The organism is Luteibacter sp. UNC138MFCol5.1 (assembly GCF_900110505.1).
GTDB lineage: Bacteria > Pseudomonadota > Gammaproteobacteria > Xanthomonadales > Rhodanobacteraceae > Luteibacter.
On the sequence record NZ_FODZ01000002.1, the window covers coordinates 412551 to 467938 of the forward strand.

Consider the following 55388-nt stretch of genomic DNA (forward strand, 5'->3'; position numbering starts at 1 on the left):
TGCTGCGCCAGCGCTACCCGGACCAGTGGAAGACCATCACCGAAGCCGACACCGGCCGACCGAACGGCATGGCGAACTGGCTTCGGGTGCGGCGCGTGCTGCGCTCGGACGCGCCCGCCCTGTTCAACGACGACGCCCTCAACCGCTGGCAGCGCTGGTGGCGCCTGGCGCCCTGGTTCGCGTGGCCGTGCTGGTTCGCCGCAATGGCGATACAGTGGTGGGCGATGAAGCAGGGCTGATCCGCCCGACCCCAACCGCCCCAGGGAGCGAACGCATGGATCTTCGTCTCACCGGCCGTCACGCACTCGTCTGTGGCGCCTCGCAAGGCCTCGGACGTGCCACGGCGTTCGAGCTGGCCGAACTCGGCGCCAGTGTCACGCTGCTCTCCCGATCCGCCGACGCGCTGGCCGCCCTTGCCGCCGAACTGCCGGCCACGCAGCCGGGCCAGACGCACCGCTACGTCGCCGTCGACATGCTCGACACCGACGCGCTCGCCGCCGCGGTGGAGGGCGTCGTCGCGGACCACTCGGTGCACGTGCTCGTCAACAACAGCGGCGGGCCGCCGCCGGGACCGATCGCGAGCGCCGATACCGAGGCATTCCTGAGCGCCTACCGCCAGCACGTGATCGCCGCGCAGGTACTCACGCGCGCCTGCCTGCCGGGCATGCGCGAAGCGCGCTACGGGCGCGTGATCAACATCATCTCTACGTCGGTCAAGGAGCCCATCCCGAACCTCGGCGTGTCCAACACCGTGCGCGCGGCCATGGCGGGCTGGGCGAAGACGCTCGCCTCCGAGGTCGCGAAGGACGGCATCACCGTCAACAACATCCTGCCCGGCTACACGCGCACGCCGAGGCTCGAGGCGCTGGTCGAGGAAAGCTGCCGGGCCGGGCGCTCTCGCGACGAGGTCGAGCGCGGGCTGCTCGCCAGCGTGCCCGCCGCGCGGTTCGCCGAGCCCTCGGAAGTCGCCGCGATGATCGCCTTCCTCGCCTCCCCCGCCGCCGGCTACGTCAACGGCACCAGCATCCCCATCGACGGCGGCCGCACCCGCGGCCTGAACTGAAGGGCGGCCATGCTCGCGCTCGCGAACCTGATCGACGGTCGTTCGCGCGCGCCGCGCGCGGGCGGCTATCTGGACGTGGTCGACCCCGCCGTCGGCGCGAGCTTCGCGCGCTGCCCGGACTCCGATGCCGACGACGTGGCCGATGCGGTGGCCGCCGCGGTGCGTGCCGCGCCGGGGTGGGCCCGGACGCCGGCCGAGGCCCGGGCGCGATGCCTGCATCGCCTCGCCGACGCGATCGAGGCGCGCCTGGAAGCGTTCGCCGCGGCGGAATCGCAGGACAGCGGCAAGCCGCTCGCCCTCGCCCGCACGCTCGACATCCCCCGCGCCGTCGCCAACCTGCGCTTCTTCGCGGCGGCCGCGGGCCAGTTCAGCGGCGAATCGCATGCGATGGAGCAAGGCGCCATCAACTACACCCTGCGCCTGCCGCTCGGCGTGGTGGGCTGCATCAGCCCATGGAACCTGCCGCTCTACCTGTTCACCTGGAAGATCGCGCCCGCGCTCGCGGCGGGAAACACGGTCGTGGCGAAGCCTTCCGAGGTGACGCCGTACACCGCGTGGCTGCTGGGCACGCTGCTCGACGAGGCGGGATTTCCACCGGGTGTGCTCAACATCGTGCATGGGACGGGCCCCGTCGTCGGCGAGGCCATCGTCACGCACGAGGCGGTCAAGGCGATCTCGTTCACCGGCAGCACGCGCACGGGCATGGCGATCGCGTCGGCAGCCGCGCCACGCCTGAAGAAGGTGTCGCTGGAACTCGGCGGCAAGAACCCCGCGATCGTGTTCGACGACTTCGACTTCAGCGACGCGTCGATGGCGACGATCGTCCGCTCCGGATTCGCGAACCAGGGTGAGATCTGCCTGTGCGGCTCGCGTCTGCTCGTGCAGCGGTCGATCTACGCGCGTTTTCGCGACGCGTACCTAGCGCGCGTCCGTGCGCTACGCGTCGGCGATCCGCTCGACGAGCGCAGCGATCTTGGCGCGCTGGTTTCCGAGGCGCATTTCGCGAAGGTGACCGGCTGCATCGCCCGCGCACGCGACGAAGGTGGCCGCGTCCTCACGGGTGGCGGCCGCGTGGCGGTGGAGGGGCGCTGCGCGAGCGGGTGGTTCATCCAGCCCACGGTCATCGAAGGCCTGCCCGCCGATGCGGCGACCAACCAGGAAGAAATCTTCGGTCCCGTCGTCACGCTGATTCCCTTCGACACGGAAGACGACGCGCTGGCGATCGCGAACGGCACGCCGTACGGCCTCGCCGCCTCCGTCTGGACGCGCGACGTGTCGCGCGCGCACCGCTTCGCCGCGCAACTCGACTTCGGTATCGTCTGGGTCAACTGCTGGATGCTGCGCGACCTGCGCACGCCGTTCGGCGGCAGCAAGCAGTCGGGCGTCGGGCGCGAAGGCGGGTTCGAGGCCATGCGTTTCTTCACCGAAGCCAGGAACATCTGCATCGACCATGGCCACTGACATCATCCGCGCCGACGGCGCCCCCGCGCCCGTCGGCGCCTACCCGCACGCGCGCCGCGTCGGCCCGCTGCTGTTCCTCTCCGGCATCGGTCCGAGGGTGCCGGGAACCGACGCCATTCCGGGAAACGTCGTGGACGATGACGGCCGCCTGGTCTCGCACGACATCGAGTCGCAATGCCGGCAGGTGTTCGCGAACGTCCGTGCCGTGCTCGAGGCCAGCGGCGCGCGCTTCGAAGACCTCGTCGACGTCACGGTCTATCTCACGGACATGGCGAACGACTTCGCCGCGTACAACCGGCTCTACGCCGAGGCCTTCGCGGGCGTGGACGCGTGCCGCACCACGGTGGAGGTGAACGCGCTGCCGACGGCGATCGCCATCGAGCTGAAGTGCGTGGCGGCGCTCCACACTCCGTAGGAGCGCGCCCTGCGCGCGACAGCTTCTGGGGCCGTGAGCCACAGGACACGTGCAGACCTTCGCGAAAAGATGTCGCGCGCAGGGCGCGCTCCTACTTCAGGGGGGTCGGCTCCAGACACACCTTCAGCATCTCCCCGATCAGCACCTGCACGTTCGCCGCCTTCCGCGGCAGGTATTCGAACGTGTCCTCGTCCATGTAATTGACCTGGGCGAGTTCCAGCTGCACGGCGTCGACGCCGTCGTCGGGCCTGCCGTAGTGACGCGTGATGTACCCGCCCTTGAAGCGGCCGTTCACGGCCCAGGAATAATCGGCCTGGCCCTCCAGAAGCGCAGCGAGTTTCGCCTGCAGCGCCGGCGAGCAACTGGCACCGTCGGCGGTGCCGAGGTTGAAGTCCGGAAGCCGCCCTTCGAACAGCATGGGCACATGGCTGCGGATCGAATGGCCTTCCCACAGCACGGCGCGGCCGAACTGCTTGCGCAGGCGCCTCAGCTCGTCGGCGAGCGCCGCGTGATAAGGCTTCCACCAGCGCTTCACCCGGTCGGCGACTTCCGTCGCATCCGGCTCGGCGCCCGGCCGGTAGATGGGCTCGCCGCTGAAGAGGACGGTCGGCACGAGTCCCGTTTCGCTCCGGCCCGGATACAGCGCATGACCATCCGCCGGACGGTTGAGGTCGACGACATAGCGCGACGCGAACGGCTTGATCACGCTGGCGCCAAGGGCACGGGCGAAGTCGTAGAGTTCGGCCACGTGCCAGTCCGTGTCCGGACTCCGCCGCGCGGGGCGCTTCATGCGCGCGGCGAGGTCGTCGGGAATCGCGCTGCCGTTGTGCGGCAGGCTGATCAGGAGCGGCGCGGTGCCGCGGTGCAGGGTGTACGGGGTCATGCCGCCAGTGTAGCGCTCAACCCGGCACGCGATCGCCCATCAGCACCATCTCCTCCGCCGAGGTCGGATGGATCGCCAGGGTGGCGTCGAGGTCGGCCTTGGTGGCGCCCATCTTGATCGCCACGGCGAAGCCCTGGAGGATCTCGTCCACGCCCGGCCCCAGCATCTGCATGCCGACGATCTTCGAATCGTCGCCGACGCAGATGAGCTTGAATCGCGTCGTCATCGGACGATGCGCCAGCGCGAGCTGCATCGGCACGAACGACTGCTTGTAGAGGTGCACGTCCGCGCCGTAACGCTCGCGCGCCTGCTGCTCGTTCATGCCGATGGTGCCCAGCGGCGGGTGCGAAAACACGACACTGGGGATGTTCTGGTAATCGAGTTTCGCCTCGGTCTTGCCCGCGAACAGACGGTCGGCGAGCTTGCGGCCCGCCGAGACCGCCACGGGCGTCAGCGCGAGGCGTGGCGTGACGTCGCCGATCGCGTAGACCCCGGGAACGTTCGTGTTCTGGTAATCGTCGATGGCGATGAAGCCGTCCGCATCGGTCTCCAGGCCGATCCGGCCGATATCGAGCGATCCGGTGTTCGCGTGCCGGCCCACCGCCAGGATCAGCGCGTCGTAGGGTCCGGGGTGGTCCCCGGTATCGCAGTCGAGCAGCAGCATGCCGTCCTTCTCGTGCGCCGCGTCGATCTGGCAGCGGTAATGGATGCGGATGCCGTGCTGGCGCATCTCGTCGCCAAGGCCATAGGCCATTTCCTCGTCGAATCCGCTCATCAGCCGGCCACGCACGAAGACATCGACATCGCTGCCGAGCGCGCGCAGCACCCCGGCCAGTTCGACGGCGATGTACCCGCCGCCGATGATCGCCGTGCGACGCGGGCACGCGCGCAGGTCGAAGAAGTCGTCCGACGTCATGGCCCGTTCGAAGCCGGGCTTGTCGAGCGTGTTCGCACTGGAGCCGGTGGCGACAATCACGTGCGGCGCGGTGAGCTCGCGCGCACCCGCCTGGATGCGGTCCGCCGCGAGGAAGCGCCCCGCCTCGCGGATCAGCGTGACGTGACCGGTGTCGAGGGTCTGCTTGTACTTGGTGTGGATGCGATCGATGTACGCGTCGCGTCGCTCGATGAAGCGTGGCCAGTCGAGGCTGCCGGGCTTGTCGGCGAAGCCGTAATCGACGGCGATGTACTGCGCTTCCGCCATCTGCGCCGCGTACCACATGGCCTTCTTCGGTACGCAACCGACGTTGACGCAGGTTCCGCCCAGCTCCTTTGGTTCCAGCAAGGCGACCCGCGCACCGTGTTTCGAGGCGCGTATCGCCGCCGCGAGCCCACCCGAGCCACCGCCGATCACGATGAGGTCGAAGGATTCCACGGTCATGCATCACTCCAGCGATGGGGATCGCACACCGTAACAGAAGCCCTCCGGCCCCGGCTTGATCGAAACACCGTCCAGACCGAGCGTTCGCGCGGTTTGACAGGTATTCCTAGCAACCCATTGATTTGATAACCTCGTTGCGCCGATCCTGACAGGGGAAACGCCCGATGTACCGCTTTGCCCGCTTCGCCCAGCCCCGGACATGGCTCCGCCCGTTCGTCACAAGCGCCGTGCTGGCGCTGCTCGTCGCGTGCGGGAGCGCCCCGCACAAGCCGTCCTCCTCGCAGCGCCGCAATCCGGCCTCGGCGGTTCCGATCGCGAAGAACCTCGGCTGGTCCAACCAACCCGCCGCCGCGCCCCCGGCCGACGCGGCCAACGACGTGCTGTTCCGCGCCATCGGCCTCGTCGGCACGCCCTATCGCTGGGGTGGCAATACCCCGCAGGGCGGTTTCGACTGCAGCGGCCTGATCAACTACATCTACCTCACCTCCACCGGCCTGAAACTCCCCCGCACGTCGGCGGAGATGGCCGCGCTGGACAAGCCCCGCGTCGGCGAGGACGAACTCGCCAGCGGCGACCTCGTGTTCTTCGGCCGGGGCCACGTGAACCACGTCGGGGTTTACGTCGGCAAGGGTCGTTTCGTCCACGCCCCGAACTCCGGCGGTACGGTACGGTTGGACGAGCTCGACGGCGCCTACTGGAAAGAGAACTTCGTCTACGGACGTCGCGTCCTGAACTGAACAGATGGCAACGCCGAGGGCGGATCACTGAAAATTTAAGTTGCGCGCTATTCAATAGCGTGCTTTCATTATCTCCGTGGCCGGCGACGCCGGACCTCTCCTCCCCTGATGACGACAAGGACACTGCAATGAGCGACGCATCCAAGTTCGACGGCACCATCTCCCAGTTCGACGGCGACCAGCTGTACTTCGTCAAGGCGAAGGTCGAGGGCGGCCGCACCGGCCACGGCGAAACCCAGGGCGACGACCCGCTGAAGGTCGACCTGCGCCTGCCGAAGTCGATGGGTGGCAATGGCGGTGGCAACAATCCCGAGCAGCTGTTCGCCGTGGGCTACGCCGCGTGCTTCGAGGGCGCCGTGCGCTTCGTCGCCGGCAACCAGAAGGTGAAGGTGGACGGCGTCGGCGTCGACAGCGAAGTGCAGCTCGGCAAGCGCAAGGACGGCAAGGGCTTCGCCATCCGCGCCAAGCTCGACGTGCACCTGCCGAGCCTCGAGAACGATGCCGCCAAGGCCAAGGAAATCGTCCTCCAGGCGCACAACGAGGTTTGCCCGTACTCGCACGCCACGCACGGCAACATCGACGTCGAGATCACCGTGAACGGCACGAAGGTCTTCCCGGCCGCCTGATCGGGCACCCGAAGCGAAGCAAAAAAAAGGCGCCCGATGGGCGCCTTTCTTTTCGTGCGGAAGAACGCTTAGTGCGCGTCGCCGTTCGGATGCGCGTGACCGTGCGCGATTTCCTCTTCCGAGGCGTCGCGGACGGTCTGCACGTCGATGCTGAAGTTGAGGGTCTTGCCGGCCATCGGGTGGTTCAGGTCGATGTCGACGACGCTGGAGCCCACCTTCTGCACGACGACGACACGGTTGCCGCCTTCCTTCAGCGAGAGCACGGTGCTGTCGCCGGCCTTGAGGCCCTTGCCCTGCTGCGGGAAGTACTTCTTCGGCACGCGCTGGGTCATGCCTTCCTGGCGAACGCCGTAGCCCTGCTCCGGCTCGATCGTGAGATCGACCTTGTCGCCGGCGGACTTGCCTTCAAGGCCCGCTTCCATGCCCGGGATCAGCTGGCCGTGGCCGAGCAGGATCCACAGCGGCTCGCCGCCGTCCAAGGAGCTTTCGACCTTCTCGCCATTCACGGAAAGGGTGTAGTGGAACGAGATGACCTTGTCCTTGCCAGCCTGCATGTTGGTTTCTACCCGAGGAAAACCGCCATTTTAGCCGCGCCGGGGCGCGGCGTCACGCCGTCCCCCGGTCCTTGCCGAAGCCGACGCCCCTCGCCTCCGGACCCAGCCACGTGAGCAGGGCCAGGAGCACGGCCACCGCGGCGATCCACGTGGACATGGCGAAGGCGAAGTCGCCGCCGTGCCGGTCCGCCAGCCAGGTCTGCGCCGTGGCCGTGATGGCGGCCAGCAGGTTGCCCATCTGATAGGCGAAGCCCGGCAGCGTGCCGCGCACCGCGTCGGGCGACAGCTCGTTGAGGTGCGTCGGCACCACGCCCCAGGCGCCCTGCACCATCACCTGGATCAGGAAGGCGCCGAGGCCAAGCAGGAGCAGCGAGCCGCCATGCGTCCACAACGGGATCACCGGGATGGCAAGCAAGGCGGCGAGGATGATCGCCCGGCGTCGGCCGATACGTTCGGACAGCGATCCGAACGTGAGACCGCCGGCGAGCGCGCCGAGGTTGAGCAGCGCCGTGAGCATGAATGCCGTGCCGGAGCCCGCGGGAATCTTCAGCGTCTCCTGCACGAACGTCGGGTACATGTCCTGCGAGCCATGGCTGAACATGTTGAACGCGGCCATCAGCAGCATGAGGTAGACGAAGAGCTTCCAGTGCCCGCGCATCGAGACGAACACGCTCTCTCGCGCATGCGCGCGACGCCCTTCCCAGACCGGCGACTCGGGCACCTTGCGGCGGATGTAGAGCACCAGCAGCGCGGGAAGCGCACCGACCACGAAAAGCCCGCGCCAGCCGATGTGGTCGACCAGCAGCCAGTTCGCCAGCGCGGCCAGGAAGAAGCCGCACGGATAGCCGCTCTGCAGCAGGCCCGACACGAACCCGCGCGACTTCGCGGGGATCGATTCCATCGCCAGCGACGCGCCGATGCCCCATTCGCCACCCATCGCGATGCCGAACAGGAAACGCAGACCGAGCAGGATGCCCAGCGACGGCGCGAACGCGCACAGCACTTCAAGCACCGAGAACAGCACGATGTCGAACATCAGCACGGGACGACGCCCGTAGCGGTCGGCGAGACGGCCGAAGATCAGCGCGCCGATGGGTCGCGCCGCGAGCGTCAGGAACAGGCCGTAGGTCACCTCCTGCCTCGGCACATGGAATTCGGCGGCCACCGCGAGGATGACGAAGGTGAGCAGGAAGTAGTCGAACGCGTCGAGCGTCCAGCCGAGGAAGCTGGCGATGACCGTGTGCCGCTGCGTGTGGTCGAGATCGCGCAGCGCGGCAGGCAGTGGCATGAGAAATTCCTTAAGCCATGGGCGGCGCCGAGGCTAGCACAGGGCTAAGATCGACCGGGCGCCTCACGGCGCCATGACGGTGTCTCGTTACACTGGCCCACATCACGACAGACGGAGTACTCGATGAAGTTCTCGCGATCGATCGTTTCATTCGCCCTCCTCGCCACCCTTGGCACCGGCGCCGCTTTCGCGCACGGTACGCCCCAGGACGACGCCGGCAAGAGCGGTGCGCCCGCGTTCTCGGAAGTGAGCAAGGACGGCAAGTCCGTCAAGCGCAGCGACCTGCCCAAGGACAACGACGCGGTGAAGGAGCTTCGCGCGCACTACAACGAAGCCGACACGAACCACGACGGCAAGGTGGACAAGGGCGAGTACGACGCGTACGTCAACAAGGCGAGCGCGCGGCCGCAGAACCAGAACTGAGCGTACGGGCCGGGGCCATCCTCGCCCCGGCCTCTCTAAGGACGGACGAACGCATGATCCCCGACAGCCACACGCGACGCCGCATCGCCTCGCGCTTTCGCCTCCCCGGCGACCGCATCTACATCCACGGCAAGCTCGCGACCGATCCCGTCTATGCCGCCACGGCTGAGGCCATCGCGGGGCGACGTCTTCCGCTGCTCGACATCGGCTGCGGCCTCGGCCTGCTGGGCCACTACCTGCACGACCGCGACGTGCTCGACGGTTATCTCGGGCTGGACCATGACGGGCGGAAGATCGCCATGGGACGCGACGCCGCGGAGCGTGCGGGCCTGGGCGACGCGATCGCGCTGCGCGAGACCGATGCGGCGACGCCACAGCGGGTACGCGGCCACGTCGCCATGCTCGACGTGCTGCATTACCTCCCACGGGAGCGGCAGGGCGAACTGCTCACGTTCGCCGTCGACCACCTCGCCGACGACGGCGTGCTGATCCTGCGCAACGTCATCCGCGACGGTTCATGGCGCTACCGGGCGACCGTCTGGGAAGAGAAATTCATCAAGGCGGTCGGCTGGATCCCGGGCGGCGCCCAGTACTTTCCCACGGAGGACGACATCCGCGGTGTGCTGGAGCCTCGCGGCATCCGGGTCGCGTTCCGGCCCCTGTTCGGCCGCACCCCGTACAACAGCTGGTTGATGACGGCATCCCGCTGACGCCAATCCCATTGTGCGCCGCAATAAGGTATACTGCCCCGGTCGTGCCTGCGCTCCGACTCCCTTGCGGACCCCCGGCGTGAGATCTTCCCGCCCGTTCCCCCACCCCCGGAAGCGCGCACGACACCGACCAGCCTGCCGTCTTCGTCACGGCTCGCGGTCGCCGAATCCATAACTCGCAGCGCGGTTCCAGGGAACGCTCGAGTCACGCAGGAGTTCCTCCATGTCTTTCGATTCGCTGGGCCTCGCGCCCGCGTTGCTGCGCGCGCTGTCCGAAGCGGGCTATGAGAAGCCCACGCCGATTCAGGCCGCCGCCATCCCCGAGGTCCTCGCCGGCCACGACCTCATGGCCGCCGCCCAGACGGGCACCGGCAAGACCGCCGCCTTCTCGCTCCCGGTGCTGCAGCGCCTCGCCGGCGATACCCGCACGGAGGGCCGTCGCCCGATCCGCGCGCTGATCCTCACCCCCACTCGCGAACTCGCCGCCCAGGTGCAGGAAAACCTGCGCGACTACGGCAAGTATCTGCGCCTCTCCAGCACCGTGATCTTCGGCGGCGTCGGCATGGGCAACCAGCTGCAGGCGCTGCGCCGCGGCGTCGACATCGTGGTCGCCACCCCGGGCCGCCTCATCGACCACATGCAGCAGCGCTCGGTCGACCTGTCGAAGGTCGACGTGCTCGTGCTCGACGAAGCCGACCGCATGCTCGACATGGGCTTCCTGCCGGCGCTCAAGCGCATCCTCGCGGCCGTGCCGCGCCAGCGCCAGACGCTGCTGTTCTCCGCGACGTTCGCGCCGGAGATCAAGGCGCTCGCGCAGCAGTTCATGCGCGAGCCGCGCGAGGTCTCCACCGCGCCGGCCAACACCGTCGCCAATACGGTCACGCACGTCGTGCATCCGGTGGATGCCGCCAACAAGCGCGACCTGCTCCTGCACATCCTCGCGCAGGACAGCCGCCGCCAGACGCTCGTCTTCAGCCGCACGAAGCACGGCGCCGACAAGCTCGTGCGTCACCTGGAACAGGCAGGCGTGAAGTCCGCGGCGATCCACGGCAACAAGAGCCAGAACGCGCGCACGCGCGCGCTTTCCGACTTCAAGACCAACCGCATCACCGTGCTGGTCGCGACGGACATCGCCGCGCGCGGCATCGACATCGACCAGCTGCCCGTGGTGATCAACTTCGACCTGCCGATGGTGGCCGAAGACTACGTGCATCGCATCGGCCGCACGGGCCGCGCGGGTGCCGAGGGTCAGGCCATTTCGCTGGTCAGCCACGACGAGTCCGGCCTGCTGCGCGACATCGGCCGCCTGCTGAAGACCGATCTCTCGATCAGCAACGTCGCCGGCTTCGAACCCAGCAGCCCGCTGCGCCTCGACGCGGGCGCCCCGCGCCCGAAGCAGCAGCAGCGCCAGCCGCGTTCGCAGGGTGGCGCCGGTCAGGGCCGTCCGGGCGGCAACGGCGGTGCGCGTAACGGCGGCACCGGCGGCAACCGCTCGCCGGCGCACCGTCCGCACGGCCATTCGGCCGCGGGCACCGGCGAGAACACCGGCAACCACAAGCGCCGTCGCCAGCGTCGCGGCCCGGCGACCAACAAGGCCTGATCCGCTGTGCCGGCCGCGGGGGCGATCGTTCGCTCCCGCGTCTGGCCCCGCCGTTCAGCCCTGCGTCCTGACCTTCGACGTCAGGACATGGTCTTCCCATAGACCGTCGATCTTCAGGTAGCGCTTCGCGTAGCCTTCCCTCTCGAAGCCGAGTCGCTCGAGCAGCCGCCCGCTCCGCTCGTTGCGCGGCATGTGATTCGCCATCACGCGATGGAAGTCCAGCGGTCCGAATGCATAGCGGACACCGGCGTCGAGCGCCTCGAACATGAGGCCCTTGCCCTCGTGCCGCGCCGCGATGCCATAACCCAGATGGCAGGCCTGGAAGACACCCCGCACGACGTTGGCGAAGGTGAAGCTCGCGATCATCTCCGAGCCGTCGGGGGTGAGCACGGCGAACGGATAGCCGCGATCGGCGCGCGCCGCTTCGAGTCCGGCTTCGATCGCCAGCCGGCAACACTCCAGCGAGTAATGCGACTCCGTGCGCAGCGGCTCCCATGGCCGCAGGTGATCGCGATTCTCCACGCGATAGCGCTGTAGCAGCGGTGCTTCGTCCGTGTCGAGCAGGCGCACGATCGTGCGCGCCGTGCGCATCCTGACCGGCTCGCTCATGCGAGCAGCGCTTTCGCATGATGGCGAAGATGGTCTTCCACGAACGTCTGGATGAAGTAGTAGCTGTGGTCGTAGCCGGGCTGCATCCGCAGCTCGAGCGGTTGGCCCACCTCTTCGCACGCGGCCTCGAACCGCTGCGGCTGCAGCTGGTTCACGAGGAAGCCATCCGCTTCGCCCTGATCGATGAGGATCGCGCCGTCGAAGCGCGCGCCGTCCTTCACCAGTTCGGTGGCGTCGTACCTCGACCACGCCTTGCGATCGTCCCCGAGGTAACGCGGGAACGCCTTCTCGCCCCACGGCACGGCCGACGGCGCGACGATCGGGGCGAACGCCGAGACCGAGCGGAACCGTCCCGGGTTGCGCAGCGCGATCGTGAGCGCGCCGTGGCCGCCCATCGAGTGGCCGAAAATGCCCTGGCGACCCATGTCCAGCGGGAACGCCCCGGACACGACGCGCGGCAGTTCGTCGACCACGTAGCTGTACATGCGGAACCGGTCGCTCCAAGGCTCCTCCGTGGCGTCGAGGTAGAACCCGGCGCCTTCGCCGAACTCCCAGTCGCCCGTCGCGCCCGGCAGTCCGGTGTCGCGCGGACTCGTGTCGGGCATCGCGAGGGCGAGACCGAGTTCGGCGGCGAGACGCTGCGCCCCGGCCTTGATCGTGAAGGTCTCGGCCGTGCAGGTCAGCCCCGCCAGGTACCACAGCACGGGGACGGGGCCGTTCTCCGCAGCGGGGGGCAGGTAGACGGCGAAGCGCATCGGCCCGCCGCAGGCCTCCGAGCGATGCGTGAAGAAGCCCTGCACACCGCCGAAGCAGCGCTGTTCCGAAACCGTTTCGATATCCGACATCCGCCCGACCCTTCCGAAAGCTGACCGAAGAGTGTAACGCGCACGCGACAGTAGCCCACGCTCACGGCGGAAAGGGCATATCGCTGCTACAATACCGCTACTGCCCGGCGCCGAATGTCGCCGCCGCGCCCCTCCCGAGGTCGCCATGTCATCCCCCGATACAGAAAACGCTCCGGCCCTGCCCGGTTTTAGCGCGCTTTCGCTCGACGCCAACGTCGTCCGCGCGCTGACCGAAGTCGGCTACGAGACCCCCTCCCCCATCCAGGCCGCCACGATCCCGGCGCTGCTCGAAGGCCGTGACGTCATCGGCCAGGCGCAGACCGGCACCGGCAAGACCGCGGCGTTCGCGCTGCCGGTGCTGTCGCGCATCGACCTGAAGCCGGGCAAGCCGCAGGCGCTCGTCCTCGCGCCCACGCGCGAACTGGCCATCCAGGTGGCCGAGGCCTTCCAGAAGTACGCGACGTACCTGCCGGGCTTCCAGGTCCTGCCGATCTACGGCGGCCAGAGCTACGGTCCGCAGTTGCAGGGCCTGAAGCGCGGCGCGCAGGTCGTGGTCGGCACGCCCGGTCGCGTCATCGACCACCTCGACAAGGGCACGCTCGATCTCTCGGGCCTGCGTTTCGTGGTGCTCGACGAAGCCGACGAGATGCTCCGCATGGGCTTCATCGACGACGTCGAGAAGCTGCTCCAGGCGACGCCCGAGGGCCGCCAGGTGGCGCTGTTCTCCGCGACCATGCCGGCGCCCATCCGCCGCATCGCGCAGACCTACCTGAAGGATCCGGCCGAAGTCACGATCAAGAACAAGACCACCACCGCGGCGAACATCCGCCAGCGTTACTGGTGGGTCAGCGGCGTGCACAAGCTGGACGCGCTGACGCGCATCCTCGAGGCGGAAAGCTTCGACGCGATGATCGTCTTCGCGCGCACCAAGTCCGCCACCGAAGAACTCGCCAGCAAGCTGCAGGCGCGTGGCTTCGCCGCGGCCGCGATCAACGGCGACATCGCGCAGGCGCAGCGCGAGCGCGTGATCGACCAGCTGAAGACCGGCAAGCTCGACATCCTGATCGCCACCGACGTGGCCGCCCGCGGCCTCGACGTCGAGCGCATCAGCCACGTGCTCAACTACGACATCCCGCACGACACCGAGTCGTACGTGCACCGCATCGGCCGTACCGGCCGCGCGGGCCGCAGCGGCGAGGCGATCCTGTTCGTCACGCCGCGCGAGCGCAACCTGCTCCGCCAGATCGAGCGCGCGACGCGTCAGCCGATCGAGCAGATGCAGCTGCCCACGATCGAAGCGGTCAACGACACGCGCGTGAGCAAGTTCAACCAGCGCATCACCGAAACGCTCGCCACCGGCGACCTCGGTCTCTTCCAGCAGCTGGTCGAGAAGTACGAGCAGGAACACAACGTGCCGGCGATCGAGATCGCCGCCGCGCTGGCCCGCATCGCCCAGGGCGATCAGCCGCTGCTGCTCGAGCCGCCGCCGAAGCGCGAATACACCGAGCGCCCGCCGCGCGAGTTCGACCGTGAGCGTCCGCCGCGCGACGGTGGCGACTTCAGCGACCGTCGTCCGGTGCGCGAAGGCATGCGCCAGCCGCGTCCGCACGTGACCGAGAACGGCAAGAAGACCTACCGCATCGAGGTCGGCCACGAGCACGGCGTGAAGCCCGGCAACATCGTCGGCGCCATCGCCAACGAGGGTGGTGTCGAGGCGAAGTTCATCGGCCGTGTCAGCATCCGCGACGACTACAGCCTGATCGATCTGCCGGACGGCATGCCGCCCGACGTGTTCAACCACCTCAAGAAGGTGTGGGTCGCGCAGCAGCAGCTGAAGATCAGCGAGTGGGACGGCACGGAATCGCCGCAGAGCGGCGCCCCGCACGGCGGCGCCCCGCGCCCGCGCGGCAACTTCCGCCCGACCGGCAATCGCCCGGGCGGCGGCAAGCCGCCGCGCAAGAAGCGCGACTTCTGATCGAAGAAAGGCCCCGGAAACGGGGCCTTTTTTTTTGGATTCAGGCCGCGAAGTCCGCCGGTGTCAGCGGTGGCATGCCATGGCGGATGCGCGCCTTGTCGCACTGCGGGCTGGGCTGGCCGTTTTCCCACGCGGGCTTGAGGTCGTGGCACGGCGAAGGCCGCACCTCGTACACGCCGCAATGCGCGGCGACGCCGACCTCGCCGACGAGCGAGCGGCAACGCGGCTCGTACGCGTTGGTGCCGTGCATGGCGACGCGATGCGGGTCGAGATGTTCGGTCAGCGCGGCCGGCGTGATGCCGCCGGCCAGATCCGTTTCCATCCAGTGGAAGGCGACGCGGTAGGTCGCGCAGCATGCGCCGCAGCGCAGGCAGGGGTGAGTCATGGGTCTAGATCGAGCCTGAAAAGGTGTTGCACTTGCCGACGTCGCCGGATTCGAAACCGGTGCGGAACCAGTGTACGCGCTGCGCCGAGGTGCCGTGGGTGAACGAGTCCGGTACCACCCTGCCCTGCGCCTGTTCCTGCAGCGTGTCGTCGCCGATCGCCGTGGCGGCGTTGAGCGCGGACTCGATGTCGCCGTCCTGCAGCCACTGCAGGCGCTGCTGCGATCGGTTCGCCCAGACACCCGCGAAACAGTCGGCCTGGAGCTCCTGGCGGACGGAGAGGCCGCTCGCACCTTCGAGGCGCGCTCCGCGACGGCGGGCATCGTTGACCTTGTCGAACACGCCCGTGAGGTTCTGCACGTGGTGGCCGACCTCGTGGGCGATGACGTATGCCCGCGCGAAATCGCCCGCGGCGTGGAAGCGCGTCTGCATGTCCTGGAAGAAACCGAGGTCGAGGTAGACGCGGTGGTCGCCAGGGCAATAGAAGGGGCCGACGGCCGACGACGCCGAGCCGCATGCCGTGCGCACGCCGCCACGGAACAGCACCAGCTTCGGCTGCTCGTAGCTCTGCCCGTTCGCCGCGAAGATCTCGCCCCAGGTGTCCTCCGTCTCGCCGAGGACGGCACGGACGAAATCCACCTGCGGATCGTCGCCGGCGGCCTGCCGCGGGGCCTGCTGCGTCTGTGTGGGCGTTCCCGCGCCGGGGTCCCCCTGGCCGAGCAGGGCCGTGGGATCCTTGAAGAAGACGAGGCCGAGGATGGCCAGCACGATGATGCCGCCGATACCGAGCCCGCGGCCGCCGAACGACGGCCCGCCACCGCCCTCGCCCGCGTCCTCCACGTTGTCGCTTCTACGGCCTTTGTTCCACAGCATGGCTGTTCCTCCCATGTAGGCGCCCTCTTTGGGACGCGCTCGGCATGATCGCACGGGCCGTTGCCGGTACACTCCGCGATCGATGACATCCCCCGGATCGTTTCATGACCAGTCAGCTCCCCGCCGTCGTTACCCTGCTCACCCTGCTACTGATGTTCGCCACGGTCTGGATGGTAGGCCGTGCCCGTGAACGTTATGGCATCAAGGCGCCGTCCATCTCCGGGGACCCGGCGTTCGAGCGGGCTTGGCGGGTGCAGATGAATACGCTCGAGAACGCGGTGATGTTCATTCCCGCGCTCTGGCTGGCGGCCCAGTACGTCGATCCGCTGTGGGCGGGCATCGCGGGGCTGGTCTGGCTGGCCGGTCGCGTGTGGTACGCCGTGGCCTACGTGCGCGACGCGAGCCGGCGCGGTCCCGGCTACATGGTCTCGATGCTGGCCTGGGCGGCGTTGATGCTGATGGCGGCCGGCGGCATGGGCATGGCCATCATGGAAAACGCCGCGACGCCGCCGGAAGACGCGGCGGCGCTCTGAGTTCCGTCACTCGTCGTCGTTCGCCAGCGCCATCACGCGCACGCGCTGGATACGGGCGCCTTCCATCGCGGTGACCTCGAACTCCATGCCGTCGGTCTCGAAGCGGTCGCCGGCCGTGGGCAGGCGACCCAGCTGCTGCAGCACGAACCCTGCCAGCGTCGAGAAGTTACCGTCGGCCGCGCCCTGGAGGCGGTGACCAAGAAGGTGTTCCACGCGGCGCACGTCGAGGCTGGCGTCGAGCAGCCACGCGCCGTCCGGCTCGCTCACCGCCGAGGGATCGCCCTCGCGCGTCTCGTTCGGGAACTCGCCCGCGATCACTTCCAGCACGTCGGCCGGCGTGACGAGCCCGAGGATGCTGCCGTACTCGTCGACGACCAGCGCCATCTGCAACGGGGCGCGGCGGAACTCGTCGATCAGGCGGAGCACGCTGAGCGACTCCAGCACCGTGACGGGCTTGCGGACCACGCCATCGGTGTCGAGCCGGCCGTGGTCGCCCAGGCTGGCGAGCAGGTCGCGCGAGGACACCACGCCCACCAGTTCGTCGAGGTCGCCGCGGGCGACCAGCATCCAGTGATGCGGCGATTCCCGGGCCTCGGCGAGGAGCGTCGCCGCGTCCTCGTCCGGATCCACCCAGACGATCTCCGTGCGCGGCGTCATGATCGAGCGCACGGGGCGCTGGGAGAGATCGAGCACGCCCTGCACCATTTCGAGTTCATCCTTGCCGAAGACCGACGTCTCGGCCACGGCCGGCACGGCCTCGCCCTTGCCCGTATCGCCTTCCTCGCCGTCCGGCTTGCCGCCGAGCAGGCGCAGCACCGCCTTCGCGGTGCGGTCGCGCATCACGCGGCCACCCACCAGCAGCGAGCGGCGGCGATTGCGCCGCATCGTCTGGTTGAAGACCTCGATCATGATCGAGAAGCCGATCGCGGCGTAGAGGTAGCCCTTCGGGATATGGAACCCGAAGCCTTCGGCGATGAGGCTGAAGCCGATCATCAGCAGGAACGAGAGGCAGAGGATCACGACCGTCGGGCGGGCGTTGACGAAGGTCGTCAGCGGCTTGCTCGCGGTGATCATCAGCGCCATCGCGATCACCACGCCGATCATCATGATGGAGAGGTGATCGACCATGCCGACGGCCGTGATCACCGAATCCAGCGAGAAGACGGCGTCGAGCACGACGATCTGCGCGACGACGAGCCAGAAGCTCGCGCGCCGGCCGGCCTTGCCGTCGTCGTGCTCCGAGGCCTCGAGGCGTTCGTGCAGTTCCAGCGTGGCCTTGAACAACAGGAACGCGCCGCCGACGATCAGGATGAGGTCGCGCCAGGAAAGCCCGAAGCCACGCCACTCGAAGAGCGGCTGCGTGAGCGTCACCAGCCAGGACATGGCGGCGAGCAGGCACAGGCGCATCACCAGCGCGAGGCCGAGGCCCAGCAGGCGCGCGTGGTCGCGCTGGCGGGCATGGAGCTTGTCGGCGAGGATCGCGACGAAGACGAGATTGTCGATACCGAGCACGATCTCCAGCACGATCAGCGTGAGAAGACCTGCCCAGGCCGATGGGTCGGCTAACCAGTCGAATGCGAACATGGGTCGGCGCGTCGGGGCGCCCGTTTTCTTCCGTCAGGGGTGGACCACTATACAGGCCTCGCGTGACGGTCTGTGCCGGTCGTCGCGTTGCGGGTGGCGGGGGGCTTGGCTAGGCTGGCGCATGGCTTACGACGACACCTCCGCTTTTCCACCGACCAACATCGCTCCCCCGCGCCGCGCTCCGGGCGTCATCGAGACGCTTCTGTGCATCGCCGCCTATTTCGCGATGCAGTTCGCCTTCGGCGGCCTGTTCGGCGGGCTCTCCATGCAGCTGACGCGCCTCTTCCCGGCGTCCGTGCCGGACGCGCCGGACCGCCTGATCGTGGTGGTCATCCTCACGCTGGCGTGCTCGGCCTCGCTCACCTACTGGCTGGTCCTGCGCCGCTGGGGACGGGCCCGGGCGCACGAGGCCGGTCCGGGCGGCCTCGGCTTCAACGCCCCGTCCGGCACGTACATCGCCGTCGGCACCGCGATGGGTATCGCCGCGCCCATCCTGGGCGGGCTGTTGACCCAGCTGCTGGCCGGCGGCCACGAGGTGAGCCAGGCCGTTTCCGACATCGCCGACAAGGCCCACATCGTCATGCGCGTCGCGCTGTTGCCCGTGGTGGTGCTCGTCGGCCCCGCCGTGGAGGAACTGCTGTTCCGCGGCGCCCTGCTCTCCCTCCTGCGCACGCGCCTGGGCGACGGCTGGGCCATGGCGATCTCGGCCGGCGTGTTCGGCGTCGTGCACCTGCCCGATCTGGGCTGGCTCTGGTACGCCGTGCCCAACCTGATCCTCGTGGGCGTGTTCTGCGCCTGGCTGCGGGTGCGCAGCGGCTCGATCTGGCCGGCGTTCGTGACGCACGCGGCGAACAACGCCTTGGCCACCATCGCCTGGTTCACCGCCACGACGAGCTAGAAGGTTTCCAGCGCCGCCACGTGCCTGGCCAGCCGGGGGCTCGCGTAGCACTGCGAGCCGACGGGGATCAGCCCCACCTCGGCGAAGGCCCGGCGATACCACGCGGCCGGGCGACCGATGAACCCGTCGCGATCGCCGCCGGGATCGTCCTCGCGGGTGTAGACCTCGAGGAACGCGAGCCCTTCGACCATCTCGCCGATGCCGATCAGCCCGTCGCGGATCTCCGCGGGCTTGAGGTAGTGCATGACGTCGGTGCAGACAATCAGGTCGAAGCGGGTGTCGAAGCGCAGGTGGGCCAGCTGGCCGAACCGCGCCAGGCCGATGTCGCGGGACCGGCCGTAGCGCGCCACCGCGTATTCGCTGGCCTCCAGGCCACGGTAGGCGATGCCGGGGCGCAGGCGCCGCAGGACGGCGCGCCAGGGGGCTTCGCCGCAGCCGACGTCCAGCACGTTGCGCACCGGACGGCCGAGATAGAACTCGGCCTGGCCGAGCACCATGGCCACCTTGCGCTGCAGCTCGGCGGGCGAGCGGACGGCGTGGTCCGCGCTGCGGTACCACTTGTCGAAATACGCCTGGTCGTAGGTCTTGGTCATGGGCGGTATCGGCAAAGCATGCATGGTAGCGGGGCGTACACTTCAGGCATACATGGCCCGCCGCAGCATCGAACGATATCGAACCAGGAGACCGTCATGCCCCGTATCCAGCTCCGCATCACCGGCGACCGCGACGTCTTCGAGGACGTCCAGACCGCGATCCACGGCCTCGACCGGGTGGAGCGCGTCGAGGAGATCGACGATTTCATGAACGACTTCCGCGACGACTCGAGCTCGCAGAACCTGTCCGACGACATGAGCTCGCGGACGTACACGCTCGAAGTGGAAGTGCCCAACGAAAAGGTCGGCGAGCGCGTCCGCGAGGTCGCCGAGGAAACGGCGGGCACCCGCGAGGCCGCCATTGAGTTCGTCGACCCGGACGAGAACGAGATCTGATGCCGGGCGCGACGCGCGCCTAGGGTTGCCAGACCTGCCCCTGCGGGTTCGATAGCTGGCGATCGAGGTAGTACGCCGCGCTGATGAACGCCAGGTGCGTGAGGGCCTGCGGGAAATTGCCCAGCGGGTCCGACCGCAGGCTGAGTTCCTCGGAGAACAGGCCGAGGTGGTTCGCGTACACCACGCCACGCGCCATCACCTCGCGCGCCTCGTGCAGGCGTCCCGCCCGCGCCAGACATTCCACGTACCAGAACGTGCAGGTCGTGAAGGCACCCTCCCCGCCGTCCAGCCCGTCCGCGTTGCGATAACGGAAGACCAGCCCGTCGTCCGTCAGGTGGTCCCGGATCGCGTCGAGCGTCTTCAGCCAGACTGGATCCGTCGCCGAGACGAAACGCACCAGCGGCATCATGAGCAGCGACGCGTCGAGATCCACGCCGCCACGCGTCTGCACGAAGTAGCCGTGCTCCGGATGGCGGAAGTTCGCCCAGATGTCTTCGGCGATCCGGTCGCGATCGGCGGCCCACTCGACGAGCGGCCCCGGTAGCGAACGCTTGATCGCCAGGCGCACCGCCCGGTCGAGCGCCACCCAACACATCAGGCGCGAGTGGAGGAAATGCCGCGACGCGTCGCGGATTTCCCAGATGCCTTCGTCGGGCTCGTTCCAGTGCGTGCGCACGTGGTCGACGAACCGCTTCACGTGCTCCCACTCCGCGTGGCTGATCGCGGTGCCGTACTTGTTGGAGAGGTACACGCTGTCCATCAGCTCGCCGTAGATGTCGAGCTGCGTCTGCGTGCGCGCGGCGTTGCCGATGCGCACGGGTCGCGATCCGGCATAGCCGGCGAGATGATCGAGCGTCGACTCCTCCTGCGCCTCCTCGCCGTCGAGCGCGTACATGATGCGCAGCGACGCTTCTTCGTCCAGGTCCATGATGCGTGCCGCCGTCCAGCGGCGGAAATGCTCGGCCTCCTCGATGTGACCGAGCCGCATGAAGGCGTAGACGGTGAACGACGCGTCGCGTATCCAGCTCGCGCGGTAATCCCAGTTGCGTTCCGCGCCCGTGGCCTCCGGCAGGCCGAACGTGGCCGCCGCCGCGATGGAGCCATGCTCGTGCGACGTCAGCAGCTTCAGCACCAGGGCCGAGCGCTCCACGCGTTCGCGCCAGCGGCCACGATAGGTGGACCGCCGGGTCCACGCGCGCCACGCGTCGGCGGTCGCCTCGAGTGCCGCCGCGCTCTCGGCGACGTCCGGCGGATCGATGGCCTCGTCGCAGAGCGCGAACCAGACCTCGTCGCCCGGCCGCAGCTCGAACTCCGCGGAGGCCTCGCCGTCGCCGGCGAGCAAGGGTACGCTCGCGCCAAGCCGCAGCGAATGCGCGCCGTCATGGAACACCACGGTATCGCCGTACGCCGCCGCTTCCGGCACGCAGCGCGCGTAATCGAGCCGGGGGCGGCAGCAGGCCCGGATACGCACGGTACCGCGCTGCACGCGGATGCGGCGCATCAGGCTCCGCGGCACGCGGGCGTCCGCCTCGGGGTGCGGCATGAAATCGACGAGCTCCACGCTGCCCTCGTCGGCCATCCAGCGGGTCAGGAGGACGTTCGTCTCCGGGATGTAGAGCTGGATGTTCTTCGCGTCGCGCAATGCGGGCGAGATCGAGAACTCGCCGCCCTTGTCGGGATCCAGAAGCGACGCGAACACCGACGGGCTGTCCATGTGCGGCCAGCACATGAAGTCGATCGTGCCATCGAGCGCCACCAGCGCGGTGGTATCCAGGTTGCCGATGATGCCGTGATCGCCGATGGTCCGGCCCGGCATCGGATTGGCTCGGTGTGGCACTGCGGTCTCCTTCGACCCTCGTCCGGCGAAGAAATGCCATAGGCCGCGTGAAGCCCGGCTCTACTCCCTGAACCGGTGGCGCGTCAGAACTCCAGGCGGTACGCCACCTTGACCAGCCCCTCGTTCACGTCCTTCAGGCTGAAGCCGTGGCGGAACTGCGATCCGACATCGTCGTCGGTGTCGTCGCGATAGCCACCACGGTTGTACACGACGTAGAGATTGGACAACGGTGCGATCTCGTAGCGATAGCGGATCTGGAACCCCAGATTCGCCACGCCGAGCCCGTCGATCGGCTCGTCGCTCGTTACCGTGCCACCCGACGGCGTCACTTCGAGCCGCTGGCGCAGCGTCGCGCCCACGGCCAGCGTCTGCAGCTTGACCCGCAGCTCCTGCCGGTTGCCGAAGTTCCAGTTCACGCCGCTGTCGATGCCCACCGTGCGCCCGTCGAACGAGCCCACGAGGTTGTCGTGCTGCCAGATGAGCCAGTTCGGGTCCCATTCGTAACTGGCCCCCGCGAAGACGCTGAAGGCGTCGGTGATGAAGTACGTGGGGGTGAACTTGAAGTAATAGCTCAGCCGGTGGTAACCGGTGAGCTGGTTGCCCATGAGGACGCCCTCGGCCTCCCACGCCCAGCGACCGATGCGCGGACGATCGCGCTCGTAGCTGAGCCGCGCGGTCGGCGGCGTGCGCAGCGGATGATTGCCGCGCGTCAGCAGGTCGTCGTACGCGGCGGTGAAGGTGTCCAGCCGCCACAGCTCGTGTCCGCCGTCGCGGCGCTGGCTGTTGCGCTGGATGCGCAGCCGGCGGTTCACGGCACGGCCTTCGGTGTTGTGCAGCGCCGATATCCGGTAGCGCCACAGGTGCGACGTATAGGCGGAATCCTCCGGCAGACCCGTGACGCGCCGACGCACCTCGTAATGCAGATACGTCATGTCGTTGCGCGGCAGATAGCCGAAATCGTCGATGTCCAGCCGCTTGCCGAAATACATGCCCAGCCATTGCTGGCTCCAGACATCGTTCATCTCCCAGAACGCGACGCTGGTCGCACCCAGGCCCGACGTGCCGGCCCGTGGCTGGTCGATCTTGCTGCCGACGATGTTGCTCGTGATCGTGAAGGCGCCGTTCGGTTGCCAGCGGTGATCGAAGCCAAGGACGTTCGCGTCGCGGTCGAGGTAGGGATGGCCGACGTGCGTGGCGAGCAGGCCGAATGTCTGCGTTCCCGCGTTCTGGCTGAGCCGGAGCGCCCCGAACGACCGCCCCGCATCGCCCTTCTCCTGCGCGGTGAGGATGCCGTAACTGGTCGAGCCCACGCTGCCGTTGACCTTCACGGCCGCGGAGATGTCCGCGGCGCCGCGGCCGTCGTCGGAGGCGCCGCCCACGCGACGCGTATAGACCAGCTGCGAGTCGTCGTTGAGCAGGCTGAAGTCGAAGATGCCCTGGTTTTCGGTGAAGAACGGACGCTTGTCGGTGAAGAACGTTTCCTCCGGCGAGAAGTTCACCACGAGGTCGTCGCTCTCCACCTGGCCGAAATCGGGATTGATCGTGGCGGTGAGCTGCGTCTGGCCGTTCGGCTTCCAGAGGATGTCCGCGCCTTCCTGGAACGACGCGCCGCCGTTCGCGCGGTCGACGCGTCCGACGACGTAGGGCGTCACGGCGAACAGCGACTGCGAATACGCCGGCAGCTCCACGCGCTGGAAGCTGGAGAGGAATCGCCCGCGATCGAAGCTGATCGCCGGCCACGCCATGCGCTCGCCCGTGCTGCCGATGACGCGGTCGATGTACAGCCCGATGGTGCGCGTTTCGCCGCCGGCCTTGCGCATCGGCGCGATGTACCAGGGGATCAGCACCTCGACCGAATAGCCCTCCGCGTCTTCGCTCACCGCATGGTCCCATCGCCCGTCCCAGTCGTAACTGAAGTCCGATTCGTTGGTGATCACCTCGTCGGCGATGCCACCCTGCGATTTGATCTCGAAGTCGTAACCGACCCGCCCGTCCGCGTCGAAATCGACCATTACGTTCACGCGGTCGACGCTGGCGTCTTCGTCGCGCCGGCTCTGCTGGCGCGATCGCGGGATGTCCGGCGACTGCGTGACGCGGATCGCGACGGCGAGGCCCTTCGGCGTCGACAGCACCCAGGCTTCGGTCGGCTGGCTGCCCGGCTTGCCCGTCATGGGCTGGGTATCGCGGAAATCGGCGATCCGCCGCGCACCGGCCCACTCGACGGGATCGATCCGGCCGTCGATCGTCACGTCCGCATGGACGGGCGCGGCGAGGCCGAGCAGGCAGGCAAGGAGGGCGCGACGGCGCATGCAGGATCCGGGGCGTGAGAACTTGCGGGAAAGGATGCCTGTCGCGCCGCGAAGGTTTGCCATGACCCTTGGCACATGGCGCTCAGCCGGTCTCCCTGATGAGGTCGATCAACGCGCGGAGCGTCGCCGGCACGTGGCGGCGTCCCGGGTAGTACAGGCACAGCCGGTCGAACGACGGCGTCCAGTCGTCGAGCACGCGTTCCAGGCGTCCGGCCGCGAGCGAGTCGGCCACGTTGAATTCCTCGAGGTAGGTCAGCCCCAGCCCCGCTTCCGCGGCCGCGAGCATCAGCTCCGGCTCGTCGAGGGTCAGCGGACCGTCGACGTCCACGGCGATCGCGTCGCCACGTTTTTCGAATTCCCAGTGGTAGATGTGCCCGGCCGGCATGCGCGCGCGAACGCAGGCGTGCCTCGACAGATCCGCGGGGCTGCGTGGCCTGCCGTGTTCCGCGAAGTACCTGGGCGAGCCGACGACGGCGAACCGCACGGGCGCGCCGAAGGGCACCGCGACCATGTCGCCGGGCACCGTGTCCGCGGTGCGGAAGCCCGCGTCGAAGCCCTCGCGAACGATGTCGATCAGCCGGTCCTCGGTGACCAGATCCAGATGCACGCCCGGGAAACGTCGCATGTAGGGAATCAGGTACGGCCGCATCACGCGGCGCGCGGCGCCGGCGGAGGTGTTGATCCGCAGGGTGCCCGACGGCTCGCCCGCCTCGTCGCCGGCGCGCTCGATGGCGCCGTGGATGTCCGCGAGCGCCGGGCCGATCTCCGCGACGAAGCGCTCCCCCGCCTCCGTCAGCCGGACGCTACGCGTGGTGCGGTGGAAAAGGCGCGTCCCGATCCGCGTCTCCAGCGAAGCCACCGCCTGGCTGAGGGCCGACGTCGACATTTCCATCGCCGCCGCCGCCGCGCGGAAGCTGCCCTTCCGCGCCACCGCCAGCACGGCCTCCAGTTCGGTCAGTCCCGGTCGCATTGTCCGCCCTCGCTTAACAGGTCATCCGGATTTGTCCGTCTTATCAGATTAATCGCGCGACTGCATCTTTGGGGAAACGGCACGTAGGAGCGCGCCCTGCGCGCGACATGTTCCGGGGCGATAACCCGGAGCTGGCGCGCGGGACAGCGGCGAGAAGATCTCGCGCGCAGGGCGCGCTCCTACCCCACCCACCTGTTCCGAGGAGTTCCCCACATGCACACCATCGACCACGTCTACATCGACGGCGCCTTCGTCGTCCCCCACGGCGAGGAGCGCTTCGAGCTCTTCAACCCAGCGACCGAGGAAGTCATCGGCACGGTGCGCCTCGCCGACGCCGAGGATGCCCGCCGCGCGATCGCCGCCGCGAAGCGCGCGTTCGCGAGCTTCGCGCGCAGCACCGTCGCGGAGCGCATCGCGTTGCTCCAGCGCATGCACGACGCGATCGCCGCGCGCGAGGACGACCTCTTCGAGGCGATCCGTCTCGAATACGGCGCCCCCGTGTCGCGCGGCAGCTGGATGGCGAAACACGCCTCGAGCGTCTTCCTCGACGCGATCGACACCCTGCGCCATTACGACTTCGAACGCCGCATGGGCATCGCCACCGTCGTCATGCAGCCGGTGGGCGTCGCGGGCCTGATCACGCCGTGGAACAGCAATGCCGGCTTCATCTGCGGCAAGCTCGCCACCGCCATCGCCGCCGGCTGCACGGTCGTCATCAAGCCCAGCGAGATGAGCGCGCTGCAGACGAAGATCGTGACCGAGGCGCTGCACGAGGCCGGCGCGCCCGCGGGTGTGTTCAACATCGTCACCGGTCGCGGCGACGTCGTCGGCGCGGAAATCGTCGGCAGCCCGGACGTCGCGAAGATCTCGTTCACCGGTTCCACGGCCGTGGGCAAGGGCATCGTCCGCGACGGCGCGGCGACGCTGAAACGCGTGACGCTGGAGCTCGGAGGCAAGTCGCCCAGCGTGATCCTCGACGACGCCGACTTCGGCAATGCCGTGCCGCTCGCCGTCATGGCGGGATTCAACAACAGCGGCCAGGCGTGCATCGCGGGCACGCGCATCCTCGTCCCCCGCGCGCGGCTGGCCGAGTTCGAGGCGATGGCGAAGGACGCCGTGGATGCCGTGGTGTCTGGGGATCCGAACGATCCGGCGACCACCGTGGGTCCCATGGTCAGCGCGAAGCAGTGGGAGCGCGTGCAGGGCTACATCCGCAAGGGCATGGACGAAGGCGCCCGGCTGCTCGCCGGTGGCGAAGGACGTCCGGACGGCCACGACCGCGGCTGGCTCGTGCGCCCGACCCTGTTCACGGACGTCACCAACGACATGACGATCGCTCGCGAGGAAATCTTCGGCCCCGTCCTGTCCATCATCGCTTACGACGACGAGGAGGAAGCGATCGCCATCGCCAACGACACGCCTTACGGTCTGCAGGCGTACGTGCATTCGACCGACGACGCCCGCGCCCTTCGCGTCGCCTCGCGGATCGACGCCGGCCGCGTGCTGATCAACACGCTGGCGCACGAGCCCAAGGCGCCGTTCGGCGGGTTCAAGCAGTCGGGCCAGGGTCGCGAATACGGCGTTCTCGGGCTCGAAGCCTATCTGGAGCCAAAGGCGATCCTGTCCGCCTGAGCGCCGCTCTGCTAACGTCCCCGGGGTCCATACACCCCGGGGATCCCATGCTCGCACGCACCTGCCTTGCCCTCGCCATCGCGCTCGCCGCCCTGCCCTCCCTCGCGGACGAGGCCAAGACGCCCACCCCCAAGGAGCTGCTCGCGAAGGCCACGCCCGCCGAATGGCGGACGCCCGACCCGCAGAACCTCGTCTACATGGACCTGCCGCAGGGACGTGTCGTCATCGAGCTCGCGCAGGAGTGGTCGCCGCTGCACGCGGCCAACATCCGCACGTTGATCCGCGAACACTATTTCGACGGCACGCAGGTCATCCGCGTCCAGGACAACTTCGTCACCCAATGGGGCGATCCCGACGGCGACGACAAGAAGAAGGCCAAATCGCTGGGTACGGCAAAGGAAACCCTCGCGCCGGAATTCACACGCAAGGACGGCAAGGCCTATCCCTTCACGAAGCTGCCCGACGGTGACGTCTATGCCGCGGAAGTGGGCTTTTCGGACGGCTTCCCCGTCGCTCGCGACGGCCAGGGCGAGGCCTGGATAACGCATTGCTACGGCACCGTCGGCGTGGCGCGCGACACGGGCGCGGAAACCGGCAACGGCAGCTCGCTGTACGCGATCATCGGACAGGCGCCGCGCAACCTCGACCGCAACCTCGCGGTCGCCGGCAAGGTGATCAAGGGCATGGAGATCCTGTCGGCGTACCCGCGTGGCGGCGAGCCGATGGGCTTTTACGACAAGCCTGCGCAGCGCGTGACCATCTCTTCCGTTCGCCTCGCCGCGGACGTACCGGAAGCACAGCGCACGCCGATCCAGGTCCTGCGGACCGACAGCAAGACGTTCGCCGCGCTGGTCGAGGCGAAGCGCAATCGCAGGGACGCGTTCTACACCCGCCCGGCCGGCAAGATCGACCTGTGCAACATCAACGTGCCGGTGCGCGACCCTTCGAAGAAATCCTGACGGCTGTCGCCGCTGCGATCGGCTCCCACCCTCCGGTAGCCATGCCTCGTGCCGGTGACCGAAGCGTGGGAGCCGATCGCAGCGGCGGTCTTCACTCCGCCACGATCGCCTCGCGCAACGCACGCAGCTTCGCCTTGAGCTTCGCCTCGTTCTCCGCGCCCACGCGGATCATGAACTTCTGCCCGACGGACAGCTGCTCGTACGTCGGGTTCGCGTAGACGTAGCCCACCTTCGCCGGAATCAGCTGCAGCGCGCCCTTCGGCTCCGGCGCGTCGAGCAGGTGGTCGATCACCTGCACCAGTCGGTTGTTGAAGTAACCGCCGGTGCCGAGGTCCGCGTAGGCCTTCTGGAACAGCGGATAGTGGCGTTTGTACCAGGCCGCCGCGGCCTCTGGACTCACGCGATCGGCCACGTACATGTAGGTGCCGTAGCGTTCGACGTTCTTCTTCGACTCGACGAACATGCCGTCGTCGGACTGCACCTGGAACCGCCCCGTCGGCGTCCGCAGCGGAAGCACGTTCATGCCGATCGTCTGCTTCGGCAGCGCGTCGATGGTGGCGACCATGCGCGAGACGATCGCATCGCCACGCAGCAGCGATTTCAGCGCGTCGTCGCTCGTCAGTCCCAGCAGCCCGGCGAGGATCGCGTCGTCGCTCTGATCGAGCGACGGCAACGCGGCGGTCGACGCATGCGCGGGATCGACCGGATGCAACGGCGGCGACGCGCCCTGGGCGCCTTGCGCCGGCCCGCCCGTGGAGGAACTGGCCACCGGAAGCGGCGGCGCGGACGCGCCGTCGCGCGCCTGTTTCTCGCGATAGACGAACACACCGACCACCACCGCGATGGCCACGACGAGAACTCCCGCGACCCACTTCGAACCCGACGACTGACTGCTCAACCTGCTGCTCCCACGAAAAACCAAGCTTCCATGGGACTACGAATGGGTGGTCGAGTTCAAATCGCCTCTCCTTGCAAACCGCGCCGGAACGGGCATAACCTGCATCCGTCGGGCAATCCCCCTTCGGCCCGGCTCCCCCAGGGAACAATCCGCATCGCCGCACAGGAGGAAGAACATGGCTTTCTCTGCAAGGCACGATCAGGCCCCGATCTCGGGCATCAACGTCACGCCGCTCGTCGACGTCCTGCTGGTGTTGCTGATCATCTTCATGATCTCGGCTCCCGTGATCGCTCATAAATCGTCACTGTCGTTTTCGTCCGCCGGACTGCCGACGGATACGACGCCGCCGAAACCGATCCGCGTGGCCATCGATGCCGATGGATCCACGTTCTGGAACGGTGTTCTGGTCACGGACGCGACGCTGGTGGAACAGATGCGCCTCGCGGCGGCCGGGACGACGCGGCCCGTCCTCGACGTCGCGGCTGCCGATGGCGCGTCGTACGAAGATGTCGCCCGCGTGCTCGCCGAGGCGAAAGTGCAAGGCCTGGCGAAGGTGGAATTCGTCGAACGCTGAGGGCCAGGCCGTTTGCTAACGACGAGCTCCTGCCCGTGGGCAGGAGCTCGTTCGTATGCGCGTTATTCGCCAGCGCGTCGCGAACCACTGGATCATCGATGTCTCGCGGCGTGAGCGCGCGATGCACCGGCTGCGAACAACGTTAGCCAAATAACCGATAAGCGCGTCACACAATTCGCCTCTGCTAACGATGCCGGGCAATCGCGCGCGGTGTCTCCCGCACGGTGCGCCGCAATGGATGCGCCCGGGATGTCGAAAAACATTGCACGTATTCGGCAAGATTCTGCACGTCGGGTTCATGAATCGCCCTTTATACCGATTCGCGACCGGCCTGACTTTGCGCTGACGCGTTGGTGGGGTCATCGCTAAGCATGGCGCCCCGGGAAGGGCACGTTGCGGTGGGCCCCTGTGTTCGCGGCATCGGGAAAGGGATCACCGGCCGTGCCTCATGGCACCCGCATTCGGTGCCCGACCGGACAAACGAACACGATGAGCTTTCCCATCGCACCATGCCGCGTCTCCAGCGGCAGGCGTCGACGCGCCACCCTCTTCCTCGCCGTCGCCGCGGCGCTCTCCTCCGGAACCCATCGCGCCGACGCGCAGACGGTGACGCTCGGCGCCTACGATCCGTCGATCAACGACAACCAGTCCGGCGCGGCCGTCGTCGATCCGGGCGCCACGCTCACTCTGACCGGACCGCAGCGCTTCGCCGCCGGCGACACCGGTACGCGCAACACGACCATCGCATCGCTGCAGGAACGCGGCCGCATCCTCTCCGGCTCACAGTGGATCGGTGCGCCACGCCTGAATCCCGGCACACGCAACGTCGGCGTGAGCGTGCCCGATCCGATCACGGGCGGTCGTCGCGTCGTATCGGCCTACGACACGGCCAACCTCGTCGGCCTGAATGCCGTGGACGGCGGCACCACGGTACCGGACGTCGTCAACGTCAATGGCCAGCAGTACCTCGACGTCCGCGTCGGCACGGTCACGCGCGCGGGTGGAACGCTGAAGGTGAACATAGGCAGCGGCGGTGTCCCCACCGATTCGGCGACCAATGGCTGGACGATGGCGGCCAAGCAAAGCTCGCTCTTCTACGCCGACGGCAGCGGCACCGCGACGAGTGCCATCGACTGGACGTCGCGCAACCGCATCACGTTCACCGGCGAGGTCGCCGACCCCACGCTGCCGCGCAACCTCTACGTCAGCTACGTCGCCCAGTACGGCGGCACGTTCGACGTGACCACCTCCGATGGAACGACCTCGTCGCACACCGTCACCAACGCTGCGGAACTGCGCGACTACAACGACTTCCTCATCGCCAACCTGCGAACGGGCAACCTGGATCCCGCGCGCTACGGCGCGCTTTTCGCCCAGGGCTACACCAGCACCAGCGAACAGATCGGCTACGCCATCAGCGCGGACCGGCCGACGGACGAGGTCGCCCAGGCGATCGGTAACCGCGTGGTGATGCATCTCGTCGGTCCCTCGGCGGTCGGCGACATCGCGTCGGGCGCGACGCTCGAAGCCGTCAACAGCAACGGCGGCGCGGTCCGAGGCGAGGCAGGTGCGCGCGTGGTGAACAACGGCACGCTGGCCGCCACGCACAATACCGGCGACGGCTCGGCGCTGGTACTCACGGGCGCCGGTACCACAGGCAGCAACAACGGCGTCATCAACGGGAATTTCTTCCGCAACGCCAACAACACCATCACCAACGGCGCGGTCGGTTCCACCGTCGTGGATCTTCAATCAGGCAGCCGTTTCGCCAACGCGAGCGGCGGCGTCATCAATCTCGCGACGGGCTCGGCGAACGGTGCCGGCAAATCCATCGGCATCCGCGTCGGCACCAACGCGCGCGCGACGAATGCCGGCGTGCTGAACGTCGGCGTCACCGGTTCCCGGTCGAACGGTTCGATGGACGGCGTGGCGCTCGGCGATTCGTCGTCGGCGTTCACCAACGCCGCCACCGGGACGATCTACGTCGGGCGGGGACCGCAGACATCGACCGGGTCGCCGGCGGCCGACATCGCCGTCAACCAGGGCACGATGACGACGGGCATCTATGTTCCGTACGCCGCGTCCGTGCGCAACCGCGGCACGATCACCCTCGGCTCCCTCACGCAGAACGCCGCGGGCATCTACGTGACGGCGGCCGGTGCCAACGTCGACAGTTCGGGGACGATCGATGTGAACGGCCGGGCCGCGGCCGTACCGCGGGAGAACGTCGGCATCCTCGCGCAGAACGCCGGTGCCGCGGGCAACGTCGTCAACAGCGGCAGGATCCGCCTCAACGGCGTGAACGGCACGGGCCTGAAGTCGCTCTCCACGAGCGCAACGGAGTCGCTGGTCACCAACACCGGCATCATCGACGTGGCAGGCGGTGCCGATCCCGCGAGCGGCACCCGCAACTATGGCGTGTGGGCCGAAGGCCAGGGCAGCGCGACCGCCCGCGCCAACGTCCGCGGCGCCGTGAACCTGCTGGGCGACGGCGCGATCGGGATCCACGCACGCGGGCGGGCGACCGTCGACGTCGCGACGGGCGCCGCCCCGCGGTTCGCCTCCGGTTCCCGGCAGATCGGTTTCTACGCGTTCGGTAACGACGCGCGAATCAACGTCGCGGGTGGCAATGCGCTCGACGTGTCCACCGCGCAGTCGACGCTGTTCCGCCTCGATGGCGGCGCGGACTTCGACGCAAGCGGACTCGCGATCACGGCGTCCGGCAGCGAATCCATCGGCATCCTCGGCAGCGGCACCGGTTCGCTCGTCGACACGCGCGGTGCCGACATCACCGTGTCCGGCAACGGTGCGCGGGGCGTGGTCGCGGAAGGCGGCTCCATGGCGGCGATGGACGCCTCGACGCGCGTCACGCTCACCGCAAGCGGCGCCATCGCCGGTGTCGCCGATGGGCAGAAGCACAGCCTCACCGGCGATGCGACGGGGGCGCCGTTGGCGAGCACGTCACTGACGAGCCAGGCGAACCTCACGTCGTCGGCGAGCGACGTCGTCGGTTACGTCGCCCGGAACGGTGCGAGCCTCACCAGTACCGGTGTCGTCGCGTTTTCCGGCGCGCGCGCGACCGGCTTCGTCGTCGAGGACCAGGGACGTGGTATCAACGGCGGCGGCGTCGATCTCGGCGGACCGGATGGGACCGGTGCCCTCCTGCGCACCGGTGGCACGTTCGCGAACAACGGCACGATCCATGTCGCCAACGGCACGGGTGTGCGCGTCGAAGGCACCGGCACGCAGCGACTGAACCCGGCCGGCACGATCGCCGTCGACGACGGTATCGCGGGCGTCCACCTCGTGGACGGTGCCGGCCTGATGCTCGGCGCCGGCCAGTCGGCGATCACGGCTGGCGGTCGCGCGCACGGCGTCCTGCTCGGTACAGGCGCCTCGTCCCTCGACGTGCGCGGCACGACGATCGTCACGAACGGCTCCGGCAACGCCATCGAGAACGCGGCCGGGACCGGCGCGATCACGTTGACCGACGCCACGCTGCGGGTACGAGACGGTGCCGCCCTGCGCACGGCGACGCCCATCGATGCGGCTTCGACGGCCACGTTCGAGGTGGACGGGGCTGGCACCGGATACGCGTTCCGATCGGCGGATGGAGGCGCGACGCGCGGCGACCTCGCCGTCGGCAGCGGCTTCACGATCCACGGGAACGGGGCGGGCGCGACCGGTATCCAGGCCCTGACCACGGGCAGCGTCGCGACCGCGGCGAACGTCGACATCGCCTCGGCCGCCGGCGGTTCCGCACTGGTGGCCGGCACGGCCGCGTCGGTGCTTCAGTCGGGCATGCTGACTTCGGCATCGGCATCGGCGCCCGTCGTGGACCTCGCCAACGGTAGCGGCACGTCGTTCGTCAACCGCGGCACGATCGCGGGCGCCTCGCCCCGGGCGCAGGCGATACGCGCAAGCGCCGGGAACGACGCGGTCACCCTCGAGGGCGGGCTGGTCCGTGGCGACATCGCGACAGGCGCGGGCAGCGACACCTTCACCTGGACCGGCGGTGCGCTCGACGGTGGGCTGACGATGGGCGATGGATCGAGCAACCGCGCGACGCTGGGCGACGTCGACACGTCGACCACCTATCACCTCGTCGCGGGATCGGGCGGCGGCAACGCCCTCACGTTCGATGGCACGACCGTGCGTGGCGGCTCGTTCGGCACCGACGACCTCGCCAAGGGCGTCAACCTGGTGAGCGGCTGGAGCACGGTCGCGGTGACCAACGGTGCCAAGTTCACGCTCACCGACAACCTGCGCCTCGCCGGCGGCGACCTCCTCATCGGCCCCGCCTCCACCGTTTTCGGCGGCGACGGCGTGCACCCGGTCGTCGCCGGTTCCGCGGACGGCAGCGCGCGTGTGATCAACGCGGGAACGATCGATCTCACGAACGGTGCGGGCTCGCCGGGCAACCGCCTGATGATCGATGGCGACTATAGCGGCGACGCCGGGCACCTGAATCTGGCGAGCACGCTCGACGCCGGTGGGCCGCTGGCGGCGCAGCACACGGATCGCCTGCTGGTGAACGGCGATGCCGCAGGCGAGACCGTGCTGCACGTGACGCCATCCATCGCCAGTACCGGCGCCCTGACGGACCGCAACAGGAACGGCTTCGTCGGCCGCGACGAAGGCATCTCCGTCGTGCAGGTGGCCGGCGCGTCTTCCGGTGGCGCGTTCCGCCTCGACGGCGGCTATGTCGCCGCGGGCCCGTGGCAGTACGGCCTGTACGCGTTCCAGCCCGGCAGCAGCGACGCGTCGCAGCGCGTCGTCGGCGGCGCCGGCAACGCGTACTGGGATTACCGGCTCGCGAACGTCCTCGTCTGCGACGGCCCCTGCCCCACGCCCACCGCCGACACACCGGCGCCGACGCCGGCGCCCGGACAGGCCTATGGCGCACCGCAGGCCGCCTCCGCCGGCGGAACCACGCCCATCGCGGCAGGCAACGTGCGGCCCGCCGTCGTGCCGCAGCTGCCGTCGTACATCGCCTCGCCGTCGGCACTCGCGCTTTCCGGTTACCGCAGCCTGGACAACCTCCATCGGCGCCTCGGCGAAACGCGCGACATGGCCGACATGGGCGAAGGCCTCGGCGGCGAACCCTTCGTCCGCTACATCGGCGGCAACTACAACTACACCACCGACCGCTCGTTCAGCCAATACGGCTACGACGCCGACATCGACACCCATGCGGTACAGCTCGGCATCAACATCTTCGCGCTCGATGCCGACCGCTCGGTCCTGCGCACCGGTGTCGCCTACACGCACGGCACGACACGCGTGGCCCCCAGAGCCGCCGACGGGTACAGCCATGCGACGTTCGATACCAACTCCATCGCGATGTTCGTCACCTGGCAGCACGCCGACGGCTTCTACATCGACGCCATCGCCCAGGGCGATCGCCACGCCGGCGACGTCGATACCGCCAGATCGAAGGACACCGCGCGCATCCGCGGCTCCGGCTGGAGCGCATCCGTCGAAACCGGCTACCCCTTCCAGCTCGGCAAGGGCTGGCAGATCGAGCCGCAGCTGCAGCTGACGCGCCAGCACATCGCCCTGCGCGACCAGACGGACGTCGACGGCTCGACGACGCACTTCCGGCCCTATGCCCAGACCATCGGGCGAGCGGGCATGCGCGTCGACCGGGACTGGACCACGGAAAGTGGCGCCAAGGCCACGCCTTACGCCCGGGTCAACTACGTCAGGGGCTGGGGCGGCCGCGCATCCGTCGAGGTCGGCGCCGAAGGCTACGATCTGTCGCAACGCTTCACGGGTGGCTCCTTCGGCCGCATGGTCGAGGTGGGCCTCGGCGGAACGTATGCGTTCACGAACCGACTATCGCTCTACGGAGAAGCCGACTGGCAGAAGCGGCTGGGTGATGCGGGCGCACGAGGCTGGGGATTCAACCTGGGCGCGCGCTGGGATTTCTAGAGCAGGACCTGTGAACCACCCGCTGCCGTGGGAGCCGATCGTATCGGCGATCCCGCGGCGGCGGGCGACCTTGTGGCGAGCACCCATTCGCGCGCGAGCGCGCTTCCCACAGGGGGCGGCACGGTCACATGTTGCGACGATACTCGCCACCCACGTCGTAGAGCGCGTGGCTGATCTGGCCGAGCGAGTTGTGCTGCACGGCTTCCATCAGCTGCTCGAAGACGTTGCGGCGTTCGCGGGCGGTGGCCTGCAGGACCTTCAGGCTGTCGGGCGCGAGGCCGTTGCGGGCGCGGCCGTAGCGCTGCACGTTCTCGATCTGCTGGCCCTTCTCTTCCGGCGTCGAGCGGATCAGCTCGATCTCGGTGGCGATCTCGCCGCCGTGGTCCTTCGGCAGGAACGTGTTGACGCCGATGAGCGGCAGCGAGCCGTCGTGCTTCTTGTGCTCGTAGTACATCGACTCTTCCTGGATCTTGCCGCGCTGGTACATCGTGTCCATCGCGCCGAGCACGCCACCGCGCTCGCTGATCGCCTCGAACTCCTTGTAGACCGCTTCTTCCACGAGGTCGGTGAGCTCGTCGACCACGTAGCTTCCCTGCCAGGGATTCTCGTTGAAGTTCAGGCCCAGCTCGCGGTTGATGATGAGCTGGATCGCCACGGCGCGACGCACGCTCTCCTCGGTCGGCGTGGTGATCGCCTCGTCGTACGCGTTCGTGTGCAGGCTGTTGCAGTTGTCGAACAGCGCGTAGAGGGCCTGCAGCGTGGTGCGGATGTCGTTGAACTGGATCTCCTGCGCGTGCAGCGAACGGCCGGAGGTCTGGATGTGGTACTTCAGCATCTGGCTGCGCGCGCTGGCGCCGTAGCGCTCGCGCATCGCACGGGCCCAGATGCGCCGGGCCACGCGGCCGATCACGGTGTACTCCGGATCCATGCCGTTGGAGAAGAAGAACGACAGGTTCGGCGCGAAGTCGTCGATCTTCATGCCGCGCGCGAGGTAGTACTCGACGATCGTGAAGCCGTTCGACAGCGTGAAGGCGAGCTGGCTGATCGGATTCGCGCCCGCTTCGGCGATGTGATAACCCGAGATCGACACCGAATAGAAGTTGCGCACCTTGTGGTCGACGAAGTACTGCTGGATGTCGCCCATCATGCGCAGCGCGAACTCGGTGCTGAAGATGCACGTGTTCTGCGCCTGGTCTTCCTTCAGGATGTCCGCCTGCACCGTGCCACGCACGATGGCCAGCGTGTATGCCTTGATCCTCGCGTACGTCTCGGCGTCGACGACCTCTTCGCCCGAGACGCCGAGCAGGCCGAGCCCCAGGCCGTCGTTGCCCTGCGGCAGTTCGCCGTTGTAGCGCGGACGGTCGCCGTCGGGGTAGAGCTCGGCGATGCGCGCGTTCGCGGCCTCCCAGCGCGAGGGTTCCTCGTTGAGGTACTTCTCGACGTTCTGGTCGATCGCCGTGTTCATGAACATGGCCAGGATGATCGGTGCCGGGCCGTTGATCGTCATCGAGACCGACGTCGACGGGGCCGAGAGGTCGAAGCCCGAATAGAGCTTCTTCATGTCGTCGAGCGTGGCGATCGAGACGCCGGAGTTGCCGATCTTGCCGTAGATGTCCGGGCGCGGCGCCGGATCCTCGCCGTAGAGCGTGACCGAGTCGAAGGCCGTCGACAGGCGCGCGGCGCCGCCGCCGAGCGACAGGTAATGGAAGCGGCGATTGGTGCGCTCCGGCGTGCCCTCGCCCGCGAACATGCGGGTGGGATCCTCGCCGGCGCGGCGATACGGAAAGACGCCGCCGGTGTAGGGATAGTGACCCGGCAGGTTCTCGCGCATGAGGAACGACAGCAGTTCGCCCCAGTCCTTCGTCTTCGGCGGCGATACCTTCGGAATCTTCTGGTGACTCAGCGATTCGCGGTAGTTCTCGACGCGGATCACCTTGTCGCGCACCTGGTACTCGTTGAATTCCGCCGTCACCGACTGGAATCGCGCCGGCCACTCGCGCAGCAGGTGGATCGCCTCGCTCGATAGCTCGCGCACGGCCGAGTTGTAGCGCTGGCGGAGCACGGCGAGCGAGCGGTCGCCGTGGATGGCCAGGAGCTCGTGGTCGTAGAGGTCGAACGCGCGCGGGAGGTCTTCGTCGCCGATGTCCCGGAGCGACTCGTAATAGTGCTGGGCCTTGCTCGCCGCTTCCGCCTGCTTCGCGATGCCTGCGTTGACGCCACGCCCCTGCTCCGCGATCTCGGCGAGATAACGCACGCGACTACCGGGGATGAGCACCGTGGCGCGCGGCTCGCGGAGGCTCGTGTCGACGTCGGGCGTCCACTCCGCCGCGGGCAGCGCGAGCTTTTCGCGCATAAGGCGGCACAGGTTCGCGAACATCCAGGTGACGCCCGGGTCGTTGAACTGGCTGGCGATGCTCGGGTACACCGGCACCGCGTCGTCGGCGAGCTGGAACGCCGTCCGGTTGCGCTTCCACTGCTTGCGCACGTCGCGCAGGGCGTCTTCCGCGCCACGCTTGTCGAACTTGTTCAGCACCACCAGCTCGGCGAAATCGAGCATGTCGATCTTCTCGAGCTGGCTGGCGGCGCCGTATTCGCTGGTCATCACGTAGACGGGGAAGTCGACGAGATCGACGATCTCCGAATCGCTCTGGCCGATGCCGGCGGTCTCGACGATCACGAGGTCGTACGCCTGCGCCTTGAGGAAATCGATGCAGTCGTGCAACACGACGGAGGTCGCCGCGTGCTGCCGGCGCGTCGCCATGGAACGCATGTAGACGCGCGGGCTGCGCAGCGAGTTCATGCGGATGCGATCGCCCAGCAGGGCGCCACCACTGCGACGGCGCGTCGGGTCGACCGCCAGCACGGCGATGCGCATCCGCGGGAACGCATGCAGGAAGCGCAGCAGCAGCTCGTCGACGACCGACGACTTGCCCGCGCCGCCGGTGCCGGTGAGGCCGAGCACCGGCGTCTTGCCGCCGGCGAGCTTCCACGCCTTGCGCAGTCGAGCGAGGTCGTCCGCGGAGAGCTGGTCTTCCTCGATCGCCGAAAGCATGGCGCCGATCGAGATCTCGTCGTCGACGGAGGCCGTCGCCCGCACGGCGGTGCCGCGCTCTTTCACGGCGGCGCGCGTGCGCGCCATGACGTCCTCGATCATCTCGGTGAGGCCAAGCTTCATGCCGTCGTTCGGATGGTAGATGCGCTCGACGCCGTACGCCTGGAGCTCCTTGATCTCCTCGGGCGTGATCGTGCCGCCGCCGCCGCCGAACACGCGTAGGTGTCCCGCGCCGCGCTCGCGCAGCATGTCGACCATGTACTTGAAGTATTCGACGTGGCCGCCCTGGTACGAGGACAGCGCGATGGCGTCCGCGTCTTCCTGCAGGGCCGCGCGCACGACGTCCTCCACCGAGCGGTTGTGCCCGAGGTGGATCACCTCGGCGCCCTGGCTCTGGATGATCCGGCGCATGATGTTGATGGCCGCGTCGTGGCCGTCGAACAGGCTCGCCGCCGTGACGAAGCGCAGCGGCGTCGTCTCCGCGTCGGTGTGGCTGGCGGGAATGTGCTTGGGCTGCGAGCTCATGGAAACTCCGGGTACGACCGACGACGGGGATGGGAACCGGTCGATTCTACTGCCGGGGTGCCCGGACCCCTTGCTGCGCCGCAACGTGCGTTAGCGGAACTCCGTGCCGCTCAGGAACGACAGCGCCGCGGCCATGACGGCTTCGTCGTCGACGATGCGGCGATGGCCGAGGTGGCGGGTCTTCAGCAGCGTGGCGCCGGGCCAGTGCTCCGCGTACTGCTCGCCCTCCTCCACCGGCACGTCCCGGTCGAAGATGTCGTGCAGGACCAGCACCGGCTGCCTGCGGGCTGGCGCGTGGTGCCGGATATGCAACGTGTCGATGGCGATGCCGGTGCGTTCCGCCAGCGCGTCGTGCAATGAACCACGAAGGTGTTCGCTCAGACGGACGAACCGGGCGAACCGTCGCGTCGCCGCCTGCGGGTCCGCCGCCGGAGCGATGAGCACCACGCGTTTCGCCGTCCACCCGTCGTCCAGCGCCAGGGTCACCGCGGCACCGCCGAGCGAATGCGCGACCACGCCCTCGGCATCGCCGTAATGCCGTCCGATCGCGGCGACGGTGCGGACGAAGTCCGGCAACGTGCAGAGCCCGCCGCCGCTGTGGCCATGCGCCGGCTGGTCGAACGCCACGGCGGCCCAGCCTTTCGCAAGAAGCTGCGGGGCCCAGCTCTCCCAGCGCAGTCCCATGCTCGACCACCCGTGCGCGAGCAACACGTACGGCTGCGTCGACGGATCGCCCCAGACGTACGTGGCGACCGCTTCGCCGTCGACCTGCACCGTCTCGCGGCGCGCCGTCATGGTCGCGAGCGCATGCGCCGCGCGTTCGCGGCTGCTCGGCAGCGGCGTATGGAAGACACGTGCGGCGTGGCCGATCGTCCTGGCGGGCGCGAACCGGCTGCCGAACCGGTAGGCGACGCGGATACCGAGCAGGGTCGCGACGGAGCGTACACCGAATCGGCGGGGTGGCTTCATGCGGGAACCGGTAGTGGATACGGAAGTCGTGCGGCTTGGAGCGCGGAAGCGTGCCTCGGGTTCCCCTGCGCCAGGCTTTCACGAAGCTGAACATTCCCGATGGCCCGCGGTCAACCCGGTGCACCGGCCGGCGTTCTCCCTCGCGAGAACCCGCGCGTCGCGGGCTTACGAGCGAAGGAGATATTCCATGGCCTCCCTGACCCGCACCCTCGCCGCCGTCGCCGCCCTCGGCCTGGCCGTCGGCGCCGCGAGCTACACCCCGCCCGCGGCCGCGCGGGAATACGTCTCCGTCACCGTCGGCACGCGCCCGCCGCCGCCGCGCTTCGAACGCGTCCCGGGGCCGCGAGCCGGCTACGTCTGGGCACCCGGCTACTGGAACTGGGCCGGTGGTCGCTACGTCTGGGTCGGCGGCCATTGGTACGCGGCGCGTCCGGGCTACGTGTACCGTCCGCCCGTCTGGCGCCCCTACGGCCGCGGCTGGCGCATCGAGCGCGAGACCTGGCACCGCGACCCGTACTGGCGTCACCGCTGAGCCCGTGCTGCGGCGCACCCACACGGACGCCCGCAACGGTTTAAACTAGGCAGCTGACACGACATATCGCCCCCTCCTGCCAAGGTCGGGGCGATTTTTTTGGACCGTCACGTCCCACCGGGTCCATGCCGGTTTTCACCTCGAGGGCGGTGCTGCTGCCGCTTGTAACTGGAGTTTTCGTTCGATGATTTTCGAAACCATCGCCAACACGGGCCACGAAGAAGTCGTCTTCTGCCATAACAAGGACGCGGGCCTGAAGGCCATCATCGCGATCCACAACACCGTGCTTGGCCCGTCCCTGGGCGGCCTGCGCATGTGGCCGTACAAGAGCGAGCAGGATGCCGTGAACGACGTCCTGCGCCTGTCGCGCGGCATGACGTACAAGAACGCGGTCGCCGGCCTCAACCTCGGCGGCGGCAAGGCCGTGATCATCGGCGATCCCTCCAAGGACAAGTCCGAAGCGCTGTTCCGCGCCTTCGGCCGCTTCGTCAACTCGCTCAACGGCCGTTACATCACGGCCGAGGACGTCGGCATCGACGTCAACGACATGGAATACGTCTACCGAGAGACCGAATACGTCACGGGCGTGCACCAGGTGCACGGTGGCTCCGGCGACCCGTCGCCGTTCACCGCGTTCGGCACCCTGCAGGGCCTGATGGCCGCGCTGCAGGCGAAGCACGGTAACGAGGACGTGGGCAAGTACAGCTATGCCGTGCAGGGCTGCGGCCACGTCGGCAGCGAATTCATCAAGCTGCTCCGCGAGCAGGGCGCCAAGGTGTTCGTCACCGACATCAACAAGGACGCGGTGCAGCGTTGCGTCGACGAACTCGGCTGCGAGGCCGTCGGTCTCGACGAGATCTACGACGTCGACGCCGACGTCTACAGCCCCTGCGCCCTCGGCGGCACGGTCAACGAGCAGACGATCGACCGCATCAAGGCGAAGATCATCTGCGGCGCGGCCAACAACCAGCTCGCCACCGACGCCATCGGCGACGAGCTGGCCCGTCGCGGCGTGCTCTACGCGCCGGACTACGCGGTGAACGCCGGCGGCGTGATGAACGTGTCGCTGGAAATCGACGGCTACAACCGCGAGCGCGCCATGCGCATGATGCGCACGATCTACTACAACGTCGGCCGCATCTTCGAGATCTCCTCGCGCGACAACATCCCGACCTACAAGGCCGCGGATCGCATGGCCGAAGAGCGCATCAACGCGATCGGCAAGATCCGCCTGCCCCACATGGGCAACGGCGCGCCGCGTTTCCAGGGCCGCATGCGCGGTCAGTAAGCGTCGCTTCGTCGCACCGAAAAGGCCGCCCGCGAAAGCCGGCGGCCTTTTTCTTGCCTGAAACGGGCTTCCGCTCCTACACCCGATGGGAGATCGCGGAGCGAACCGTCCAAGCGTACGGTGGGCACCGGATACGAACCCACGACGAGGGCGAGCGCCATGATCGGCAAAGTAAAGTTCTTCAACCCTGAAAAGGGATTCGGCTTCATCTCTCCCGACGGTGGCGGAGCCGACGTGTTCGCGCATCACACCGCGATTGTTGGTTCGTCCAAAGATCTGGCCGAAGGTCAACGTGTGGAGTTCGAAATCGTCGACAGCACGCAAGGGCCCAGAGCCAGCAATATTCGACTGATCTGAACGATAGCGGCACGGCAGGCCAGTCACATAACACCAAGATGGCATGGAGCCATCGCTAAACGACCAGGGAGTGGAGCTGAACGATGAAAGGCAAGGTGAAGTGGTTCAATGCGGGAAAGGGGTATGGGTTCATAGCGCCCGACGATGGAGAGAACGACGTCTTCGTCCATTACAGCGCCATCCAGGCATCGGGATTCAAGTCGCTGAATGAGCACGAGGAAGTCGAGTTCGACCTCGACCATGGCCCCAAAGGCCCGCAAGCCGTCAACGTGAGACTGTGCGGGCGTGCCGGCGAGAGCCGCACACGCGCTGCGGATCAAGCACCCAATCGGCACCGGTGACTGCAGCACATGACGATCGCGGCTTCACATGCGTCGACGGCCCTGGCGCCTGCCTGAATAGGGGGGATCGCCCGCCTGCATCGTCAGCGAAAAGGGCGCCGATCGTTCGACGATGCCTAAGCGAAATCGGAACGGCTCACGCGATGATGCTGATGTGTCATCGCGTTTCGCCCTGCCCCTACGACGCATGGCCGATGCCCGGCGATGCGCGGAATCGGCGTGACCGACATACGCTGTCGGTGACGGCAATGTTAAGCCGTCGCAGGCTGCACCACATCAAGGAGTGGATACGGTCATGAGCATCCCAAAGAAAGCGCCGAAACATGCCGATGGCACACAGACAGGCAAGGTGAAGTGGTTCAACGATCAGAAGGGGTACGGCTTCATCACAAGTGACGACGGAGTGGATCTCTTCGTGCACCACTCCGACATCCGCATCGAGGGCTTCAGAACACTCGCCGAGCGGCAGGCGGTCACGTTCCAGTCCGTCGTCGGCCCGAAGGGGCCCGCCGCAAAGGATGTCGAGCCCGCTTGATTCGCTGGCGGCGTCCGCCCGCTCGTGCGGCGGGCGGACGCCCACCTCTTCATCGCGCGGCCGCGACCAGGTTCGCGGCCGACGGCACGGGCGCGGTCACCATCGCGCCGAACGTCAGGGCGCAGGTCAGGACGGCGACGACGAAGAAGGTCTTCAGGATGGCGGTTTCGAATTTCATGGGGATCGTCCTCGGGCAGTGGTGGGTCAGGCTCTCGCGAGGTGTGTCGCAAGAGGCGTGCCAACTGCGGAAAAGGCCTGCGGACCGCATTCCCGCGCGGTCCGGCGCGCCGCGCGCCATCGCGCGCCGGTGTCCGCGGACGCTGTGTCCGGGACGACCGGACAAGCCCGGGCGGGGGATGAGCTGAGATTTTTCGTAAGTCCGATTGTCATGGACTGCGATCTGGTACACTTTCCCGGCCTTGGCGATCTTGTAAGGCTTTGCCTGCACGACGCTTTTAGGTCAGGGGACGCCATCCGGCGGATGGCAACAACCAGAGCATTCCGATCACCTTCGTCGCCTCGGCGGTGGCGCGGAACCGTTCGCCCTCGCAGGGCACGGTACCGGCGCGACCCGGGGATGAAATGGACTTACCGAGCTATGAGCGCGATCCCAGCTGAAACCTTCACCTCCGACGATGTCCTCGCGCGCCTGCGGTCCGTCCTGCACGAGACGTTCGAGATCGACCCGGCCCGGGTGACGCCCGATGCCAACCTGTTCACCGATCTGGAACTCGACAGCATCGATGCCATCGACCTGGCGATCCAGGTGCAGGACATGACCGGCACGCGCATCAAGCCGGAGGACTTCAAGAGCGTCCGGACGGTCGGCGACGTCGTCGCGACCGTGCAGGCGCTCGTCGCGCGCTGAACGATCCGATGCCGGGCAGCAGCGGGCCGCGCGATTCCGCGGCGGGAACCTTCGCGCCCTGCGCGGTCGTTCCGATCTACAACCATGGCGGCACCATCGCGGCGACCGCGAACGCGCTCGCCGCGCACGGCCTTCCGGTCATCATCGTCGACGACGGTTCCGACGCGGTCACGCGCGACATCCTCGACGCGCTGGTCGCCGGACGCGACGATCTGCGCCTGATCCGGCTACCTCGCAATGGCGGCAAGGGCGCCGCCCTCACGGCCGGCTTCCTCGCCGCGCACGACGCCGGACACTCGCATGTGCTGCAGATCGACGCGGATGGTCAGCACGACACGGCGGACGTGCCGCGCTTCCTCGCCGAAGCCAGAAACGCGCCCGACGCCATGATCTGCGGTCGCCCCGTGTACGACGATTCGGTGCCGAAGGCACGCCTGTACGGCCGCTACCTGACGCACGCGTGCGTGTGGCTCGAGACGCTGTCGTTCGCCATCGACGATTCGATGTGCGGGTACCGGCTCTATCCGCTGGCCGCCACCCGCGCCGAGATCGCGCGCAAACCCCTCCCCGCCCGCATGGATTTCGACACCGAGATCGCCGTGCGACTGCACTGGCGGGGCGTGCCGGTGCGCAACGTCCCGACGCGCGTCACCTATCCGGAAGGCGGGCTTTCGCATTTCCGCATGTGGCGCGACAACGTCCGCATCACCGCCATGCACACCCGCCTGATCCTCGGCATGCTCCCGCGCGCGCCTCGCCTGCTCGCGCGCAGGCTCGGCCGTGCCGGCCAACGATGAACATCAGCACATGAACGCACCGCAGCACCCTACCCCGGGCCGCGCGCCGAAGCGCGTCGTCGTCACCGGCATCGGTGGCATCACGGCCCTCGGCAACGACTGGCCGACGATCGAGGCGCGCCTGCGCCAGTTCCGCAACGCCGTGCGCCGCATGGGCGAGTGGGACTACTTCGACAAGCTCAACGGCCGCCTCGGCGCGCCGGTCGACACTTTCACGCAACCGGCGCACTGGTCCCGCAAGCACGTCCGCTCGATGGGACGCGTCGCCCAGCTCGCCGTCGCGGCAAGTGAACGCGCGCTCGACGACGCCGGCCTCCTCGGCGACGAACGCATCGCCGACGGACGGATGGGCGTCGCGTACGGCTCGTCGGGCGGCAGCATCGAACCCGCGCGCACGGTCGGCCGCATGCTCGAGACGGGCTCGATGCAGGGCGTCACGGCCACGAGCTACATCCAGATGATGGCGCACACGACGGCCGTGAACGTCGGCGTGTTCTTCGGACTGAAGGGCCGTGTCGTCACCACGTCCAGCGCGTGCACGTCCGGCAGCCAGGCGATCGGTTACGGCTACGAGGCGATCCAGCAGGGCAAGCAGCTCCTGATGCTCTGCGGTGGCGCCGAGGAACTCTCCGGTCCCGGCGCGGCCGTGTTCGATACCCTCTTCGCCACGAGCACGCGCAACGACGAACCCGCGCTGACGCCGCGTCCGTTCGATGCGCGTCGCGACGGCCTGGTCGTCGGCGAAGGCGCCACGACGCTCGTGCTCGAGGAATACGAGCACGCGGTGGCCCGCGGTGCGCGCGTCTACGCCGAGGTCGTCGGCTTCGGCACCAATTCCGACGGCGCGCACATCACGCAGCCGACGCGCGAGACCATGGCCGCCGCGATGCGCATGGCGCTCGACGACGCGGGCCTCGCCGCCGCGGACATCGGCTACGTCAGCGCGCACGGTACGGCCACCGATCGCGGCGATGTCGCGGAGAGCCACGCGACCGCCGACGTGCTCGGCGGCGGCGTGCCGATCAGCTCGATGAAGAGCTACGTGGGCCACACGCTCGGCGCCTGCGGCGCCCTGGAAGCATGGTGGGCCATCGAGATGATGCGCGGTGGGTGGTTCGCGCCGACGATCAACCTCGACACGCCGGATCCGGAATGCGCGGCCCTCGACTACGTCACCGGCGAGGGGCGCGACATCCGCACCGATCACGTGATGAACAACAACTTCGCGTTCGGCGGCATCAACACGTCGCTGATCTTCCGGGCGCACCGCTGATGCGGCGAGTGGTCGTCACCGGCATGGGCGCGGTGTCCTGCCTCGGCGCGGGTCGCGCCACCCTCTTCGACGGCCTGCGCGCCGGTCGCGCGGGTTTTCGCGCGATGCCCGACTTCGCCGCGCTCGGCATGCGCTGCCAGGTCGCGGCGCCGGCCGACCTTTCGGCGCTGGAACCTCCGCCGCGCAAGCTGCGCCGCTATCTGCCGCAGGCCGCCGAGCACGCGTGGCACGCCACGCGCGAAGCGCTCGGCGAAGCCGGCCTCGACGCGTCGCGCGTGCGCGAACGCGACGTCGGCATCGTCATGGGGGGCGCCGCGGCGCTCAGCGAATACGAGGCCGGCCTCGACGCCTTCCATGCGAAGGGGATCTCGCGCCTGTCGCCCTTCATCGTGCCGCGAAGCATGGGCAGCGCCGTCTCCGCGACGCTCACCCAGGCGTTCGGCTTCGGTGGTCGCGGTTTCACGGTGGGTTCGGCGTGCACCAGCGCCACGCACGCGATCGGCCAGGCGATGGAGCTCATCCAGCTCGGCCGGCAGGAGATCGTGATCTGCGGCGGCGCCGAGGAGTTGCACGACAAGGCCGCCATGTGCTTCGACGTGATGAACGCGCTGTCGACCGCGAGCGTGGCCGGCGAGCGTGTGTCCACGCCGTACGCCGCGGATCGCGACGGCATCCTGCTCGGCGGCGGCGCCGGCGTGCTGGTGCTGGAATCGCTGGATTCGGCGCTCGCGCGAGGCGCGACGATCCTCGCCGAGATGGCCGGGTACGGCGCCGCATCCGATCCCGACGGCATGATCAGCCCCGCCGCCGACGGCATGGCCGAGGCCATGCATCAGGCGATCGATCTGGCGGGGACCTTGCCCGGTTACGTCAATACCCACGCCTGCGCCACGGTGGCGGGCGATCTCGCCGAATGGCAGGCGCTGCGCCGCGTCTTCGGCGATCGCGGGCACCCCGTGCCGCCGATGTCCTCGATCAAAGGCCTCATCGGCCACGCGCCCGCGGCCGCGGGCGCCCTCGACGCCATCGCGGCCATCGGCATGATGGAGAACGACATCCTGCTGGGCCCGGCCTCCACGGGCGAGCGCGATCCGGCGTTCATCGATGCGCCGCTGGTCGAGGGCGAACTCGCGGCATCCGTGGACAGCGTGCTCTCCAACACCTTCGGCTTCGGCGGCAGCTGCGCCGCGCTGATGATCCGCCGCTACCACGGGGCCGGCGCATGATCGCGCTCAGCGTCGACGCGTGGCGTGCCTGGGCCCCGGGAATCGACGATGCCGCCGGCTGGGCGGCATGGGCCGCGGCGCCGCACGCGATCGTCGACCACGGCGAGCAACCGGCCTGCGAGTTCGTGCCACCGATGCAGCGGCGCCGCCTCAGCCGGCTGGCGCGCATCGTCATGCATGCCGCGTGGCCCCTGTGCGGCGACGACGAGCAGCTCCCGTTCGTCTTCGCGTCGCGGCATGGCGAGACGACCCGCACGTTCGCGATGCTCGACGAGATCGGCCGCGAGGCGCCGCTGTCGCCCACACAGTTCGGACTGTCGGTGCACAACGCGATCGCCGGCCAGTGGTCGATCCTCCGCGGCCAGCGTGGCGAGTCCGTCGCGATCGCCGGCGAAGCGGACACCTTCGAGCACGCGATCGTGGAGGCGGCCGCACTGCTCGACGAGGGTGCCCCGGCCGTGGTCGCCGTCGTCGCGGAAGAAGTGCCTGCCACCGCTTACGACGGATGGATCGACGACGTGCCGTTCTCGTATACGCTGGCACTGCGCCTCTCGCACGCGGCGGATGGACAGGGCTGGCATCTCTCGCTCGACGCGAACGAGGGCGCGGCACCCGTCCGGGACTTCCCGCATGCGCTGCGTTTCGTGCGCGCCCTGCACGATCGTGCCACCCTCGATCACCCGTGGAAGACGCGACGATGGACCTGGCAGCCGACAGCGTGACCCGCCGCGACGCCTGGGCCTGGCGCTTCGTCGGCACCGCGCTCAGTTTCGCCCTGTTCGGCATCGGGGGCCTGTTGCTGCGCGTGCTGATCCTCCCCGCGGTGCTGCACTGGCCCGGACCGCCCGCCCTGCGCCGCCGCCGCGCGCGACGCACCGTCGGACGCGCCTTCTGGCTGCACTCGCAATTCATGTATCGGGTGGGCGTACTCGATTACCGCTTCGACGGCCTCGAGCGGCTCGGCCGGCCGGGTCAGCTGATCGTCGCCAACCATCCCTCGCTGATCGACGTGGTCTTCCTGCTCGGGCACGTGCCCGACGCGAACTGCGTCGTGAAGCACAGCCTCTGGCGGAATCCTTTCATGCGCGGCCCGGTCCGCGTCGCGCAGTACATCAGCAACGACGGCAGCGCCGACATGCTCGACCGCGCGGCGGACGTGCTTCGCGAGGGCCAGACGTTGATCGTCTTTCCGGAAGGCACGCGCACCACGCCCGGCGAGCCGCCGGTGTTCCATCGCGGCGCGGCCGCGATCGCGGTGCGGGGTGCCCGGGTGGTGACGCCGGTGTACATCACCGTGCGCCCGACGACGTTGACCAAGGCGGAACCCTGGTACCGCGTGCCGCATCGTCGCGTGCGCATGGAGCTGCGGGTGGGCGACGATATCCCCGTCGCGACCTTCAGCGACGGCGTGCCGGCGCCGATAGCCTCGCGCCGCCTCAACGAACATCTCCACGCCCTTTACGCCAGGGAACTGAAGGCATGAACGAACTGGAACGCGACATCGCCCGGCTGATCGTCGACACGCTCGCGCTCGACCACCTCCGCCCGGAAGACATCGCGGCCGACCAGCCGCTGTTCGGCCAGGGCCTCGGCCTCGACTCGGTCGACGCGCTCGAGCTTGCGCTCGCCCTGCAGAACCGTTACGGCCTGCGCATCGCGGCGGATTCGCGCGATGCGCGCGCGCATTTCGAAACCGTGCGCAGCCTCGCCCTCTACGTGCAAGCGAGCGGTAGCCCATGCGCCGGTTGAGCAACCTCGTCCTCGTGGTGATCGGGATCCTCTACCCGTTCATCGTCTACTTCGGCATGGACCACGTGTCGACGCCGCTCTTCGGGCTCATCCTCGGTGCCCTGTGGCTGGTTCGGGCGCCCGCCCTGCTGCGCCAGCCCGGCGGTCGCTGGATGCTCGGCATCACGCTCGTGTACTGCGCCGTGCTCGGCTTCGGCGGCGAGGACCACCTGCTGCGCTGGTATCCCAGCCTGATCTGCGCCCTGCTCCTCGCGGCGTTCGGCCTCAGCCTCAAGTTCGGCCCGCCGATGATCGAGCGGATCGCGCGCGTGACGGAGCCCGACCTTCCGCCCGTCGCCGTGCGCTACACGCGACGCGTCACCTGGGTGTGGGTGGCCTTCTTCGCGCTCAACGGCACGGCGTCCGGCCTCCTCGCCGCATGGGGTCCGTTGTCGTGGTGGACGTTCTACAACGGCATCCTGGCCTATTCCGTCATGGGCGCGCTGTTCGTCGGCGAATGGATCCTGCGCCAGCGGCTGCGTCGCCGCATCAACAAGGCGCCGATGGACGGCGCGGCGCTCAGGCTGCGGACGCATCCCTGGGTCGCCGACGCCGCCGGCGGCTACGCGGGCAAGCTCGGCCCGGGCATGGTCGTGGCGCTGTCCCCTTCGGGACGTCTTGCGCTGCTGCGTCATGGCCGCGCCGGACTGATCAACGAGCTCGGCCAGGAGGCCGCCGGCGACGACGCGTTGTCCACACCGCTCGTCTGGCGCTTCGTCGACACCCTGCCGGAGCGGACGCAGGTCGACGCTACGCTCCAGGCACCGCTGCCCGCGCTGCCCGACGTGCTCGGCGAGCGACGCGACGGCGATACGTGGCTGGTCGACCTGGCGTTGCCGCTCGATCTGGCCTGCTTCGCGGAGCATTTCCCCGACGCGCCGGTGCTTCCCGGCGTCCTCCAGGTGGAATGGGCGCTGGCCATGGCGGCGACCCGCCTCGGCACGCCTGCCGCATGCCGTGCGATCGACGCGCTGAAGTTCCAGCGCCTGCTGCGCCCGGGCGACCGCGTGCAGCTCGCGCTGCGCCACGATGTCGCGCGCGGCCGCGTGCAGTTCAGCTGGCGGGTCGACGACGACGCCGTGTCGTCCGGATTCCTGCACGTCGATGGCGCCCATGCTTAAGGCGGCGACGTCGCACTGGGCTGCGCAGAAGGAGCGTGGCAGCTTCGTCGGCATGAAGCTCACGGCGATCGCGGTGAAGCTGCTCGGCCGCCGCATGGTCACGCCGGTGATCCACCTGATCGTGCTCTACTTCTTCGCCACTGGACGGCAGGCGCGGAACAACGTCCGTCACTACCAGCGACGCCTGGCCGCGTGGAGCGGCCGCACGGACCTCTTCCCCCACTCGCGCGCCGTCTTCGCGCAATACGTCGCCTTCGGCGAGTGCATGCTGGACCGCTTCGACGTATGGCGCGGCAGGCTGAAGCTCTCGTCGATCGACATGGACGATCCGGACGGCGTGCGCGACGCGCTGCTTTCGGGCGCCCGTGGCCAGCTGCTCGTCTGCACGCACCTGGGCAATCTCGATGTCTGCCGCGCGATGGCGGAGGTCGGCGAAGGCGTGGCGCTGAACGTGCTGATGCACCTGCCGAAGGCCGCCCACTTCAATCGCCTGCTCGGCGAATCGGGCGACCGGCGCCTGCGCCTCATGCACGTAGGCGACCTCGACACCGCGGCGATGCTCGACCTCGCCCAGCGCGTTGATCGCGGCGAATGGATCGCCATCGCGGGCGACCGCGTGCCGGAGCACGGCGGCCGCGCCATCGACGTCGACTTCCTCGGGGCCGCGGCTGCCTTTCCGCAAGGCCCGTGGCTGATGGCCGCGATGCTGCGTTGCCCCGTGAACGTCGTCTGCTGCCTGAAGCACGACGGCCGATATCGCATCCACCTGCGCCGTTTCGACGACGCGGCGACATGGGAGCGGGGACGGCGCGACGCCTTCATCGCCGCGTCCATCTCACGCTATGCGGCGTGGCTCGCGCAGCACTGCCTCGCGGCACCGTTGCAATGGTTCAACTTCCACCCGTACTGGCAAGGTACGAACGGAGCTTCCGATGCGCGCTAAGGGTGTGCACGCCACGCGGGTCGACATCACGGTCCCGTTCTTCGACGTGGATTCCATGGACGTCGTCTGGCACGGCCATTACGTGAAGTACCTCGAGATCGCGCGCTGCGCGCTGCTCGACGAGCTCGGCCACAACTACACGCGGATGAAGGACACCGGCTACGTCTGGCCGATCATCGACATCCAGCTGCGCTATGCGCGCGCCGCCCGTTTCGGCCAGGTGCTGGCCGTGCGCGCGGAACTGGTCGAGTGGGAGAATCGCCTGAAGATCCACTACACCGTCAGCGATGCCGCCAGCGGTGAACGGCTGACCCGCGCCAGCACCATCCAGGTCGCCGTCCGCGTCGCCGACGGCGAGATGCAGCTGGTCTCGCCCGGCGTGTTCATCGCCGACATCGAACGCGGCCTGGCGCAGCACGACGCCCGCCGCAGCAACGGAACGCCCCCATGAAGTACGCCAGCGCCACCTACGTCGAAGAAACCCGGATCGGGTTCGTCTTCCTGCGCACGCATACGTGGCAGCACCACGTGCTGCGCGTCGCCATCGACGACCTGAAACGCCTGATCGGCGAGCCGCTGCAACGGGGCGGCACGTTGCTGGACGTCGGCTGCGGTCAGGGCCGCTCCTTCCGCCTGCTGCGCGACGCGTTCGCGCCGCAGCGGCTCATCGGGCTCGACGCGGACCCGCACAGCATCGCGATGTCGCACGCCGAAGCGCGGCGCGAGGGCATCGAGGCGACGCTCCTGCTTGGCGACTGCGCCAGCATCGACCTGCCCGACGCATCGGTCGACGTCCTGTTCTGCCACCAGACCTTCCACCATCTCGTGGAACAGGAGCGCGCGCTCGATGAGTTCTGGCGCGTGCTCAAGCCCGGCGGCCTGCTGCTCTTCGCCGAATCGACCAGGGCGTACATCGACACGTGGGTGATCCGCTGGTTCTTCCGCCATCCGATGCACGTGCAGAAGAGCGCCGACGAATACCTCGCGATGCTGCGCGGCCGCGGCTTCGCTTTCGACGACGCCCACGTATCGCTGCCCTACCTCTGGTGGAGCCGATCGAAGGATTTCGGCCTGCTGGAGCGCTGGGGCATCAAGGCGCCGCCACCGCCGGGCAAGCGCGACGAAACGCTGGTCAACGTGGCCGCGCGAAAGCCTCGCGTCGACGCATGAGGACGTACCTGAACGCCCTCGGCGTGGCCTGCTCGCTCGGCGTCGGCAAGGCGGCGGTCGCCGAAGCGCTGTTCGCGGCGGCCGCGCACGGCCTGCGACCGCGCGACGGCTGGGTGCCGTCGCGCGCGCTGCCGGTGGGCGCCGTGGACGCGGACCTCCCGCCGATGCCGGCCGGGCTTGAGCATCGGGACACCCGGAACAACCGGCTGCTCCTGCTCGCCGCGCAAGAAATCGAATCCGACGTGCGGGCAGCGATCGCGCGCTTCGGCGCTACCCGCGTGGGCATCGTCGTCGGCACCAGCACCACCGGCATCGAGGAAGCCACGCGCGGCATCGCCACGCGCGGCGTCACCGGCACGTGGCCGGACGGCTATCGCTATGCCGACCAGGAGCTCGGTGCCCCGGCCGCCTTCCTCGCCGAGTGGCTCGGTGCCTCCGGTCCCGCGTACGGCATCTCCACGGCATGCACGTCGGGCGCACGCGCGCTGCTCAGCGCGCGGCGCCTCCTGCGCATGGGCCTCTGCGACGCCGTGATCTGCGGCGGCGCCGACACGCTGTGCCGCCTCGCCACCCACGGCTTCCACGCCCTCGAAGCGACGGCGGCGGAGCGCTGCGCGCCGTTCTCGCGCTCGCGGCGGGGCATCAACATCGGAGAGGCCGCCGCGCTGTTCCTGATGACGCGGGAGGATGCGCCGATCGCGTTCCTCGGCGGCGGCGCGAGCTCGGACGCGTACCATATGTCGTCCCCCGACCCGGACGGCCTCGGCGCCACCGACGCGATGCGTCGCGCGCTCGACGCCGCGGGCATCGCCGCATCGAGCATCGATTACGTGAACCTCCACGGTACCGCCACCGAGCACAACGACGCGATGGAAAGCCGCGCCATGGCTGCCGTCTTCGGCGCCTCCGCGGTCGCCTGCTCGTCGACCAAGGCGCTCACCGGCCATACGCTCGGCGCCGCCGGTGCCCTGGAAGCGGCGTTCTGCTGGCTCGCGCTCGGCGACGTGCGACGCCGCCTGCCGCCCCATGCGTGGGATGGGGAAGCCGATCCCACCCTTCCGTCTCTCGCCTTCACGCGGGTGGGCGACGCGCTGCCGGCGGGCCGGCGCCACCTCATGAGCAATTCGTTCGCGTTCGGCGGCAACAACGCGAGCGTGATCCTGGCGGGTGGCGCATGACGACCTGGTCCATCGACGAACTCCTGCCGCACGCCGGCCGCATGATCCTGCTCGACCGCGTGGTCGCCTGGGACGCCGAGCGCATCGTCTGCGAACGCGTGGTGCGGGCCGGCGACGCCTTCGTCGACGCGCACGGTTTCCCGGCCTGGGCCGGCGTGGAGCTGATGGCGCAGACCATCGCCGCATGGAACGGCTGCCAGGTGCTCGCCGCGGGTGGCGCCGTGCGCCCGGGTTTCCTTCTCGGCACGCGCGCCTACCGCGCCGACACGGACACGTTCCCCACCGGCACGAAACTCACCGTCGAAGCCGTGCGCCAGTTCCACGACGACGACGGGATGGGCGCGTTCGCCTGTCGCATCGACGCGCCGGGCATGCACGCCGAGGCGCGCCTCACCGTTTTCAGTCCGCCGGATCCCACGCCATTCCTCGATCCGCGCAACCCACTCGATTCCCGGGGTACCCCACCATGACCGACACCGTCCTCGTCACCGGCTCCAGCCGCGGCATCGGCCGCGCGATCGCGCTGAACCTCGCCGACGCCGGCTACGACCTCGTGCTGCACTGCCGTTCGCGGCGCGATGAGGCGGAGGCCGTGCAACAGGCGATCGAGGCGAAAGGCCGCGCCGCGCGCGTCCTCCAGTTCGACATCTCCGACCGCGCGGCATGCGCCCAGGCCCTCGAGGCCGATGTCGCCGCGCACGGCGCGTACTACGGCGTGGTCTGCAACGCCGGCCTCACGCGCGATGGCGCGTTCCCCGGCCTCACGTCCGACGACTGGGACCAGGTGCTGCGCACGAATCTCGACGGCTTCTACAACGTGCTGCATCCGCTGGCGATGCCGATGATCCGTCGCCGCGCCGCGGGGCGCATCGTCTGCATCACGTCGGTGTCGGGACTGATCGGCAATCGTGGGCAGGTCAATTACAGCGCCTCGAAGGCCGGCGTGATCGGCGCCGCCAAGGCGCTGGCCGTCGAACTGGCCAAACGCCGGATCACCGTGAACTGCGTCGCGCCCGGACTGATCGATACCGACATGCTCGATCCCGACGTGCCGGTGGAGCAGATCCTGAAAGCCATCCCGATGGAGCGCACCGGCACGCCGGAGGAAGTCGCCGCGGCCGTCCGCTTCCTGATGAGCCCGGAAGCGGGTTACATCACGCGGCAGGTGCTCGCCGTGAACGGCGGACTCTGCTGACGGATCGTCATGACCCGCGCGGGGACCCGCAACCGAAGGGTGGGAGCCGATCGTATCGGCGATGCGTCCGTCGCGGCGCCGGTCGCCTAAGCTAGGCCCATGCGCTTCCTTCGCTCCCTCGCCGAATCCGATCGCTTCGCCGACGTCGTCCGCGTCGCCCTCGCGCTGACGGGCATCGTGGTCTGGTGCGCCACGCGCGGACCGGCGACGGCGATCGTTCCCGCGCTGCTCGGCGCCATCGCCTGCGCGCTCGCCGAAACCGACGACGCGTGGCGCGGCCGGCTGCGCGGCCTCGCGGTCACGCTGCTGTGCTTCGCCGCCGCGGCCGCGCTGGTCGAAGCCACCATCGCGACACCGCTGCTCTTCGCCCTGGTGCTCGGCCTCGGCACGTTTCTTCTCGTGATGCTCGGGGCCGCGAGCGGCCGCTACGCCACCATCGCGACCGCCACCCTGATCCTCTCGGTCTACGCGATGATCGCGTCCGACGCCGCGGGGGACGGGCGCGAGGTGCTCGCCATCCTCGCCGGCGCGGCCTGGTATGGCCTGCTCTCGCTGCTGTGGAGCGTCATGGCGCCGCACCGTGCCGTGCGCCACGCGCTCGCCCGACTGTTCGGCTCGCTGGCGAACCTGATGGAGGCGCGCGCCGCGCTCTTCGAACCCGTGCACGGCCTCGACCGGCATGGCCTCGCGGTGACCTTCGCGCGCCGCAACCGCGAGACGGTCGACGCGCTGGCGACGGCGCGCGGCGCGCTGGTCGACCGCATCGGCCGCCGCCAGCCGCGCGGGCGCGCCGCGGCGCGACTGGCCATGTTCTTCGTCGCCCAGGACATCCACGAGCGGATCAGTTCGTCGCACCACCCGTACGATGAACTCGCGGCGGCGCTCTACCACAGCGACGTCATGTTCCGGTTCGGACGGCTGCTGCGCCTGCAGGCCATCGCCTGCCGCGACCGCGCGGAAGCGATCCGCCGCGGCGCCCCGATCGCTTCCATCGCCCTGCCCGACTCCGCGCTCGCCGACGTGCGCGATGCGATCGCCTGGCACCGTGCACGCGCACGCGACGACCGTGCCGTCGACGACGCCCTTTCCGCGCTGCTCACGAACATGGAGCGACTGCAGGCCGAGCTCGGCAACGACGGCAGCCTGCGCGCGGACGCGGACAACGCATTGCACGACGGCGAACCTGCCTCGCCGCGCGAAGCGCTCGCGCGCATCCGCGTCCGGCTCAACCGGCGCTCGATGCATTTCCGCCACGCCGTCCGCCTCACGACCGGCATGCTCGCCGGCTAT

Annotated in this window: 53 protein-coding genes and 1 pseudogene (2 of these 54 cut by a window edge); 37 read left to right on the plus strand and 17 right to left on the minus strand. The window is 68.7% G+C overall.

The window, feature by feature from the left end; genetic code table 11:
* The 4 genes in view from BMY69_RS06215 to BMY69_RS06230 are tightly spaced (at most 35 nt apart) and all read left to right on the plus strand, a layout consistent with a single transcriptional unit that may run on beyond the window.
* Positions 1-239 carry the 3' portion of a hypothetical protein gene (locus tag BMY69_RS06215; RefSeq protein WP_090052504.1) on the plus strand. It extends 94 nt beyond the left edge of the window, so only the last 239 of its 333 coding nucleotides appear in the window; its start codon lies beyond the left edge, outside the window; the stop codon is at positions 237-239.
* Between the two features lie 35 nt (positions 240-274).
* On the plus strand, positions 275-1063 hold the full coding sequence (locus BMY69_RS06220; protein WP_090176091.1) for an SDR family oxidoreductase: 789 nt from the start codon (positions 275-277) through the stop codon (positions 1061-1063).
* Between the two features lie 9 nt (positions 1064-1072).
* A complete protein-coding gene (locus BMY69_RS06225; protein WP_090176094.1) occupies positions 1073-2524 on the plus strand; it encodes an aldehyde dehydrogenase in 1452 nt (483 codons plus the stop codon).
* On the plus strand, positions 2514-2939 hold the full coding sequence (locus BMY69_RS06230; protein WP_090176097.1) for a RidA family protein: 426 nt from the start codon (positions 2514-2516) through the stop codon (positions 2937-2939). Before BMY69_RS06225 ends, BMY69_RS06230 begins: the two co-directional genes overlap by 11 nt.
* A 91-nt stretch (positions 2940-3030) precedes the next feature.
* Here the strand turns inward: BMY69_RS06230 and hutG are convergent, their stop codons facing one another.
* Positions 3031-3822, minus strand: coding sequence for an N-formylglutamate deformylase (gene hutG, locus BMY69_RS06235; protein WP_090176101.1), 792 nt, complete (start codon positions 3820-3822; stop codon positions 3031-3033).
* Positions 3823-3838: 16 nt separating this feature from the next.
* Positions 3839-5200: a glutathione-disulfide reductase gene (gorA, locus tag BMY69_RS06240; RefSeq protein ID WP_090052494.1), complete on the minus strand. Its 1362-nt coding sequence runs from the start codon at positions 5198-5200 to the stop codon at positions 3839-3841.
* A 164-nt stretch (positions 5201-5364) separates the two neighbouring features.
* Between gorA and BMY69_RS06245 the strand changes: the two genes are divergently transcribed.
* Positions 5365-5937, plus strand: coding sequence for a C40 family peptidase (locus BMY69_RS06245; protein WP_090176104.1), 573 nt, complete (start codon positions 5365-5367; stop codon positions 5935-5937).
* 128 nt (positions 5938-6065) lie between these two features.
* Positions 6066-6563, plus strand: coding sequence for an Ohr family peroxiredoxin (locus BMY69_RS06250; protein WP_090052490.1), 498 nt, complete (start codon positions 6066-6068; stop codon positions 6561-6563).
* Between the two features lie 68 nt (positions 6564-6631).
* Here BMY69_RS06250 and BMY69_RS06255 read toward each other — a convergent pair whose 3' ends face one another.
* Together BMY69_RS06255 and BMY69_RS06260 are read right to left on the minus strand one after the other, a co-directional pair.
* Entirely contained in the window at positions 6632-7117 is a 486-nt protein-coding gene (locus BMY69_RS06255; protein ID WP_090176106.1) for an FKBP-type peptidyl-prolyl cis-trans isomerase, read from the minus strand.
* Positions 7118-7169: 52 nt separating this feature from the next.
* Positions 7170-8405, minus strand: coding sequence for an MFS transporter (locus tag BMY69_RS06260; protein WP_090052486.1), 1236 nt, complete (start codon positions 8403-8405; stop codon positions 7170-7172).
* A 123-nt stretch (positions 8406-8528) separates the two neighbouring features.
* On the opposite strand from BMY69_RS06260, the gene BMY69_RS06265 reads away from it, so the two are divergent.
* The 3 genes from BMY69_RS06265 (at position 8529) to BMY69_RS06275 (ending at position 11138) form a co-directional block, all read left to right on the plus strand.
* Positions 8529-8828 carry a hypothetical protein gene (locus BMY69_RS06265; protein WP_090176108.1) on the plus strand — a complete coding sequence of 100 codons (300 nt, stop codon included), beginning with the start codon at positions 8529-8531 and terminating at the stop codon, positions 8826-8828.
* 53 nt (positions 8829-8881) lie between these two features.
* Positions 8882-9538 carry a class I SAM-dependent methyltransferase gene (locus BMY69_RS06270; RefSeq protein WP_090176111.1) on the plus strand — a complete coding sequence of 219 codons (657 nt, stop codon included), beginning with the start codon at positions 8882-8884 and terminating at the stop codon, positions 9536-9538.
* Between the two features lie 223 nt (positions 9539-9761).
* Positions 9762-11138, plus strand: coding sequence for a DEAD/DEAH box helicase (locus BMY69_RS06275; RefSeq protein ID WP_090052479.1), 1377 nt, complete (start codon positions 9762-9764; stop codon positions 11136-11138).
* A gap of 54 nt (positions 11139-11192) precedes the next feature.
* Here the strand turns inward: BMY69_RS06275 and rimJ are convergent, their stop codons facing one another.
* Positions 11193-11747, minus strand: coding sequence for a ribosomal protein S5-alanine N-acetyltransferase (rimJ, locus tag BMY69_RS06280; protein WP_090176113.1), 555 nt, complete (start codon positions 11745-11747; stop codon positions 11193-11195).
* Positions 11744-12592 (minus strand): S-formylglutathione hydrolase, encoded by an 849-nt coding sequence (gene fghA, locus BMY69_RS06285; RefSeq protein WP_090176116.1) that lies wholly within the window; start codon positions 12590-12592, stop codon positions 11744-11746. Before fghA ends, rimJ begins: the two co-directional genes overlap by 4 nt.
* Positions 12593-12737: 145 nt before the next feature.
* On the opposite strand from fghA, the gene BMY69_RS06290 reads away from it, so the two are divergent.
* A complete protein-coding gene (locus BMY69_RS06290) occupies positions 12738-14567 on the plus strand; it encodes a DEAD/DEAH box helicase (RefSeq protein WP_090176119.1) in 1830 nt (609 codons plus the stop codon).
* A gap of 40 nt (positions 14568-14607) precedes the next feature.
* Here BMY69_RS06290 and BMY69_RS06295 read toward each other — a convergent pair whose 3' ends face one another.
* Positions 14608-14952, minus strand: coding sequence for a YkgJ family cysteine cluster protein (locus BMY69_RS06295; RefSeq protein WP_090176122.1), 345 nt, complete (start codon positions 14950-14952; stop codon positions 14608-14610).
* A 4-nt stretch (positions 14953-14956) separates the two neighbouring features.
* Positions 14957-15823 (minus strand): KPN_02809 family neutral zinc metallopeptidase, encoded by an 867-nt coding sequence (locus tag BMY69_RS06300; protein WP_090176124.1) that lies wholly within the window; start codon positions 15821-15823, stop codon positions 14957-14959.
* 104 nt (positions 15824-15927) lie between these two features.
* Between BMY69_RS06300 and BMY69_RS06305 the strand changes: the two genes are divergently transcribed.
* Positions 15928-16356 (plus strand): MAPEG family protein, encoded by a 429-nt coding sequence (locus BMY69_RS06305; protein ID WP_090052467.1) that lies wholly within the window; start codon positions 15928-15930, stop codon positions 16354-16356.
* A 6-nt stretch (positions 16357-16362) separates the two neighbouring features.
* Here the strand turns inward: BMY69_RS06305 and BMY69_RS06310 are convergent, their stop codons facing one another.
* Entirely contained in the window at positions 16363-17940 is a 1578-nt protein-coding gene (locus tag BMY69_RS06310; protein WP_090176127.1) for a TerC family protein, read from the minus strand.
* Positions 17941-18061: 121 nt separating this feature from the next.
* Between BMY69_RS06310 and BMY69_RS06315 the strand changes: the two genes are divergently transcribed.
* A complete protein-coding gene (locus tag BMY69_RS06315) occupies positions 18062-18838 on the plus strand; it encodes a CPBP family intramembrane glutamic endopeptidase (protein WP_177191088.1) in 777 nt (258 codons plus the stop codon).
* Here the strand turns inward: BMY69_RS06315 and BMY69_RS06320 are convergent.
* Positions 18835-19431 carry a methyltransferase gene (locus tag BMY69_RS06320; RefSeq protein ID WP_090176131.1) on the minus strand — a complete coding sequence of 199 codons (597 nt, stop codon included), beginning with the start codon at positions 19429-19431 and terminating at the stop codon, positions 18835-18837. The genes BMY69_RS06315 and BMY69_RS06320 overlap by 4 nt on opposite strands.
* A gap of 96 nt (positions 19432-19527) precedes the next feature.
* Here BMY69_RS06320 and BMY69_RS06325 point away from each other — a divergent pair, with 96 nt between their 5' ends.
* The gene (locus tag BMY69_RS06325; protein WP_090052459.1) at positions 19528-19827 is read left to right on the plus strand and encodes a hypothetical protein; all 300 of its coding nucleotides are present in this window, start codon (positions 19528-19530) and stop codon (positions 19825-19827) included.
* 19 nt (positions 19828-19846) lie between these two features.
* Here BMY69_RS06325 and BMY69_RS06330 read toward each other — a convergent pair whose 3' ends face one another.
* From BMY69_RS06330 to BMY69_RS06340, 3 genes are all read right to left on the minus strand, one after another.
* Entirely contained in the window at positions 19847-21664 is a 1818-nt protein-coding gene (locus tag BMY69_RS06330; protein ID WP_218143129.1) for a glycoside hydrolase family 15 protein, read from the minus strand.
* Between the two features lie 83 nt (positions 21665-21747).
* The gene (locus BMY69_RS06335) at positions 21748-23973 is read right to left on the minus strand and encodes a DUF5916 domain-containing protein (RefSeq protein ID WP_090176136.1); all 2226 of its coding nucleotides are present in this window, start codon (positions 23971-23973) and stop codon (positions 21748-21750) included.
* 82 nt (positions 23974-24055) lie between these two features.
* Positions 24056-24943: a LysR family transcriptional regulator gene (locus tag BMY69_RS06340; protein ID WP_090176139.1), complete on the minus strand. Its 888-nt coding sequence runs from the start codon at positions 24941-24943 to the stop codon at positions 24056-24058.
* Positions 24944-25156: 213 nt separating this feature from the next.
* On the opposite strand from BMY69_RS06340, the gene BMY69_RS06345 reads away from it, so the two are divergent.
* Positions 25157-26575, plus strand: a complete 1419-nt coding sequence (locus BMY69_RS06345) for an aldehyde dehydrogenase family protein (protein WP_090176142.1) — start codon at positions 25157-25159, stop codon at positions 26573-26575.
* A gap of 47 nt (positions 26576-26622) precedes the next feature.
* The gene (locus BMY69_RS06350; protein WP_090176144.1) at positions 26623-27534 is read left to right on the plus strand and encodes a peptidylprolyl isomerase; all 912 of its coding nucleotides are present in this window, start codon (positions 26623-26625) and stop codon (positions 27532-27534) included.
* 91 nt (positions 27535-27625) lie between these two features.
* Here the strand turns inward: BMY69_RS06350 and BMY69_RS06355 are convergent, their stop codons facing one another.
* Positions 27626-28432 carry a DUF3014 domain-containing protein gene (locus BMY69_RS06355; RefSeq protein ID WP_143070397.1) on the minus strand — a complete coding sequence of 269 codons (807 nt, stop codon included), beginning with the start codon at positions 28430-28432 and terminating at the stop codon, positions 27626-27628.
* 175 nt (positions 28433-28607) lie between these two features.
* Here BMY69_RS06355 and BMY69_RS06360 point away from each other — a divergent pair, with 175 nt between their 5' ends.
* Both BMY69_RS06360 and BMY69_RS06365 read left to right on the plus strand, forming a co-directional pair.
* On the plus strand, positions 28608-29006 hold the full coding sequence (locus tag BMY69_RS06360; protein ID WP_090176149.1) for an ExbD/TolR family protein: 399 nt from the start codon (positions 28608-28610) through the stop codon (positions 29004-29006).
* Positions 29007-29495: 489 nt separating this feature from the next.
* Positions 29496-34940 (plus strand): autotransporter outer membrane beta-barrel domain-containing protein, encoded by a 5445-nt coding sequence (locus BMY69_RS06365; RefSeq protein WP_090176152.1) that lies wholly within the window; start codon positions 29496-29498, stop codon positions 34938-34940.
* Between the two features lie 124 nt (positions 34941-35064).
* Here the strand turns inward: BMY69_RS06365 and BMY69_RS06370 are convergent, their stop codons facing one another.
* Both BMY69_RS06370 and BMY69_RS06375 read right to left on the minus strand, forming a co-directional pair.
* Positions 35065-38517: a methylmalonyl-CoA mutase family protein gene (locus tag BMY69_RS06370; protein ID WP_090176154.1), complete on the minus strand. Its 3453-nt coding sequence runs from the start codon at positions 38515-38517 to the stop codon at positions 35065-35067.
* Between the two features lie 90 nt (positions 38518-38607).
* Entirely contained in the window at positions 38608-39486 is an 879-nt protein-coding gene (locus tag BMY69_RS06375; protein WP_090176157.1) for an alpha/beta hydrolase, read from the minus strand.
* Between the two features lie 187 nt (positions 39487-39673).
* Between BMY69_RS06375 and BMY69_RS06380 the strand changes: the two genes are divergently transcribed.
* From BMY69_RS06380 to BMY69_RS06400, 5 genes and pseudogenes are all read left to right on the plus strand, one after another.
* Positions 39674-40018: a YXWGXW repeat-containing protein gene (locus tag BMY69_RS06380; protein WP_090052438.1), complete on the plus strand. Its 345-nt coding sequence runs from the start codon at positions 39674-39676 to the stop codon at positions 40016-40018.
* 184 nt (positions 40019-40202) lie between these two features.
* Positions 40203-41306, plus strand: coding sequence for a Glu/Leu/Phe/Val dehydrogenase dimerization domain-containing protein (locus BMY69_RS06385; RefSeq protein WP_090052436.1), 1104 nt, complete (start codon positions 40203-40205; stop codon positions 41304-41306).
* 159 nt (positions 41307-41465) lie between these two features.
* On the plus strand, positions 41466-41663 hold the full coding sequence (locus tag BMY69_RS06390; protein WP_090176160.1) for a cold-shock protein: 198 nt from the start codon (positions 41466-41468) through the stop codon (positions 41661-41663).
* A gap of 83 nt (positions 41664-41746) precedes the next feature.
* Positions 41747-41938: pseudogene (locus BMY69_RS06395) on the plus strand (cold-shock protein); the annotation flags it as partial.
* Positions 41939-42299: 361 nt separating this feature from the next.
* Positions 42300-42539 carry a cold-shock protein gene (locus tag BMY69_RS06400; protein WP_090176165.1) on the plus strand — a complete coding sequence of 80 codons (240 nt, stop codon included), beginning with the start codon at positions 42300-42302 and terminating at the stop codon, positions 42537-42539.
* A gap of 49 nt (positions 42540-42588) precedes the next feature.
* Here the strand turns inward: BMY69_RS06400 and BMY69_RS19870 are convergent, their stop codons facing one another.
* Entirely contained in the window at positions 42589-42717 is a 129-nt protein-coding gene (locus tag BMY69_RS19870) for a hypothetical protein (RefSeq protein ID WP_255364475.1), read from the minus strand.
* 420 nt (positions 42718-43137) lie between these two features.
* Here BMY69_RS19870 and BMY69_RS06405 point away from each other — a divergent pair, with 420 nt between their 5' ends.
* From BMY69_RS06405 to yccS, 15 genes are all read left to right on the plus strand, one after another.
* Positions 43138-43407 (plus strand): acyl carrier protein, encoded by a 270-nt coding sequence (locus tag BMY69_RS06405; protein WP_090052427.1) that lies wholly within the window; start codon positions 43138-43140, stop codon positions 43405-43407.
* An 8-nt stretch (positions 43408-43415) separates the two neighbouring features.
* Positions 43416-44204, plus strand: coding sequence for a glycosyltransferase family 2 protein (locus BMY69_RS06410; protein WP_090176167.1), 789 nt, complete (start codon positions 43416-43418; stop codon positions 44202-44204).
* A gap of 10 nt (positions 44205-44214) precedes the next feature.
* Positions 44215-45477, plus strand: a complete 1263-nt coding sequence (locus BMY69_RS06415; RefSeq protein WP_090176170.1) for a beta-ketoacyl-ACP synthase — start codon at positions 44215-44217, stop codon at positions 45475-45477.
* The gene (locus tag BMY69_RS06420) at positions 45477-46703 is read left to right on the plus strand and encodes a beta-ketoacyl-[acyl-carrier-protein] synthase family protein (protein WP_090176173.1); all 1227 of its coding nucleotides are present in this window, start codon (positions 45477-45479) and stop codon (positions 46701-46703) included. Before BMY69_RS06415 ends, BMY69_RS06420 begins: the two co-directional genes overlap by 1 nt.
* The gene (locus BMY69_RS06425; protein ID WP_090176176.1) at positions 46700-47425 is read left to right on the plus strand and encodes a beta-ketoacyl synthase chain length factor; all 726 of its coding nucleotides are present in this window, start codon (positions 46700-46702) and stop codon (positions 47423-47425) included. Before BMY69_RS06420 ends, BMY69_RS06425 begins: the two co-directional genes overlap by 4 nt.
* Positions 47401-48186, plus strand: coding sequence for a lysophospholipid acyltransferase family protein (locus BMY69_RS06430; RefSeq protein ID WP_090176179.1), 786 nt, complete (start codon positions 47401-47403; stop codon positions 48184-48186). The genes BMY69_RS06425 and BMY69_RS06430 overlap by 25 nt, the downstream gene beginning before the upstream one ends.
* On the plus strand, positions 48183-48452 hold the full coding sequence (locus BMY69_RS06435; protein WP_090176182.1) for a phosphopantetheine-binding protein: 270 nt from the start codon (positions 48183-48185) through the stop codon (positions 48450-48452). The genes BMY69_RS06430 and BMY69_RS06435 overlap by 4 nt, the downstream gene beginning before the upstream one ends.
* Entirely contained in the window at positions 48440-49612 is a 1173-nt protein-coding gene (locus BMY69_RS19875; protein WP_255364476.1) for an ApeI family dehydratase, read from the plus strand. The genes BMY69_RS06435 and BMY69_RS19875 overlap by 13 nt, the downstream gene beginning before the upstream one ends.
* The gene (locus BMY69_RS06445; protein WP_143070398.1) at positions 49596-50555 is read left to right on the plus strand and encodes an LpxL/LpxP family acyltransferase; all 960 of its coding nucleotides are present in this window, start codon (positions 49596-49598) and stop codon (positions 50553-50555) included. The genes BMY69_RS19875 and BMY69_RS06445 overlap by 17 nt, the downstream gene beginning before the upstream one ends.
* Positions 50545-51006, plus strand: a complete 462-nt coding sequence (locus BMY69_RS06450; protein WP_090176184.1) for an acyl-CoA thioesterase — start codon at positions 50545-50547, stop codon at positions 51004-51006. The genes BMY69_RS06445 and BMY69_RS06450 overlap by 11 nt, the downstream gene beginning before the upstream one ends.
* Positions 51003-51725 carry a class I SAM-dependent methyltransferase gene (locus BMY69_RS06455; RefSeq protein WP_090176213.1) on the plus strand — a complete coding sequence of 241 codons (723 nt, stop codon included), beginning with the start codon at positions 51003-51005 and terminating at the stop codon, positions 51723-51725. The genes BMY69_RS06450 and BMY69_RS06455 overlap by 4 nt, the downstream gene beginning before the upstream one ends.
* A complete protein-coding gene (locus tag BMY69_RS06460; RefSeq protein ID WP_090176216.1) occupies positions 51722-52903 on the plus strand; it encodes a beta-ketoacyl-ACP synthase in 1182 nt (393 codons plus the stop codon). The genes BMY69_RS06455 and BMY69_RS06460 overlap by 4 nt, the downstream gene beginning before the upstream one ends.
* Positions 52900-53373, plus strand: coding sequence for a hotdog family protein (locus BMY69_RS06465; RefSeq protein WP_090176220.1), 474 nt, complete (start codon positions 52900-52902; stop codon positions 53371-53373). Before BMY69_RS06460 ends, BMY69_RS06465 begins: the two co-directional genes overlap by 4 nt.
* The gene (gene fabG / locus BMY69_RS06470) at positions 53370-54098 is read left to right on the plus strand and encodes a 3-oxoacyl-ACP reductase FabG (RefSeq protein WP_090176222.1); all 729 of its coding nucleotides are present in this window, start codon (positions 53370-53372) and stop codon (positions 54096-54098) included. The genes BMY69_RS06465 and fabG overlap by 4 nt, the downstream gene beginning before the upstream one ends.
* Positions 54099-54197: 99 nt before the next feature.
* Positions 54198-55388: the 5' portion of a YccS family putative transporter gene (gene yccS / locus BMY69_RS06475; protein WP_090176225.1), read on the plus strand. It continues 900 nt past the right edge of the window; 1191 of the gene's 2091 nt are visible here — the first part of the coding sequence; the start codon lies at positions 54198-54200; its stop codon lies off the right edge, out of view.

What these genes read in the sequence shown, in the direction of transcription:
- BMY69_RS06310 (WP_090176127.1), bottom strand. Translation starts at nt 17,940, where the DNA reads ATGTTCGCATTCGACTGGTTAGCCGACCCATCGGCCTGGGCAGGTCTT.
- BMY69_RS06300 (WP_090176124.1), bottom strand. Translation starts at nt 15,823, where the DNA reads ATGCTGTGGAACAAAGGCCGTAGAAGCGACAACGTGGAGGACGCGGGC.
- BMY69_RS06325 (WP_090052459.1), top strand. Translation starts at nt 19,528, where the DNA reads ATGCCCCGTATCCAGCTCCGCATCACCGGCGACCGCGACGTCTTCGAG.
- BMY69_RS06220 (WP_090176091.1), top strand. Translation starts at nt 275, where the DNA reads ATGGATCTTCGTCTCACCGGCCGTCACGCACTCGTCTGTGGCGCCTCG.
- BMY69_RS06385 (WP_090052436.1), top strand. Translation starts at nt 40,203, where the DNA reads ATGATTTTCGAAACCATCGCCAACACGGGCCACGAAGAAGTCGTCTTC.
- BMY69_RS06265 (WP_090176108.1), top strand. Translation starts at nt 8,529, where the DNA reads ATGAAGTTCTCGCGATCGATCGTTTCATTCGCCCTCCTCGCCACCCTT.
- BMY69_RS06415 (WP_090176170.1), top strand. Translation starts at nt 44,215, where the DNA reads ATGAACGCACCGCAGCACCCTACCCCGGGCCGCGCGCCGAAGCGCGTC.
- BMY69_RS06260 (WP_090052486.1), bottom strand. Translation starts at nt 8,405, where the DNA reads ATGCCACTGCCTGCCGCGCTGCGCGATCTCGACCACACGCAGCGGCAC.
- hutG (WP_090176101.1), bottom strand. Translation starts at nt 3,822, where the DNA reads ATGACCCCGTACACCCTGCACCGCGGCACCGCGCCGCTCCTGATCAGC.
- BMY69_RS06435 (WP_090176182.1), top strand. Translation starts at nt 48,183, where the DNA reads ATGAACGAACTGGAACGCGACATCGCCCGGCTGATCGTCGACACGCTC.
- BMY69_RS06270 (WP_090176111.1), top strand. Translation starts at nt 8,882, where the DNA reads ATGATCCCCGACAGCCACACGCGACGCCGCATCGCCTCGCGCTTTCGC.
- BMY69_RS06345 (WP_090176142.1), top strand. Translation starts at nt 25,157, where the DNA reads ATGCACACCATCGACCACGTCTACATCGACGGCGCCTTCGTCGTCCCC.
- BMY69_RS06360 (WP_090176149.1), top strand. Translation starts at nt 28,608, where the DNA reads ATGGCTTTCTCTGCAAGGCACGATCAGGCCCCGATCTCGGGCATCAAC.
- fabG (WP_090176222.1), top strand. Translation starts at nt 53,370, where the DNA reads ATGACCGACACCGTCCTCGTCACCGGCTCCAGCCGCGGCATCGGCCGC.
- BMY69_RS06390 (WP_090176160.1), top strand. Translation starts at nt 41,466, where the DNA reads ATGATCGGCAAAGTAAAGTTCTTCAACCCTGAAAAGGGATTCGGCTTC.
- BMY69_RS06400 (WP_090176165.1), top strand. Translation starts at nt 42,300, where the DNA reads ATGAGCATCCCAAAGAAAGCGCCGAAACATGCCGATGGCACACAGACA.
- BMY69_RS06275 (WP_090052479.1), top strand. Translation starts at nt 9,762, where the DNA reads ATGTCTTTCGATTCGCTGGGCCTCGCGCCCGCGTTGCTGCGCGCGCTG.
- BMY69_RS06455 (WP_090176213.1), top strand. Translation starts at nt 51,003, where the DNA reads ATGAAGTACGCCAGCGCCACCTACGTCGAAGAAACCCGGATCGGGTTC.
- BMY69_RS06460 (WP_090176216.1), top strand. Translation starts at nt 51,722, where the DNA reads ATGAGGACGTACCTGAACGCCCTCGGCGTGGCCTGCTCGCTCGGCGTC.
- BMY69_RS06445 (WP_143070398.1), top strand. Translation starts at nt 49,596, where the DNA reads ATGGCGCCCATGCTTAAGGCGGCGACGTCGCACTGGGCTGCGCAGAAG.
- fghA (WP_090176116.1), bottom strand. Translation starts at nt 12,592, where the DNA reads ATGTCGGATATCGAAACGGTTTCGGAACAGCGCTGCTTCGGCGGTGTG.
- BMY69_RS06350 (WP_090176144.1), top strand. Translation starts at nt 26,623, where the DNA reads ATGCTCGCACGCACCTGCCTTGCCCTCGCCATCGCGCTCGCCGCCCTG.
- BMY69_RS19870 (WP_255364475.1), bottom strand. Translation starts at nt 42,717, where the DNA reads ATGAAATTCGAAACCGCCATCCTGAAGACCTTCTTCGTCGTCGCCGTC.
- BMY69_RS06250 (WP_090052490.1), top strand. Translation starts at nt 6,066, where the DNA reads ATGAGCGACGCATCCAAGTTCGACGGCACCATCTCCCAGTTCGACGGC.
- BMY69_RS06425 (WP_090176176.1), top strand. Translation starts at nt 46,700, where the DNA reads ATGATCGCGCTCAGCGTCGACGCGTGGCGTGCCTGGGCCCCGGGAATC.
- BMY69_RS06370 (WP_090176154.1), bottom strand. Translation starts at nt 38,517, where the DNA reads ATGAGCTCGCAGCCCAAGCACATTCCCGCCAGCCACACCGACGCGGAG.
- BMY69_RS06405 (WP_090052427.1), top strand. Translation starts at nt 43,138, where the DNA reads ATGAGCGCGATCCCAGCTGAAACCTTCACCTCCGACGATGTCCTCGCG.
- BMY69_RS06420 (WP_090176173.1), top strand. Translation starts at nt 45,477, where the DNA reads ATGCGGCGAGTGGTCGTCACCGGCATGGGCGCGGTGTCCTGCCTCGGC.
- BMY69_RS06230 (WP_090176097.1), top strand. Translation starts at nt 2,514, where the DNA reads ATGGCCACTGACATCATCCGCGCCGACGGCGCCCCCGCGCCCGTCGGC.
- BMY69_RS06340 (WP_090176139.1), bottom strand. Translation starts at nt 24,943, where the DNA reads ATGCGACCGGGACTGACCGAACTGGAGGCCGTGCTGGCGGTGGCGCGG.
- BMY69_RS06365 (WP_090176152.1), top strand. Translation starts at nt 29,496, where the DNA reads ATGAGCTTTCCCATCGCACCATGCCGCGTCTCCAGCGGCAGGCGTCGA.
- BMY69_RS06375 (WP_090176157.1), bottom strand. Translation starts at nt 39,486, where the DNA reads ATGAAGCCACCCCGCCGATTCGGTGTACGCTCCGTCGCGACCCTGCTC.
- gorA (WP_090052494.1), bottom strand. Translation starts at nt 5,200, where the DNA reads ATGACCGTGGAATCCTTCGACCTCATCGTGATCGGCGGTGGCTCGGGT.
- BMY69_RS06450 (WP_090176184.1), top strand. Translation starts at nt 50,545, where the DNA reads ATGCGCGCTAAGGGTGTGCACGCCACGCGGGTCGACATCACGGTCCCG.
- BMY69_RS19875 (WP_255364476.1), top strand. Translation starts at nt 48,440, where the DNA reads ATGCGCCGGTTGAGCAACCTCGTCCTCGTGGTGATCGGGATCCTCTAC.
- BMY69_RS06335 (WP_090176136.1), bottom strand. Translation starts at nt 23,973, where the DNA reads ATGCGCCGTCGCGCCCTCCTTGCCTGCCTGCTCGGCCTCGCCGCGCCC.
- BMY69_RS06245 (WP_090176104.1), top strand. Translation starts at nt 5,365, where the DNA reads ATGTACCGCTTTGCCCGCTTCGCCCAGCCCCGGACATGGCTCCGCCCG.
- BMY69_RS06320 (WP_090176131.1), bottom strand. Translation starts at nt 19,431, where the DNA reads ATGACCAAGACCTACGACCAGGCGTATTTCGACAAGTGGTACCGCAGC.
- BMY69_RS06430 (WP_090176179.1), top strand. Translation starts at nt 47,401, where the DNA reads ATGGACCTGGCAGCCGACAGCGTGACCCGCCGCGACGCCTGGGCCTGG.
- BMY69_RS06305 (WP_090052467.1), top strand. Translation starts at nt 15,928, where the DNA reads ATGACCAGTCAGCTCCCCGCCGTCGTTACCCTGCTCACCCTGCTACTG.
- BMY69_RS06465 (WP_090176220.1), top strand. Translation starts at nt 52,900, where the DNA reads ATGACGACCTGGTCCATCGACGAACTCCTGCCGCACGCCGGCCGCATG.
- BMY69_RS06380 (WP_090052438.1), top strand. Translation starts at nt 39,674, where the DNA reads ATGGCCTCCCTGACCCGCACCCTCGCCGCCGTCGCCGCCCTCGGCCTG.
- BMY69_RS06295 (WP_090176122.1), bottom strand. Translation starts at nt 14,952, where the DNA reads ATGACTCACCCCTGCCTGCGCTGCGGCGCATGCTGCGCGACCTACCGC.
- BMY69_RS06315 (WP_177191088.1), top strand. Translation starts at nt 18,062, where the DNA reads ATGGCTTACGACGACACCTCCGCTTTTCCACCGACCAACATCGCTCCC.
- rimJ (WP_090176113.1), bottom strand. Translation starts at nt 11,747, where the DNA reads ATGAGCGAGCCGGTCAGGATGCGCACGGCGCGCACGATCGTGCGCCTG.
- BMY69_RS06410 (WP_090176167.1), top strand. Translation starts at nt 43,416, where the DNA reads ATGCCGGGCAGCAGCGGGCCGCGCGATTCCGCGGCGGGAACCTTCGCG.
- BMY69_RS06225 (WP_090176094.1), top strand. Translation starts at nt 1,073, where the DNA reads ATGCTCGCGCTCGCGAACCTGATCGACGGTCGTTCGCGCGCGCCGCGC.
- BMY69_RS06290 (WP_090176119.1), top strand. Translation starts at nt 12,738, where the DNA reads ATGTCATCCCCCGATACAGAAAACGCTCCGGCCCTGCCCGGTTTTAGC.
- BMY69_RS06255 (WP_090176106.1), bottom strand. Translation starts at nt 7,117, where the DNA reads ATGCAGGCTGGCAAGGACAAGGTCATCTCGTTCCACTACACCCTTTCC.